This is a genomic window from Hymenobacter convexus (genome assembly GCF_030580955.1).
Lineage (GTDB): Bacteria > Bacteroidota > Bacteroidia > Cytophagales > Hymenobacteraceae > Hymenobacter.
The window spans coordinates 115,344-164,382 of the sequence record NZ_JAUQON010000012.1; the positions used below are offsets into that span (position 1 = coordinate 115,344).

Annotated in this window: 42 protein-coding genes (1 of these 42 running past the window's edge); 12 read left to right on the plus strand and 30 right to left on the minus strand. The window is 62.8% G+C overall.

The features are described from left to right. The 7 genes from Q4S41_RS21205 to Q4S41_RS21235 form a co-directional block, all read right to left on the minus strand. A protein-coding gene (locus Q4S41_RS21205) for a hypothetical protein (protein WP_305033142.1) crosses the window boundary here: on the minus strand, nucleotides 1–631 show its 5' portion. It extends 29 nt beyond the left edge of the window; the window shows 631 of its 660 coding nt (coding positions 1–631); it begins with the start codon at nucleotides 629–631; its stop codon lies beyond the left edge, outside the window. 162 nt (nucleotides 632–793) lie between these two features. Next, nucleotides 794–2,287, minus strand: coding sequence for a hypothetical protein (locus Q4S41_RS21210; protein ID WP_305033143.1), 1,494 nt, complete (start codon nucleotides 2,285–2,287; stop codon nucleotides 794–796). A 182-nt stretch (nucleotides 2,288–2,469) separates the two neighbouring features. Then, a complete protein-coding gene (locus Q4S41_RS21215; RefSeq protein ID WP_305033144.1) occupies nucleotides 2,470–2,982 on the minus strand; it encodes a hypothetical protein in 513 nt (170 codons plus the stop codon). Between the two features lie 631 nt (nucleotides 2,983–3,613). After that, complete coding sequence (locus Q4S41_RS21220) at nucleotides 3,614–7,021, minus strand: hypothetical protein (RefSeq protein ID WP_305033145.1); 3,408 nt, start codon at nucleotides 7,019–7,021, stop codon at nucleotides 3,614–3,616. A gap of 157 nt (nucleotides 7,022–7,178) precedes the next feature. Further along, entirely contained in the window at nucleotides 7,179–8,660 is a 1,482-nt protein-coding gene (locus tag Q4S41_RS21225; protein ID WP_305033146.1) for a hypothetical protein, read from the minus strand. A 159-nt stretch (nucleotides 8,661–8,819) separates the two neighbouring features. Then, nucleotides 8,820–9,230: a hypothetical protein gene (locus Q4S41_RS21230; protein WP_305033147.1), complete on the minus strand. Its 411-nt coding sequence runs from the start codon at nucleotides 9,228–9,230 to the stop codon at nucleotides 8,820–8,822. Nucleotides 9,231–9,250: 20 nt separating this feature from the next. After that, complete coding sequence (locus tag Q4S41_RS21235) at nucleotides 9,251–10,501, minus strand: hypothetical protein (protein ID WP_305033148.1); 1,251 nt, start codon at nucleotides 10,499–10,501, stop codon at nucleotides 9,251–9,253. Nucleotides 10,502–10,946: 445 nt separating this feature from the next. Between Q4S41_RS21235 and Q4S41_RS21240 the strand changes: the two genes are divergently transcribed. The 3 genes from Q4S41_RS21240 (at nucleotide 10,947) to Q4S41_RS21250 (ending at nucleotide 13,033) form a co-directional block, all read left to right on the plus strand. Continuing rightward, nucleotides 10,947–11,360, plus strand: coding sequence for a hypothetical protein (locus Q4S41_RS21240; RefSeq protein ID WP_305033149.1), 414 nt, complete (start codon nucleotides 10,947–10,949; stop codon nucleotides 11,358–11,360). 185 nt (nucleotides 11,361–11,545) lie between these two features. Next, a complete protein-coding gene (locus tag Q4S41_RS21245) occupies nucleotides 11,546–12,562 on the plus strand; it encodes an NAD(P)/FAD-dependent oxidoreductase (protein WP_305033150.1) in 1,017 nt (338 codons plus the stop codon). A gap of 144 nt (nucleotides 12,563–12,706) precedes the next feature. Beyond that, complete coding sequence (locus Q4S41_RS21250; RefSeq protein WP_305009473.1) at nucleotides 12,707–13,033, plus strand: 2Fe-2S iron-sulfur cluster-binding protein; 327 nt, start codon at nucleotides 12,707–12,709, stop codon at nucleotides 13,031–13,033. 229 nt (nucleotides 13,034–13,262) lie between these two features. On the opposite strand, the gene Q4S41_RS21255 is transcribed toward Q4S41_RS21250, so the two are convergent. The 4 genes from Q4S41_RS21255 to Q4S41_RS21270 form a co-directional block, all read right to left on the minus strand. After that, nucleotides 13,263–13,520 (minus strand): anti-sigma factor family protein, encoded by a 258-nt coding sequence (locus Q4S41_RS21255; RefSeq protein ID WP_305033151.1) that lies wholly within the window; start codon nucleotides 13,518–13,520, stop codon nucleotides 13,263–13,265. A gap of 9 nt (nucleotides 13,521–13,529) precedes the next feature. Further along, complete coding sequence (locus Q4S41_RS21260) at nucleotides 13,530–14,108, minus strand: sigma-70 family RNA polymerase sigma factor (RefSeq protein WP_305033152.1); 579 nt, start codon at nucleotides 14,106–14,108, stop codon at nucleotides 13,530–13,532. A gap of 99 nt (nucleotides 14,109–14,207) precedes the next feature. Beyond that, nucleotides 14,208–14,960: a DUF1223 domain-containing protein gene (locus tag Q4S41_RS21265; RefSeq protein ID WP_305033153.1), complete on the minus strand. Its 753-nt coding sequence runs from the start codon at nucleotides 14,958–14,960 to the stop codon at nucleotides 14,208–14,210. Nucleotides 14,961–15,135: 175 nt separating this feature from the next. Further along, nucleotides 15,136–16,065, minus strand: coding sequence for a DUF4440 domain-containing protein (locus tag Q4S41_RS21270; protein ID WP_305033155.1), 930 nt, complete (start codon nucleotides 16,063–16,065; stop codon nucleotides 15,136–15,138). Between the two features lie 162 nt (nucleotides 16,066–16,227). Between Q4S41_RS21270 and Q4S41_RS21275 the strand changes: the two genes are divergently transcribed. Then, the gene (locus Q4S41_RS21275; protein ID WP_305033156.1) at nucleotides 16,228–16,761 is read left to right on the plus strand and encodes a KdsC family phosphatase; all 534 of its coding nucleotides are present in this window, start codon (nucleotides 16,228–16,230) and stop codon (nucleotides 16,759–16,761) included. Nucleotides 16,762–16,770: 9 nt separating this feature from the next. Here the strand turns inward: Q4S41_RS21275 and Q4S41_RS21280 are convergent, their stop codons facing one another. Further along, complete coding sequence (locus tag Q4S41_RS21280) at nucleotides 16,771–17,421, minus strand: LuxR C-terminal-related transcriptional regulator (RefSeq protein ID WP_305033157.1); 651 nt, start codon at nucleotides 17,419–17,421, stop codon at nucleotides 16,771–16,773. A 274-nt stretch (nucleotides 17,422–17,695) separates the two neighbouring features. Between Q4S41_RS21280 and Q4S41_RS21285 the strand changes: the two genes are divergently transcribed. Next, nucleotides 17,696–18,352 (plus strand): response regulator, encoded by a 657-nt coding sequence (locus Q4S41_RS21285; RefSeq protein WP_305033158.1) that lies wholly within the window; start codon nucleotides 17,696–17,698, stop codon nucleotides 18,350–18,352. 3 nt (nucleotides 18,353–18,355) lie between these two features. Here the strand turns inward: Q4S41_RS21285 and Q4S41_RS21290 are convergent, their stop codons facing one another. After that, a complete protein-coding gene (locus Q4S41_RS21290; RefSeq protein WP_305033159.1) occupies nucleotides 18,356–19,117 on the minus strand; it encodes a DUF1345 domain-containing protein in 762 nt (253 codons plus the stop codon). An 82-nt stretch (nucleotides 19,118–19,199) separates the two neighbouring features. Here Q4S41_RS21290 and Q4S41_RS21295 point away from each other — a divergent pair, with 82 nt between their 5' ends. Then, a complete protein-coding gene (locus Q4S41_RS21295; RefSeq protein WP_305033160.1) occupies nucleotides 19,200–20,690 on the plus strand; it encodes a nicotinate phosphoribosyltransferase in 1,491 nt (496 codons plus the stop codon). A gap of 13 nt (nucleotides 20,691–20,703) precedes the next feature. On the opposite strand, the gene Q4S41_RS21300 is transcribed toward Q4S41_RS21295, so the two are convergent. The 15 genes from Q4S41_RS21300 to Q4S41_RS21370 form a co-directional block, all read right to left on the minus strand. After that, the gene (locus Q4S41_RS21300; RefSeq protein ID WP_305033161.1) at nucleotides 20,704–20,922 is read right to left on the minus strand and encodes a hypothetical protein; all 219 of its coding nucleotides are present in this window, start codon (nucleotides 20,920–20,922) and stop codon (nucleotides 20,704–20,706) included. 146 nt (nucleotides 20,923–21,068) lie between these two features. Then, complete coding sequence (locus Q4S41_RS21305) at nucleotides 21,069–22,166, minus strand: AIR synthase-related protein (protein ID WP_305033162.1); 1,098 nt, start codon at nucleotides 22,164–22,166, stop codon at nucleotides 21,069–21,071. Between the two features lie 154 nt (nucleotides 22,167–22,320). Then, nucleotides 22,321–23,823, minus strand: a complete 1,503-nt coding sequence (purF, locus tag Q4S41_RS21310) for an amidophosphoribosyltransferase (RefSeq protein ID WP_305033163.1) — start codon at nucleotides 23,821–23,823, stop codon at nucleotides 22,321–22,323. A gap of 94 nt (nucleotides 23,824–23,917) precedes the next feature. Beyond that, nucleotides 23,918–24,598: a phosphoribosylglycinamide formyltransferase gene (gene purN, locus Q4S41_RS21315; protein ID WP_305033164.1), complete on the minus strand. Its 681-nt coding sequence runs from the start codon at nucleotides 24,596–24,598 to the stop codon at nucleotides 23,918–23,920. A gap of 23 nt (nucleotides 24,599–24,621) precedes the next feature. Continuing rightward, nucleotides 24,622–25,911: a phosphoribosylamine--glycine ligase gene (gene purD / locus Q4S41_RS21320; RefSeq protein WP_305033165.1), complete on the minus strand. Its 1,290-nt coding sequence runs from the start codon at nucleotides 25,909–25,911 to the stop codon at nucleotides 24,622–24,624. Nucleotides 25,912–25,941: 30 nt separating this feature from the next. Beyond that, a complete protein-coding gene (locus Q4S41_RS21325; protein WP_305033166.1) occupies nucleotides 25,942–26,325 on the minus strand; it encodes a nuclear transport factor 2 family protein in 384 nt (127 codons plus the stop codon). Nucleotides 26,326–26,335: 10 nt separating this feature from the next. Beyond that, nucleotides 26,336–27,754 carry a phosphoribosylaminoimidazolesuccinocarboxamide synthase gene (locus tag Q4S41_RS21330; RefSeq protein WP_305033167.1) on the minus strand — a complete coding sequence of 473 codons (1,419 nt, stop codon included), beginning with the start codon at nucleotides 27,752–27,754 and terminating at the stop codon, nucleotides 26,336–26,338. A gap of 19 nt (nucleotides 27,755–27,773) precedes the next feature. Then, the gene (locus Q4S41_RS21335) at nucleotides 27,774–28,709 is read right to left on the minus strand and encodes a phosphoribosylformylglycinamidine synthase subunit PurQ (RefSeq protein WP_305033168.1); all 936 of its coding nucleotides are present in this window, start codon (nucleotides 28,707–28,709) and stop codon (nucleotides 27,774–27,776) included. Between the two features lie 41 nt (nucleotides 28,710–28,750). After that, complete coding sequence (locus Q4S41_RS21340; protein ID WP_305033169.1) at nucleotides 28,751–31,825, minus strand: phosphoribosylformylglycinamidine synthase subunit PurL; 3,075 nt, start codon at nucleotides 31,823–31,825, stop codon at nucleotides 28,751–28,753. Between the two features lie 136 nt (nucleotides 31,826–31,961). Then, nucleotides 31,962–32,588, minus strand: coding sequence for an orotate phosphoribosyltransferase (gene pyrE / locus Q4S41_RS21345; protein ID WP_305033170.1), 627 nt, complete (start codon nucleotides 32,586–32,588; stop codon nucleotides 31,962–31,964). 52 nt (nucleotides 32,589–32,640) lie between these two features. Next, nucleotides 32,641–33,420, minus strand: coding sequence for an orotidine-5'-phosphate decarboxylase (pyrF, locus tag Q4S41_RS21350; RefSeq protein ID WP_305033171.1), 780 nt, complete (start codon nucleotides 33,418–33,420; stop codon nucleotides 32,641–32,643). A 170-nt stretch (nucleotides 33,421–33,590) separates the two neighbouring features. Continuing rightward, nucleotides 33,591–34,427 carry a dihydroorotate dehydrogenase gene (locus Q4S41_RS21355; protein WP_305033172.1) on the minus strand — a complete coding sequence of 279 codons (837 nt, stop codon included), beginning with the start codon at nucleotides 34,425–34,427 and terminating at the stop codon, nucleotides 33,591–33,593. Between the two features lie 194 nt (nucleotides 34,428–34,621). Next, a complete protein-coding gene (locus Q4S41_RS21360) occupies nucleotides 34,622–34,822 on the minus strand; it encodes a hypothetical protein (RefSeq protein ID WP_305033173.1) in 201 nt (66 codons plus the stop codon). Nucleotides 34,823–35,167: 345 nt separating this feature from the next. Further along, on the minus strand, nucleotides 35,168–36,055 hold the full coding sequence (locus tag Q4S41_RS21365) for a DNA/RNA non-specific endonuclease (protein WP_305033174.1): 888 nt from the start codon (nucleotides 36,053–36,055) through the stop codon (nucleotides 35,168–35,170). 340 nt (nucleotides 36,056–36,395) lie between these two features. Further along, complete coding sequence (locus Q4S41_RS21370; protein WP_305033175.1) at nucleotides 36,396–38,738, minus strand: T9SS type A sorting domain-containing protein; 2,343 nt, start codon at nucleotides 38,736–38,738, stop codon at nucleotides 36,396–36,398. A gap of 362 nt (nucleotides 38,739–39,100) precedes the next feature. On the opposite strand from Q4S41_RS21370, the gene Q4S41_RS21375 reads away from it, so the two are divergent. Further along, a complete protein-coding gene (locus Q4S41_RS21375) occupies nucleotides 39,101–40,462 on the plus strand; it encodes a sigma-54-dependent transcriptional regulator (protein ID WP_305033176.1) in 1,362 nt (453 codons plus the stop codon). A 60-nt stretch (nucleotides 40,463–40,522) separates the two neighbouring features. Next, entirely contained in the window at nucleotides 40,523–43,402 is a 2,880-nt protein-coding gene (locus Q4S41_RS21380) for a PAS domain S-box protein (protein ID WP_305033177.1), read from the plus strand. Nucleotides 43,403–43,759: 357 nt separating this feature from the next. Here the strand turns inward: Q4S41_RS21380 and Q4S41_RS21385 are convergent, their stop codons facing one another. Beyond that, nucleotides 43,760–44,146 (minus strand): T9SS type A sorting domain-containing protein, encoded by a 387-nt coding sequence (locus tag Q4S41_RS21385; RefSeq protein WP_305033178.1) that lies wholly within the window; start codon nucleotides 44,144–44,146, stop codon nucleotides 43,760–43,762. A gap of 174 nt (nucleotides 44,147–44,320) precedes the next feature. On the opposite strand from Q4S41_RS21385, the gene Q4S41_RS21390 reads away from it, so the two are divergent. The 3 genes from Q4S41_RS21390 to Q4S41_RS21400 all read left to right on the plus strand — a co-directional run bounded on the left by Q4S41_RS21390 (nucleotide 44,321) and on the right by Q4S41_RS21400 (nucleotide 47,497). Next, nucleotides 44,321–45,439, plus strand: coding sequence for an NAD(P)/FAD-dependent oxidoreductase (locus Q4S41_RS21390; RefSeq protein ID WP_305033179.1), 1,119 nt, complete (start codon nucleotides 44,321–44,323; stop codon nucleotides 45,437–45,439). 152 nt (nucleotides 45,440–45,591) lie between these two features. After that, nucleotides 45,592–46,776: a type III polyketide synthase gene (locus Q4S41_RS21395; protein ID WP_305033180.1), complete on the plus strand. Its 1,185-nt coding sequence runs from the start codon at nucleotides 45,592–45,594 to the stop codon at nucleotides 46,774–46,776. Between the two features lie 16 nt (nucleotides 46,777–46,792). Further along, nucleotides 46,793–47,497 carry a methyltransferase domain-containing protein gene (locus tag Q4S41_RS21400; RefSeq protein ID WP_305033181.1) on the plus strand — a complete coding sequence of 235 codons (705 nt, stop codon included), beginning with the start codon at nucleotides 46,793–46,795 and terminating at the stop codon, nucleotides 47,495–47,497. Nucleotides 47,498–47,619: 122 nt separating this feature from the next. Here Q4S41_RS21400 and Q4S41_RS21405 read toward each other — a convergent pair whose 3' ends face one another. Further along, nucleotides 47,620–48,522 (minus strand): histone deacetylase family protein, encoded by a 903-nt coding sequence (locus Q4S41_RS21405; protein WP_305033182.1) that lies wholly within the window; start codon nucleotides 48,520–48,522, stop codon nucleotides 47,620–47,622. A 300-nt stretch (nucleotides 48,523–48,822) separates the two neighbouring features. On the opposite strand from Q4S41_RS21405, the gene Q4S41_RS21410 reads away from it, so the two are divergent. Next, the coding region (locus Q4S41_RS21410; protein ID WP_305033183.1) for a hypothetical protein at nucleotides 48,823–49,039 on the plus strand (217 nt) is incomplete at its 3' end.

The window sequence follows — 49,039 nt, forward strand, 5'->3', positions numbered from 1 at the left end:
GAATCTGGATGATGAAACGCTTATTGAGCGCCTCCTGGCTGCCGGTGTAGCGGCCAGCCCCGCGGAAGCCGCTGCCGGCGGCTACCACCTCCAGGTTGCTGGGGAAACGCAAGCCGGCCTGCTCCCAGAGGCGAATCACGCTCAGGGCGCGGCTGTAGCTGAGCTGGCGCACGGCGGGGCCGTCGAGGTTGTGCGGGTCGTTGGCGGGGTAGCGCAGGTCCTTGGCGGCGCGGCCTTCTACCACAATGAGGTACTGCACGTTGTCGTCGTTTTTTATCGACTGCATCTCGCGCAGCAGGAAGCGGCCGGCTTTTACCAGCGGCGTCTGGGCCTCGTAGGGCAGCACGTCGCTCTTGGGCGCGAAGGTGACGGGAAATTTTAGCTCGTAGCGCTTGTAGGTAGCGTTGTACTCGAAGTAATTGCTTTCAAGGCGCTTAAGGGCGGACTTGATTTCGTCGAGCTTGCGTTTTTCCTGCACCTGCACTTTCAGCTCCGAAATCAGGCGCTCATTGTCGCGCTGCTTGTCGTTGGCACGCTTGAACCCCAGCACGAACAGCACGAGCATGATAAGGAACAAGGCCGTCATGAGGTCCACGTAGCTGGGCCAGAAAAAGTCCTTGCTCTCTTTCATATTGGCATGTTAGTGTTATTATTAATCAGGTTGTGAACGTCATGCTGAGCGCAGCCGAAGCATCTCTACCGCGTTAGTAGTCCAGTTGATTTAGTTGCGTTGCGCGGTAGAGATGCTTCGGCTGCGCTCAGCATGACCGTTTCCTTTTACCATTTCTTCACGCTACTTTTTGCCCAGAATATTCCGCTGGAACCAGTTGGGCTTCGTGATTTCCTCCAGCACCTTGTTGGTCCGGTCCACCTGTTGCAAGAGCTGCTGCTGCAACTGGGCATCGGCCAGCAGGCGGGCTTCCATGCGCTGCATGGCTTGCGCGGCCAGGTTGGCCTGGCGCTCCTGCAGCACGTTGAGGTCTTTTTGCTGGGCCGGGAGCTGGGTGAAGGGGTTGAGGTACTCGGTAATTTTCTGGTAGATGTTGTCCTGGTTCAGGCGTCGGAAATGCTGCTGCCACTGCTCGTGGGCGGCGCTGGCTTCCTTCTGCAGTTCCTGCAGGCGGCCGTCGAGTTCGGCATCCATGCGGTGCACGCCCTCGCTTACGCCCTGGCGGATTTGGGCGCCCAGGTCAACCAGCAGCTTGCCGTGCTGGCTGAAAAACGCTACCTGCTGGCGCAGGGCATCGTCGTGCTGCTGCAGATACTGCGGCACGCTGGCCAGGCCCTGCTCTAAAGCGGTGAGACGGTTGAGCAAAGAGCCAATGGTCTGGGCGGCCTCGTTGCTGTGAACGACGGTGGTGTTCAGCGCCTGCTGGTAACCCAGGAATTTATCGAAGGTCTGCGCGCTTTCATCCACCCTATCAAACACTTTGATGGTGGCGTTGGCCAACTCCGAGTAGCCAATTTTCTCCAGCTGCTCCAAGAAGCGCTTCTGCACGCTCACATTCTCCGTAATGCTGGCGATGAGGGGCGTAAACTCGTGGATTTTGCTGAAGAAGTCGTTCTGAATCTGGCTGAAGAACTCGGCGTTGAACGAGTCCAGCACCGCTTTCAGATTGCTCATGCCGGCCTGCATGTCGGAGTTCAGCTTGGGTAGCAGGGCCTTTTGCAGGAAAGTGTAGTAGGCATTTTTGTTGCGGTCGCGCACGGCGCGGGCCTGTTTCAGCAATTGGTTGCCGGCCAGCGTGAACGCCAGGCCAAACAGGCTGCCAATCATGGCAATGAGCACGCCCCCGAGGAAATGCTGCACGTCGCCATTACTGAACGAAGTATCGGTATTCGGATTAGCAGCGGCATCCGCAAATGGATTGCCCACCAGCGCCACCAGCCCGATGATAGCGCCCGTGAAAGTACCTAGCAGCCCCAGATACAGCGGCGTCGTTATCTGCGCCTGAATCTCGTCGTCCAGCGCTTCGGCGTGGCGCTCGGAAATGTCTTTCAGAATGCCAAAATCGGCCGCCGCACCCCGGTTGTTCAGCAGGTATTCGTTGGTGTCGGTGATGATTTGGCCGAATTCCGATGAGGCTCCGTTCGTGATAAGCGCATCGTACTGAACTGCAAAGTTTTTCTCGGGCTGCGCGGCCGTGTAGGGAATAGGTTGCACGCCCACCGCGCCGGCGGCAGGGTACATGCCCAGAATGCGCCCGACAAGTTGGCGGTTGCGGAGGAACACCACCGCCTGCCACGCCACCAGCGCCAGGATTAACAGGATTTCGATTAAGAGCATAGCTGCTTTTTCAGATAATGGCCGAAATTACAGCAGAGCTGTAGAGACGCGACACTTCGCGTCTCGTCGTTGCGCAATTCGGACTGCGCAAAACCTCCCCCGATTGCTCCCTACTTGCCACAAAATCAGCAACGCCGAGACGCGAAGTATCGCGTCTCTACACTAACCGTCCACAGCAGAACTTAACTCAGCGCAATGCCCGCTTTCTGCACCACGTGCCAGGCATCATCGCGCTTCTCCAGCTTGCCGGGCGTCAGGTTTTTGATGGTCGTAAACTGCTCGGTGGGCGGCAGCTCAAACTGAAAAAACTCCTTCAACTCCCGCACCCCGTTGCCGATGATGCGCGACTGGTCGGCCTGCGGGCTGAACGAAAATTGCGCGGTAGTGGCCTCCGAATGCGGCAGCGTGATGAGCAGCGGCATCTGCGGCAGCGGGTTGGGGCTGAGCTTGCGGTGCTCGATACTGGGCACGTCGGGGGCCGGGGCGTAGTAGTGCAGCGGGCCGTTATTAGGCGCAGTGGCAGGCGCTTCAGGAGCAGCCGTGGCCTCGGCAGATGTGGCCGCTTCCGGCGCACTGGCTTCAATCAGTTCCTGAATGGCGGGCGGCGTGGACGTGGGCGCGGCCCACTCAATGGTTTGGCCGGGTTCCAGGGGCTGTTCGGGGCCAGTGGGCGGCGTGGGAGTAGTCGGGTTCATAGCGGAAGGTCGGGGAGCTATTGTTGGCCAGGCCTCAGCGGATTTATCAGCTGATGAGGGGCGGGAATTGAAATTGGGCTTCGACTTTTTGTCTTTGCCCGAGGGCCGGTTGGCAGAATTAGGTTTCGTGCCTTGCACCTCGCGCATCGACTGAAACGACACGCCCTTCCCGGAATTTTCGGCCGGTGCGGGCTGAGCCGGTCCAGCCGGAGGGGCTGGTTTTTTGGCAGAAACAGGAGGTGCCGTCGGCGGAGACTTGTATACGTTTTGCGCCGCCGATTTTTTCCGAATCGGCTCGTCGGGCATCTGCGGCGCAGCCTCATCCCTTCTGCTTACCGGCCCATGCTTGCCCGCCGAGCGCCGCGTTAACAGCCACACGCCCAGTGCACCAATGGCCACGCCGCCCAATACGGCCCAGGCCGTGTTCCAATTCGAGGCCGGCTTACCCTCAATGGCCGTGCTGCTGGTAGCCGCCGAATCACCGGTAGTCCCGGACGCGGCGGCACCGGCAGTCGGCTGCGCCCACGCCGCCGGACTGCCATTGAGCAACCCTAGCATCGCAAGTAGCAGCAACGGCCGGCCGCCCCAACGGGAGCAGCCGGCCGGCCGGAGCACACGCGCTAGTGCGGCGCTAGTTGAGCGGCTGCGCGTCATGAAGCACCTTGGATAGCTCATACAGGGCGTTTTTGAACGGCAGGAAGAACAGGGTTTCGGGCACGGTATCGCCGTCGCGCAGAACGTCGGCGTACTGCTGCCGGTAGAGGTTGAACGAGTCGCCGAGGCTGCGCTCCAGCGTGTTCATCACCAGGCCGGGGTCGTTTTTCACGCCCAGGTCGGCCTGCACGCGCTTCAGCTCGGGGTCTTCGAGCAACAGCTTGAGGCAGGCGCGGGCGTTGGCCAGCACGGCTTGCTTGATTTCGTCGGTGACAGCCGCGGCTTCGAGGTGGTGTTCGCCTTTGTCAGCCTGCGGGTTATCAGGGTCGGGCAGCACGCCCACGGGGCGCACCATGGGCGGGTCCTGCGGAATCTGGCCGGTGGCAAGTACGCCGCCGTTGGCAGTGGTTTGCTTAGGGTCGTCGGCCAGCTTAATGCGGAAATCGGCCGGTACGGTTTGGCCGGTGGCTTTTTCCATGATGAGGCGGGCCAGCTTTTCCACCGGCTGCAGGTTGGAGCCGGCCGCCAGCAAGCGCACGTAGAGACTGCCGCGCCCGGTGAAGCACAGGTAGCGCGGGAGCTGCTGGCCGTTGGCCACCGTCACCTGCGCCACATGGTAAATGAGCGCGCCAAAGTGCAGGTAGAACAGTACCCGCAGGTGCTCGGCCCGCAGCAGCCGCTCGCTGAAACCCAGCAGTTGGTCGTAGTTGAACAGGAAGCTGGCCACGTCTTCGGAGCCGAAATTGTCGGTTCCCTCAGCTACCAACACGTATTCGCGGGCCCGGCGGGCGGCGGGCGAGAGCACGGCACTCTGCACCCCGGCCACGCCGAAACGCACGAGGCCGTTGTCCTTCGAGCCGCGCACTTCGGCGCCGCCGTCACCCCACAGGTCATTACCAGCGAAGCGGAACGAAGTGCTCAACACCGGCTTGCGGTCGGCATAGAGCAGCACGTCGGTGGTGCCGCCGCCGATGTCGATGAAGGCCGCGTTTTCGCCCGGCCCCAGCGTCACAATGTTGCGGCGCGTGAGGTAGTAGTACGGCGCTGTCGATTCCACCATGCAGGGCATGGAGTTGGTCGTTTTGAACACGTCGTGAAACAGCGTGTCCCACTCGCGCTGGTACAGGTTGCGCTGGTAGGTCGAGAAGCTCAACGGGGCAAACCAGGTGATTTGCGTAGCCGCGAGGTTGCCGCCATTCAGAGCCACCTTCGCGCGGCACAGCAGCAGGATTTCCTTGAAGAATGCCCGTACGCGGTTGGTGTTGGCGATGTTCAGCGAATTATCCCACTTCAAATTCGTATGATAATTCGGCCGGCGCTGCTCCTCGGTGATGATGCCGAAGGCCACATTGATGTTGCCGAGCACGCTCAGTTCCTGAGTGGCGTAGTTGGCCGCTTCGTAAGTAGCGGTGCGGGCCGGGAAGGCGTAGGGAGAGCTGTCGGCCCCGATGATGGGTGGCACGAATTCGCGCTCCTGGTACTGCTGCCAGCGCTTGATTTGCACGAAGTTGGCCGGGTCGTCATCGATGCCGCGGTACAGGCGCTCGTAGGCGGTGCGGTCGGGCTCGGCGGTGCTCTTTTTGAGCAGGGCCACCGGCGTATCGGCCAGGCCGAAGCTGAACGGCTTGGGCTCCTGGCCGGGACTGTCCTGCATAGCCACGTGGGTGTTCGTGGTGCCGAAGTCGATGGCAAAACGGTACTCCTTGGTACCCTGGCGCACTTCGGGCCAGCGCGGAATGATGAGCGCACGGCCCTCGGCCGGGGCCGGGTTCAACACTTCGAGGTAGTCGAAATGCGTGCCGCGCACCTCATAGTAGGTGCTGCCTTCGTCTTGGCTGGTTTTGGGGGTGCGTTCGTAGCGGGTGGCGCTTTGGTCGGTGCCGGTTTCGCTGAGCTGGTGGCCGTTGGCCCAGAATTTCAAGTCAACTTTCTTGGTCACCATGCTGGGGTCGATGTTGTTGGCATCAACCAGCATGACTTTGTAAAAGTCGTTGTATTGCGGCGCGTCGGCCACTTTCACGAAGGGAAACACCGACAGCGCCACGTTGGTCACGCGCAGGCGGCCCACGCCGTCGCCCTGCGGGTTGGGGTAGTAAGCGCGCTCATAGTCCACGTAGTCGCCGCCACTCACCGGCACCCGCAGCTTCACCCGGATGCAGGCCGACTCTAGCTCCAGCGTGAGGTGCTCAGCCAAGTCCTGCTGCGTGAAGTAGTCGAAATACGCCGGCTTGATGGGCAGCAGCGGCCAGCTGCTGGGCCGGAAACCGGGCGCAATTTTCAGGTTGCCACAGAAGAACCGGGCCTCGTCCACCTCGTAGGGCACGGCCAGCAGGATTTCTTCCAGCAGGTCGTTCACCGTGAGATAGGGATAAGGCAGCTCTGGACCAGGCAGCGTGCGCTCTTTCAGCGGACGGGCATCGGTCAGGGGCACAATGGCGCCGCTGTCGGCAAACAGCGTTTCGTTGTAATACTTCTTGCCAATTGCCTTCAAACCCGGCCGCAGCACGATGGGCAGCGGCCCCGCCACGCCCGCCCGCGTGGGCCGGATGAACAGGTCGGAGCCGCGCACGGTGCCCTCGTCGGGCCGCACGCGCAGCAGCACGCCGGCCACGTCAATCTGGTTGTTGGAGGCATCGGTCAGCACCGGAAAATTGCTCAGGCTGGCGGTGCCATCCATCGCCCAGCGCTGCAGTTGGCCGCGGTCGAGGGTGTCGCGCACCAGCGGCGCCATGCTCGTCAGGGCCGGGTCGCCCACGAACTCCTGGTACACGTAGTCGCGGAAAGCGGCTTCGCGGTTGGCCAGCGGCACGTACTGGTTATCAAAATAATAACCCCCACCCTGTGGGCGCTGCACCGGCAGCGGCTTCACATTCGGGGCCGGGAAAAACAGCGTGAGCGGCGAGGTGCCCCCGATGAGTTGCGGCACGCCATTGGCCCCGGGGAAATAGATGAGGTGCATCTCGGTCAGCTTCGCGAAGCGGCCGTCGAGGTACAAGGCCAGTACATCGGCCAGCGGGCGGGTGGCGGGGTTGGCGCGCAGCTTGGCCAACTCCTCGTCCTTGCGCCAAGCCCGGATTTGCAGACGCTGGCTGGCCAGCTTGCGCTGGTGGAAGTTGAACACCATTTCCCACACGTCCCAAAAGTGGCTCACCAGCTGGTGGTACACCGAGTCCTGAGCCGCGCCGCCTTGCGTCACGAAGCGCAGCGCGGTTTCGACCAGGTGCATGCGGGCGAAGGGCGAGGGAATCGAAACCGCCACCTTGGCGGCGCGGCCGCCTTGCGGGTCGAGCAGGCGCTCCACTTCGTGGGGGCCAATTTTACCAGTCGGTCCCCAGCCCTCGTGGGTGCTGGAGCCGGTATCGTGCAAACGCAGGATTTTAGCCATCTAATTTGATTATTGTTGAATTGCTGGATGGGTGAATTGTTAAATGGCTGTTTTGCTGACTACTACTATCTATTGAGACTCCGTCTCTATGTCAAATGAATTGATTAAGCCAATCAACCAATTCAACCATTCAGCAGTCCAGCCATTCACCCATTCATCAGGAATACTGCAGCTTCTTGTCCAGAATCTCCCCGGTCGCCTCCTCGAAAGCCTTCACTACCCAGCGCAGCGCCTCGTTCTCCGTTGGGTTGCTCAGCGTGGCCTTACCCACCGCCTTCGTCAGCTCATCGCGGAAGAAGCCAGGCGTGATGCCTTTGCTGAAAATGCCGGTTTCGACCGTTTTATCAGTCACCATTTTGTTGAAATCCATCTCGTCGGCGCGGATGGCGGTGTAGCGGCGCTGGTTCACGCCCAACTCGCGCAGCCACTCGTTGTACTCGCCAAAAAAGTCCGTCAGTTCGCGCAGGGCGCGGTTGTTGCGCAACTGTGCGGCCATGTCGCCGGCCTCGTAGTAGGGCGCTTTGGCGTCCTCGGGGGTGTGCTTGAGGAAGTAGCGGGCGAAGTAGTGCAGCTGGATGAGCGGGCGGGCCACTTCCTGGCGCATGTCGGAGGGCAGCTGGCCGAAGTCGATGTCGGTGCTGTCGGCTTTCAGGCCATACTCGTGGTAGAGCGGCTGGTTGCCGTCGAGCTGGTTGTCGGGCACTTCCATGAAGTGCTGGATGGACAGCGCGCCCAGCATTTCGAGCAGGTGGGCCTGGTTGCGCTGCTCGGCGCGGCCGGGGTGGTTGGCCAGTGGCTGGCCGGGCTGGTCGCCGAGGTAATACATGGCCTCCAGGCCCTGCAGGTTGTCGGCGTAGTACGAGAGGGCCGTTTTGGTTTTCGTAATGAAGGTATTGGAGTCGATGAAATCTTGGCCGGCCAGCTTTTCATCGGCCGACGGGTCCTGCAGCTTGAAATAGGGCAGCATCACCAGCGCGCCGGCTTTGAGGCGGCGGCGAATTTCGGGGTGAGCCAGCGGCGAGTTGGTATCGCGCAGGTTTTTCACCAGCAGCGGGAAGCCGGCCGCCCCCGTGCCCCCAAAAATCGAACTGATGAAAAACGCCCGGTCGCCGTCCTGCAGACTCTGAGCGAGGTAGCGCATCTCTTTGGATTGCACCACCGCATTCAGCACCACCGAGCCCACGTTGGGCGAGCCCCGGAAACCCACGTCGAGGTTGGCTGCGAGGCTATCCTGCGTAAACAGCAAATCGACCAGGCCCTGCGTTTCCACCGAAAGGTCGTTGTAGCGCAGGTAGTCGCGGAAGGGCTGGCTGATGCCGCCGAAGTCGTACACGAACGAGTCGCGTAGCTCCTCGCCGCCGCCGCTGGTGTTGAGGTGGGCCAGCGTGTTCATGGGCTGGCTGAAGAAGCCGGTTTTTTCCTTCTGGCCGTCGCCGTACAGGGCCTCGTGGATGCGGGCGTAGCGCTTGAGCAGGGCCACGGTGCGCGTCACGTCGCCGTTCTGGGTATCGGGGTCGATGAGGACGGGCACCACCTGGTCGCAGTTCGGAATGCGCACACCCGAGGCCAGCAGCATGGTGAGGGAGCGCAGGACGCGGGCTCCGGTGCCGCCCACGGCAAAGATGAATAGTTTGGACATTGTTTTCTAGCGGGTTGAAAGAGCTGTCACTTCAACGTCTGCCATCCTGAGCTTAGCGAAGGACCTTATCGGACCAGAACTATTCGCAGCAACTGCAAAATAGCCAGACGTGGTAAGGTCCTTCGCTGTGCTCAGGATGACAGATATTGACAGAAGAAACTAAAAAGGCCCCACAAACGGCGTGGTGCGGGCATACGTGCTCCACCGCTTCAGCAGCACCGAGAAAATCAGGAACCACAGTGCCGCCACCAGCATGTTCACCACCATGAAATAGCCGAGGTAGCTGCTCACTTCCGCGCCGTGGCCTTTGCTGAGGCTGTTGGCCAGAAACACGCCCAAACCGGCGGCCAGCGCCAGCGTGAGCGCCCAGTGCGGCGTGCGGAACATGCCCGTGCGCAGGGCAGAGTTGAATACATAGTAAAAAGCCAGCACCAGCAGCAGGCTCACGCCCAGCGTGCTCCAGCCCACGAGCGAAAACAGGTCGGTTTTGTACAGGCCGTAATCGGCCGGACGCTGGCTTTGGAAGATGGAGATAAGAGCCGAATACAGGCTGGTGAAGAAGGTTTGCATAGGTTGAAAAAAGGGCAGGGTTACTTGTCGTTTTTGAGCGGAAGCTGAACCGTGAATACGGCGGGAAGCGTGGTTGGGTACGACTGCCGGACGCCGGTCAGGATTTGGTCGAGGCCGAAGGTGCGCGGGGCGGGCGTGTTATCGTTGGTGGTACTCCAGGCCGCCACCCAATCCGGCGTTTCCGGGGCGGGCAAACTCACGGTGAGCGTGGCGGTGGGGGCTGCCAGCTTGCTCACCCGCAGGCGCACCACATGGGTGTAGGGCGCCAGCACGGGCTGGCCGCTCTGCTCCTCGTCGGTGAGCGGGCGCACCGAGCTGGGCAGCAGGCTGGCCTGGCCGTTGGGCAGGCGCACTTGCAGATGTTGGGCCAAAAATGCCGGCTGCTGCCAGGCGGCGGGCAATTCCTTCAAATCAAGCCCCACCGAAAAGTCCACCGGGTCGTCCGAAGCATTCAGGGTCAGGCCGTTGTTTTCAGCATATACGGTGCCGCCGCTCGACTTTAATTTTGGGTCGGTGAGCTTGGTGAGCAGCGGCGCAAAAGCTGGCGCATTGGTTTTCAGCCCAAAAAACGCCTGCTGGGCCGGCGCATTCCGAAACACTTCGGCGGCGTAGCGCGCCACCTGCGCGGGCGGCCCAATCACCCACACGTAGTAGGGCACTTTCTCACCGTTCAGCGTGCGCTTTTGCACGGGCGTTTTCACGGCCGGGAAGTAGCTGCCGTAGAAGCGCGAGGTTTCGCCAAACACCGCTACGGCCAGCTGCTGACGGCTCACGGGCGCAATGGACGTGCGAATCAGGTTCGGCAGCTGCGAAAAATCTGACTTGCGCGCCGGGCCATAAATGAAGTCGGAAATCACCACGCTCACCTCCTCCCCCGCCTTGGGCCGGTTGAGAATGCCTTCCAGCATCTGCGGCAGCTCGGTGCCGAGGGCGGCCTGGCTTACTTCGCCCTGCACCACGTCGCGCAGCTCTTCAAACTTCACGGGGCGCGGGGCGGCGTTTTCGCAGAGGTAGTACTTGCGGTCGGCCACGGCCCCGTTTACCTGCGTTTCGGTGATGAGCGCGCCGATGCGCTTCTGGAACTCGGTGGCCGACTTATCGGCCCCACCGCGGGGCACGAAGCCCTTCATGCCGCCCGAATATTCCAGAAAGATGCTCACGTGTAGCGGTGCGGCTTCGGTGGCGGCGGGTGCCTCAGCGGCGGGCTTGGGGTCTTTGGTAGGTTTGCTGGCGGTGGTTTCGGCGGGCTCCGAGTTGCATGCTGTCAGCAACGACAGCCCCCCCAAAAGCACTCCCACGAGCTGGAAACGGCGAAATAGACGCGGCACGGGCATCCTCACGGAAACGGAAATCGGCATAGAGCAAACGCTAGGCTAGGTTTTGGGGCGAAGTATAGGCATTACGCAGCGAAATGCCCCACGGCCGAAACCACAACCCTTAAACGTTACCGTGGCGCTTGTAGTACGGCCGCCCCCCCGCCGGAATTGCTTTCCAGAAACCCGCAACAGGCAGACCTCACATTGCCAGCCTGTTGCTGGCGGCTGTCAGAAAACCATTTTTTAAACTTCTTCTCTTAGCACTATAAATCATCGTTTTACGCCTGTTCTCGGCCACAGCCAGCCTGTTAGCAAGCCCCAAAACACGTTTTAAGCCCGACTATTTAGTAATATTGCGGGAGAACTGTGCTGTTGGTCTTTTATTAGGTTCCGTGCCGCTATGCACCTCATTGCTCTCCGCGCCGAATATCAAATCACGGTTGACCGTGCCCAGAATCGGGTTTTCTACCAGAATTTCGCGCAGATGCGGACCGCCACCACCTTGCCGCACTACTGCGCCGACTGGCAGGCGGCCCTGGCCGAAGTCCAGCCCGGGTTTTGCATTCTCACCGACATGCAGGTGGTGAGCGAGAACGGGACCGACCTGCTCAGTGAGTTCCAGGCCGTTGAGCAGCTCATTGTGCAGCGCGGCGTGCAGCTGGTGGCCGAAGTGCATGTGCCCGGCCTTTCCACCCGCCGCTACACCGACGCCGTGACCACCCGCCAGGCCATGCCCGTGGAGTATTTCCTCGATATCTGGGACGCCACGCAGTTTCTCGACGCCTTGCAGCTCCGCACCGGCACGGCCGCCTGACGCCGGCTAATCCTACCTTTTTGGGCTTTCCGCCGCCAACGATTCCGGCGGCGGCGCTGTTATAAGTCCGGATAAGCCGGGGCCGCGTTGGCCGCCCCGACCCCGACCCGTACCTTTGCGCCAACGGCCTCCTACGTTGTGGCCGCTTCAAAGCCGACGCCCGGTTAAAGGCACTTTTTACCCTTATGTCCACTCCCATTTCCACCGATATCTGCATTATCGGGGCCGGCCCGGTCGGTCTGTTTGCAGTATTTGAGGCGGGCTTGCTCAAGCTCCGCTGCCACGTTGTCGATGCCCTGCCGCAGCCCGGCGGGCAGCTCTCCGAGATTTATCCGAAAAAGCCGATTTACGACATTCCGGGTTTTCCCGAGGTGCTGGCCGGCGACCTGGTCGACAATCTGATGAAGCAGATTGAGCCCTTCCACCCCACCTTCACGCTGGGCGAGCGGGTGGAGAAATTTGAGAAGCTCGACGACGGCTCATTCCAGCTTTTTACCACCGACGGCACCGAAATCCACTGTAAGGCCGTGGCCATTGCCGGCGGCCTGGGCTCGTTCGAGCCGCGCAAGCCAGCCGTTGAAAACCTGGAGCATTTTGAAGGCGGCAAAGGCGTGCACTACATGGTGCGCGACCCTGAGCATTTCCGCGACAAAAAAATCGTCATCGCCGGCGGCGGCGACTCGGCCCTCGACTGGACCAACTTCCTCGCCAACGTGGCCTCCGATGTGACGCTCGTGCACCGCGGCACCACTTTCCGCGGCGCCGCCGACTCGGCCGAAAAAGTGCAGAAACTGCACGAATCTGGCAAAATCAAGCTCGTGCTCAGCTCCAATGTGACGCACCTGCACGGCAACGGCATGCTGAAGGAAGTGACCATCACCGGCAACGACGGCAAGGCCGAAACCGTGCCGCTCGACTGCTTCATCCCGCTGTTCGGCCTCACGCCCAAGCTCGGCCCCATCGGCGAGTGGGGCCTGGAAATCGAGAATGACGCCGTGAAAGTTGACACGCTCGACTACAGCACTTCGCTGCCCGGCGTGTTTGCCATCGGCGACATCAACACCTACCCCGGCAAGCTCAAGCTCATTCTTTGTGGTTTCCACGAGGCCGCGCTCATGTGCCAGGGCGCCTTCAAATACATCTTCCCCGACAAAAAGTACACGCTCAAGTACACGACCGTGAACGGGGCGCCTTCTATGTAATGGGGCAAAGCAGAACGTCATGCTGAGCTGAGCGGAAGCATCTCGCGCGCTGAAGTAATCCAACCGACAGGTTTACTCATGCACGCGAGATGCTTCGGCTTCGCTCAGCATGACGTTCTTTTGTCACTCTCACCGAACCCACCTATGACCGAAGATATCCGCATTTACGTCGAAGACGCCCCCGGCCAACGCACCGAGCTCATCGGGCCTACTGACATGGGCCTCAGCCTGATGGAGCTGCTCAAAGCCAGCGGCTACGACATCATGGCCACCTGCGGCGGCATGGCCCTTTGCGCCACCTGCCACGTGGAGGTGCTGGCCGGCCCCGCCCTCCCCGAGCCCGAAGATGCCGAGCTCGACATGCTCGAAACCCTGCCCGTGGTGCACGAAGGCTCCCGCCTGAGCTGCCAAATCCGCCTCACGCCGCGCACCGACGGGCTGGTAGTGCGCTTGGCCCCCACGGGCGCGTAAGCAGCTAGTGTTGATAAGGGGCCATCTGTCATTGCGAGGGCGCAGCCTGTGGCAACCGAAGGTCAGCGCAGCTAATCCGTCCTGTTCTCAGTGGCTCACCTCCTAATGTGATAAAGCCCTAAAATGTGAAAAGCCCCGGCACTGCGCAGTGCCGGGGCTTTCTGATTAAAAAGCGTGTCTGGGATTGACAGGACGGATTGCTTCGGCTACGCCTCGCAATGACAGGTGCTTATGCCCCCGCTTCGGCCAGCCGGGCCCGCATTCGCTCTTTGGCGGCTTCCGGCAGCGTGGGGCCGGAACTGGCCCGGCTGGCGGCCGCGACGCGGGCCCATTCGGCTATTAGCACCGTTTGCTTGGCGTAGCGGTTGCAGTAGGGGCAGTAGCGCAGGTGCAGCCACAGGCTGGCGCGCGTCCCCCACGGCAGGGCGCGGTCGGGCTGCTGGTCGAGCAGCCGGGTGGCGTTTTGGCAGTTGATGAGTCGTAGCATTGCAAACAATTAATTCTTGCCTAAGCCGTGTTTTTCGAGGCAGCGGCGCAGTTGGAGCTTGGCCCGGTGCACAATCACCCAGTAGTTGGCCGAGCTCAGGCCCAGTTCCTGACAAATTTCCTCGGCCGATAATTCCTCCACGAAGCGCATAGCAAACACGGCGCCCTGCTGTGCCGGCAGCCGCTGCTGGCAGCGCAGCAGGATGTCGTGCAGTTCCTGCTGCTCCAGCGCGGCGTCGGCGTTGAGCCAGCTGGCGGGGGCTTGCGGGCCGGTCCAGTGGCCGTTTTCAGGGTTGAAAAAATCGGCTTCGGTGGCGCCGCCCTCACCTATTTCGTCGAGGCTGACCTGCTTGCTGCGGGCCTGGCGCCGGTAGTAGTCGATGATTTTGCGCCGCAGAATCACGAACAGCCACGTCCGCTCCGACGCCTCGGCCCGGAAGGTGGCCAAGCCGTCGAGGGCGCTCAGGAAGGTCTCCTGCACCAGTTCTTCGGCCACGTCGGTGTCGCTCACGCGGCTGAGGGCAAAGCGGAAAAGCTCGTCGCCGTAGCGGGCGGGCCACTGCGCGGGAATGGGGATGGATGGGGTCATGCAAGGCAGCGAGGGGCTGGGCCCGGCTCGCAGGGCAAGATTACGTCATCGGCCGAAAAAAAGGCGGTTTGTGCCTTTCTAAAGCAGGCTTTCCGCTTCTCATTCGGAGGGGAGGCTGGCCGCTGCAACCCCCACAATGCGCCGCGAAGCAGTTTCCTGCACCAAGGCCACCACGCGCACATGCGGCCGCTGCCAGGCGGCCGGCAGCGTGAGCGCCTGCGCCCCGCCGAACGTCCCGTCGGCCCGCACGCGGCCCAGCGGAATCAGCTGGCGCACCACGGCCGCGTGGCGCAGCAGCCGGCCCGAATTTTCGCCCCGCCCCACCTGCGACGACAAACCGCTTTCGGTGAGGGCCAGCAGCACCTCCACCGCGGGCGTGTCGGCGGGCAAGCTGCGCACGTGCACCTGCGCTTGTCCGTGGTCTACGGTCAGGCTCAGCGCCGCCGTGGGCAGAGTGGCGGCTTTGGCCACGGCGGCCTTCAGCTCGCTGGTGTGGCTGCCCACCAGCTCGTAGCGGCCATTCACCACGGCCTGGGGCGTGTAGGAGCCCGTGCCAAACTGCTGGGCATACTGGCGCTGCCGCGCGGTGAAAGCGGGCGCGGAAAAGGCGTCCTTCCACCCCAGCTTATTCCAGTAATCGACGTGTTCGCCAAGGACAATTACGTCGGCGCCGGGCACGGCCTGGGCGGCTTCCAGCTCGCGCAGGGCGGCGTCGGCCGCCGGGCAGCTGGAGCAGCCTTCGGAAGTGAACAGCTCCACCACCACCGGCACCCGCGCCGGCGTAGGCTTAGCGGGAGCCAGCGACACCAGCAAACCGCACAGCGGCAAGATTAGCAACCCGTATTTTTTCATGGCCTGCGCGTTAAATCAATCCTAAAAAGGCACCATTACCGATTCTCGGTTGCAGACGACGCCACTGGGTTATCCTTACAGCTGACGGGCATTCGGTGTTTGGCAGGCGCGCCACACTACCAAAAGCCCCCGCCGCGTTAGCAGCGAGGGCTTTTCCAGTTCCTCAGACAGGTTTTTAGTTGTTGGGCCTTTTCAGGGACGACTGCCCGGCGCTGTTGCCCCCGCCCTGCAACGCCCCGGCGGTGGTACCGGGCACGGGCGCAAAGTTGAAAACTTCCAGCACCACGCGCCAGCCCGCCACGGCCTCGCGCCGCCAGATGCGCAGGTAGCTGCCCTTTTCCTCGGGGTGCTTGGCGGTGGCCATCCGGCGCAGGTCGCCCACCACGTAGCCAAGGTCGCCGGCGGCGGCCAGGTAGCCGGTGGTGGGGGCAAAAATGTAGCTGTCGCCCAGGTTTTTCATGTTGGCCACGGCGGCGGCGCCCTGCATCATCGACAGCCCCGGCCGGTAGAGGCGGGCCTCGGCGCTGAGCGCCTGCTCGTAGCTGGTGCCGGGCTTGGCCAGCTCGGCCGCAGCAAACTTGCGGTCCACGTCGAGGATGATGCCCGACGGGGCCATGCTGGGCGTGGCCACGGCGGCCTGCAAGCGGGGCTGGGGCACCGTGGCGGGCTTGGCCGGCGCGGCGCCGATGCGCTCGATGCCCATGTCGACGGCAAATTTCCAGGTGCCGTCGGGCTGCTTGCGCCACACGGTCACGTACTCGCCGGCGGCCTGGGGCTGGCCGTCTTTTAGCTGCGTCCAGGGGCCGGTGGTGTAGCCCAGGTCGCCCGACTGGGACACATCGGCCAGCACGGGGTACCACGTCAGGCGGGTGGTGGGCTGGGCCGGGCGGGCCTGCCAGGCCTCCTGGGCGTTCACCAGCTTGCCGCCTTCGGTCACAAACCCGGTGGGCGCGCTAAAAGCCAAAAAAGCGGCTTTGGAACCTGCTTGGGTAGCCTGAGCAGCAAAGGAATTTTCAGCATCAATCACCGCCTGCCGGGCCTGGCCCCAGCTCCCGAAAGGCAGTCCCAGGGCCAATAGTGCTATAAGAGGCAAGGAATTCTTCATAATATACAAGGCTAATGGATTATCTAAAGCTAAGATAGTGAAGCCGGGATAATCACAATTCCAACGCGGCTTTCATTTGCGCGGCAATGCCGTTCTTGCGGGCGCATTGGCCCTTGCTTGAGGCTTTAAGCCATTTCCCTCCGATTCATTTTTCTTGCTTTTATGAAACTAGCCGACCTCACCGCCCGCGCCCGCCGCATCCGCCTCGTTCTCACCGACTGCGACGGCGTGCTCACTGACGGCGGAGTGTATTATTCCGAGCGCGGCGAGGAAATGAAGCGGTTCAACATTCGCGACGGCATGGGCGTGGAGCGGCTGCGCAACCAGGGCATTGCCACGGGCATCATCACGGGCGAGGTGTCGCCGTCGGTGCGTACCCGGGCCGCCAAGCTGCGCATTGAGGAACTGCACCTCGGCATCAAGGACAAGCCGGCCTGCCTGCACGAAATCATGGCCCGCACGGGCCTGCACGCCGACGAAATTGCCTTCATCGGCGACGACACCAACGACCTCGAAATTCTGGCCCTGGTGGGCTTTTCGGCCTGCCCCGGCGATGCGACTTCCTTCGCCCGCGCCGCGGCCGACTTTCACTGCCAAGCCTACGGCGGGCACGGCTGCTTCCGCGAGCTGGCCGAGTTCATCATCGCTGCCCAGGGCCACGCCCAGCCGCCGGTCGACGATAAGGGCAGCGAGTAGCTTTTGCCGCTACTCCGGCAGCAGGCCCTGGCTGGCGGCCAGCCGGATGAGGGCGGCCGTGTTGCGCGACTGGGTCTTGTCCATGATGTTTTGGCGGTGGGTTTCGACGGTGCGCTTGCTGGTGAAGAGCTTGAGGGCAATTTCGGCGTTGGTGAGGCCGGCCGCCACCAGGCCCAGCACCTCCATTTCGCGCTTGCTCAGGCCGAGGGCCACGCGGGCGGCGTCGCCGTCGGCGGGGGCGCTGGCGTAGTGCCGGGCCAGCAGCGCCACCCCGATGGCCGAACACAGAAAAGGCCGGCCCGCCGCCACGGTGCCCAGGCCGTGCAGCAGCTCGGCGGACTGGGCGTTTTTCAGCACGTAGCCGTGGGCGCCCAGGTCGAAGGCGCGCGCCACGTAGTGCTCGTTGGTGAGCTCGCCGCGCGCCAGCACGCGCAGCTGGGGGTATTGGCCGCGCAGGGCGGGCAGCAGGGCCAGCGCATCGGGGCCGGGCAGGTTCAGGTCGAGGAGCACGACGGTGGGCGTGGCGGTGCTCAACTGGGCCAGCAGTTCATCGCCGGTGCCGGCTTCACCCACTATGTCGAGGCCGGGCGCTGCCGCCAAACCGCGGCGCAACACTTCGCGTGTGGGCGCGTGGCCGTCGGAGAGAAGCAGGCGAATCATGTTGTAGAAAAAGGAAGCAAAGGCAAGAATCGAGGTAAACCATTTTTTGATTTAAAAATTCAAAAAACGATTTTTAGCACCCCGAAAGTACAAGTGTGGGCAAGCTCAACCCTAGGCCCCCTAAGTAAAAGCCGTATAAATCCCTTCGAAACACAAGGCCTACACCATCGATTTCGTACAAATACGGAGCCCTGTTTTCCGTATACAGGCGTTGGCCCAACCTTGTGCGCCACTACCCGTTTCGACCTTTGCCATACACTTCCCTTTTCCTGCTATGACCCGCATCTTACTAGCCGACGACCACACCATTCTGCGCGACGGCATACGGGCGTTGCTTTCCACCGCCCCCGACCTGGAGGTGGTGGGCGAAGCCAGCAACGGCGCCGAGGTGCTGACCATCCTCGAAACCACCCCCGCCGACGTGGTGCTGATGGACGTGCAGATGCCCGTGCTCGATGGCTTTGCCACCATGCCCGAGCTGCGCCAGCGTTTTCCGGAGGTGCACGTGCTGGTGCTCACCATGCTCGACCACGAAAACTACGTGGCCCGCATGCTGGAAGCCGGCGCGCTGGGCTACGTGCTCAAAAATGCCGCCATCACCGAAATCATGTACGCCATTCGGACAGTGGCGGCCGGCAACCCGTTTTTGTGCACCGAAATCGGGCTCAACATGCTTTATAAAGCCGTGGCCACTTCAGGCAGCGCCTTGCCCGACGAAATCAGCAGCCACGCCGGGGCCGACCTCACCGCCCGCGAGTTGGAGGTGCTCAAGCTCATTGCCGAAGGCCTCACCAACGGCGAAATTGCCGACAAGCTCTTCACCAGCAAGCGCACCATCGAAACCCACCGCCAAAACATCATCGCCAAAACCCAGGCCAAGAACACGGCCGCCCTCATCAAGCTGGCCGTGGGCCGCGGGCTGATTTCGTAGCCATTAGTCCAGCAGGCCGCCCACTGTGCCGATGGTGAGGGCCACGATGACGGTATTGAACAGAAACGCCACGCAGCCGTGGAGCAGCGCCACGCCGCGCAACTCGCGGTTGGCAATGGCGATGTCGGCGGTTTGGGCCGTCATGCCGATGACGAAGGAGAAATAGGCGAAATCGATGTAATTGGGCTTGAGTTTGGGTTTGTTTTCGTCGCCCTGGTCATCGGGAAACACGAGGCCGCCGACATCGCGGCCGGTTTCTTCGTCCTGGTCGTAGTAGGTATGGGCGTAGCGCAAGGTGAACACCAGGTGCACCAGCGCCCAGGCCAGCACCACCGCCGCCACGCTGAGCAGCACGTGCAGGGTGCAAACGTGCGGCGGCAGCTTATCGAGCCCGCGCAACAGGCCCACTACCGCGCCCAGGCTGGCCAGGGCCGCCACCAGCACCAGCACGAAACCCAGGGTGCGGGGCAGGTCTTCGGTGCCGGCCACGCAACGAATATCTTCGGTGTCGGCCTCCCACATGCCCAGCAGCACCTGCACCAAATCGGCCGCTCCGAACCCAACCCAGCCCATAACGGTGCGGGCCAGCGGGCCGATTTCGGCAGGCGCTATCCAAGGAGCCAGGGCCCGCGGAAGCAGCCAGGCGGTCAGGCTTCCCACCAGCAGCGCCAGCCCCAGCCGCCAGCGCACGTCGAGCGAGCGGACCAGCTCGGCAGGGGTTTTCTCGGGCGTGGTATCGGGGGCAGATGCGCGTTTCTTGCTCATGGGGCCGCCAAGGTAGGGCCGGGCGGGCGGTTGCTCCCAGCCGAAAAAAGCAAAAAGCCCTGCCCGGCTGTTATTTCGTGGTATGAACGCAGCTCCCCTTTCCGGCCTCTACGCGCCCTCGCTCGCCCTCGTCACCGACCTGTACCAGCTCACCATGGCCTACGGCTACTGGCAGCAGGGCATGCAGGACCGCGAGGCCGTGTTTCACCTGTACTTCCGCAAGGCCCCGTTTCAGGGCGGCTACGCGGTGGCGGCCGGGCTGGCGCTGGCCGTGGATTGGGTCGAAAACCTACATTTCTCGGATGATGACCTGGCTTACCTCGGCAGCCTGCGCGGCAGCAAAGGCGGCGTGATGTTCCCACCGGAATTTCTGGAATACCTGCGCCAGCTGAAATTCACCTGCGACATTGATGCCGTGGCCGAGGGCACTGTGGTGTTCGGCAACGAGCCGCTGATACGGGTGCGCGGGCCGCTGCTACAGGCCCAACTGCTGGAAACGGCCCTGCTCACGCTGGTCAATTTCCAGACCCTAATTGCCACCAAAGCGGCTCGGATTCGCGAGGCCACCGGCCCTGCGGACCAGATTCTGGAGTTTGGCCTGCGCCGCGCCCAGGGTTTCGATGGCGGCCTGGGGGCCAGCCGGGCGGCTTTTCTGGGCGGCGCCGATGCGACCAGCAACGTGCTGGCCGGGCAGCGCTACGGCATTCCGGTGCGCGGCACGCACGCCCACAGCTGGGTGATGTCGTTTGAGGACGAAACGCAGGCGTTTTCTGCCTACGCGCAGGCGTTCCCCGACGACTCGGTGTTTCTGGTCGATACCTATGACACCATTGAGGGCGTGCGCCGGGCCATTTCGGTGGCGCGCGAGATGCGGGCCAAGGGCCACGAACTGGCCGGCATTCGGCTCGACTCGGGCGATTTGGCCTACCTCAGCCGCGAGGCGCGGGCGGTGCTGGATGAAGCAGGATTCACCGAAACGCGCATCGTGGCCAGCAACGACTTGGAGGAAAACCTCATCACCAGCCTCAAGCAGCAGGGCGCCCGCATCGATACCTGGGGCGTGGGTACGCAGCTCGTGACGGCCTACAACCAAGCCGCGCTGGGGGGCGTGTACAAGCTGGCCGCCCTGCGCAAGGCCGACGATTCGGGCTGGGATTTCACCATCAAGCTCTCCGAGCAAGTAGCCAAAACCAGCATTCCGGGCATTTTGCAGGTGCGCCGCTACCTCAACGAGTACGGCAAGCCCCGCGCCGACATGCTCTACAACACCGCCGCGCCCCTCCCCGACCAGCTCACCCTCATCGACCCGGCCGACATCACCCGCCGCCTCGCCATCAAGCCCGAAACCAAGTTCCGCGAGCTGCTGGAGCCGGTGTTCCGCGCCGGCAAGCGGGTGCTGGACCTGCCCACCCTGGCCGAAAGCCGCGCCCACGCCCAGCGCGAAGTACAGAGCCTCGACCCCAGCATCCGCCGCTTCCTCAACCCCCACACCTACCCCGTGGGCCTGGAAAAAACCCTGTGCGAGTATCGCACGGAGCTTATTCTGGAGAAGAAGCCGGTGCGCGGGGCGTAGAACCAATCTTGGCTTACTCCGCGCCCAAAACCAGGAATGCGGTATAAAAAAGAACCAGAATTCCTGGTACCAGCACCATGCCCGAGAGCACCGTGCCAGCCCATCCCTTAGGGGTTAACTTATAAATTTTGACGCCGCCGTACGTCAGCAGCCCGCCTACCACTAGGCCCATGGCCCCAAAAAAGTTGGCAATGATTTGGAGTGAGCTGAGGAGGAAAAATGGTGGCATCATCACGGCGCTTGGGATAGGTAGAGGTACAGCGGATAAGAGGTTTCCTACACTGGCCGGGCCGACAGCACCTTACACCGCTCGCTGGCTAGCACCCAGCCCTCGCCCCAACGGGGCAATACTCAACTAACGAATGCCACCTCGCCGGACTATGCGTACCGCAGCTCGCCTGCCCCCACGCGCAGCGTCACACCGCTCTCGGCCGTGAGATGGCCGGCCACTTGCGCATCGTAGCCGCTGCCCTGCAGCGAGGCCACCACGGCCGCAGCCGAAGCTTCCTCCGTCACGAGGAGCATGCCGGTGCCCATGTTCCAGTAGAGGTAGGCGGTTTCGGCCTCAATTCCGCCAATTTCCATCAAGCGCTGCATAGCGGGCAGGGGCTCAAACAGGTTGTCGAGCACCGCGCCGAGGCCGTTTTTGAGCACCCGCGAGAAATTATCGGCCACGCCGCCGCCCGTGATGTGGGCCACGCCGTGCAGCGGCAAACCGGCATCGAGCAGGGCCGCCACGCCGGGCGAGTAGATGAGCGAAGGCGCGAGCATGGCGTCGCCCCAGGTGGCGTGCTGGTCGGCGTCGGTGCCGTCGTAAGGAGCTTCGTGCCAGTTGTCGCCGAACACCTTTTGCAGGGTTTTGCGGGCCAGCGAGTAGCCGTTGGAGCGGAACGAGGGCGAGCGCAGGGCCACCACCGCGTGGCCGGCCCGGGCGGTTTTGCCGCTCAGGGGCTGGGCCAGGCTGGGGTGCAGCACCCCGATGGCCGTGGAGCACCAGTTGAAGTTCATTTTGGCACCCGGCCAGCCGCCGATGCGGTTGCCTAGTTCCGCGATTTCACCGCCGGTGATGGCGACTTGGGCGAAGTTGGCGGCATCGTGCAAGCCGCGCATCATCTGGTCTACCACGTCGTAGTCGAGGTGGTTCACGTCGATGATGTTGGAGAGGTTGGTTGGCACGAAACCGGCGGCAATAAGGTCGTCGGCCGTCATGGCGATGAGGTCGTAGCCGAGGGTATCGTACTTGTTGAGGCGCTCGGCCACCTCAATTTTGGTCCCGATGCCGTCGGAACTGATGCCCAGCCGTTCCGCGCCGAAGCGGATTTCGTTGGAGAAGCCGCCGTCGAGGTCCTGGGCGGGTTCGCCGGGCTTGCCCGCGCGGTTGGCAAAGGTTTTTTTCGACCAATTGTAGGCGTTACGCGAGGCGGCGTTGCCTTCTTCGATGGAGTAGCCGGCGGGGTTGTTTTGGGAGTCGTTCATGCGGTTCGCCTCACCCCCCGGCCCCCTCTCCGCAGGGAGAGGGGGAGCCGAGGCGGCGCGGGCATTTTTGGTGAGCTTAATTAAATGGGTTTCTTCGTCTGGCACCCCCTCTCCCTGAGGAGAGGGGGCCGGGGGGTGAGGCGCCCGCACGGGGCTAATGCTCCGTGGGCGCGGGCGCCTTGGCACTTACGGACTGGCTTTTCTTGTCTTTGCCGCTGCGGTGGCTGGCGCGCTCCTCCTGCACGTGGCGCAGGTAGTGGGTCACCTCACCCGTCGGGTACTTGCCCGAAAAACAGGCGAAGCAGTTGCCGCCGTGGCCTTTCTCTTCGGAAAACAGCTCCTGCAAGTCCTCCAAATCCTGGTAAATCACCCGGTCGGCCTCGATGTAGCGGCAGATTTCGTCTTCCGTGTAGTTGGCCGCAATCAGCTCCGTGCTCATCGCCATGTCGATGCCGTAGATGCAGGGCGACACGATGGGCGGGGCGCTGGAAATGAAGTAGACCTCGGTGGCGCCGGCGTCGCGCAGCAGCCGCACGATGCGGCGCGAAGTGGTGCCGCGCACGATGCTGTCGTCGACCACAGCCACCTTTTTGCCCTCCACAAACTCGCGGATGGGGTTGAGCTTCTTCTTCACCACGTCCTCGCGCCCGGCCTGGGTGGCCACAATGAAGGAGCGGCCCATGTGGTTGTTTTTCACCAGCGCGCGGCGGTAGGGCACCCCAATGGCCTCGGCCAACCCGGAGGCGGCGAAGTAGCCCGAGCTGGGCACGTCAATCACCATGTCGGGCTTGAGGCCGGCGTCGGCCACTTTGCGGGCCAGGCGCTTGCCGAGGCGTACCCGCTCGCGCGCCACCAGCCGGCCGTGAATCACGGAGTCTTCGCGGGCGAAGTAAATCTGCTCGAACACGCAGAAGTTTTTGGGCAGCTCGTAGGGGTTCTTGCGGTGAACCTGGAAGTCGTTATCAATGAGAATAGCTTGGCCGGGGCCTACGTTTTCCACGAATTCAAAGCCCAGAAAATCAAAGCAGGTGCTTTCCGACGCGAAGGCGTACACCGGACCGGCGGGCGTTTCGCGGCGGCCCAGCACCAGCGGCCGGATGGCCAGCGGGTCGGTGAAGGCCAGCAGGCCGTGCCCGGCAATGAGCGTGATGGTGGCGTAGGCGCCCTTCACCAGCTCCTGGGTGGTTTCCACGGCGTCGAAAATGTCGACTACCGAGAGGTTGTCGAGGTTTTTCACGCGCAGCTCCGAGGCGAAGGTGTACATGATAAGCTCCAGGTCGTTGGTGGTTTTGGGCAGCACGTGGTACTCGTCGTGCAGGCGCTTGGCCACGTCGCGGAAGTTGATGACGTTGCCGTTGTGCACCATCGCCAGGCCAAACGGGTAGCTCGTGGTGAAGGGCTGAGCCAGGTTGGAGTCGTTGGCGCCCTGCGTGGTGTAGCGCACATGGCCGATGCCGCTGGCGCCCTTCAGCTTCTTCACGTGCTTCTTTTTGAACACGTCATTCACCAGCCCCTGCCCCTTGTGCAGGTGAAACGAGGAGCCGTCGAAGGTGGCAATACCGGCCGCGTCCTGCCCGCGGTGCTGCAGGGCGGTGAGGCCCACCACCATGTCGGCCACCACATCGTCGGGACCGTGAAAACCTACTATTCCGCACATATTATTTGGGGTGGTTAATTCGTAACTGAGGGGTGAACGTCATGCAGAGCGCAGCGAAGCATCTTTACCGCTTCGTTGCGCTCCGCATAGATTACTATTGAGGTAAAGATGCTTCGCTGCGCTCTGCATGACGGCTGCGGAGAATCAGTTCCGCTAAGGTTCGGGCGTACAGCTCGTGCTCCACGGCCAAGCCGCGCCGCTCGACTTCCGCCAGGGTATCGGCGCCGCGCAAATCCACAGTTTGCTGGGCGAGGACGGGGCCGGTATCGAGGCCTTCATCCACCAGATGCACAGTGATTTTGGTTTCGGCCAGCTTATTATCAAACGCCCACTCGTAAGCGTGCAGGCCCTGGTGCTGATGGGTGTCGGCGGGGTGAATATTGACGATGCGTCCGGCAAACGGCTGAATAAAGGCTGGCGACAGAATGCGCATATACCCCGCCAGCACTATTAAATCGGGCTGGTACTGCTGGAGCAACTGGGCCGCATCGGCATCGAAAGCTTCCCGCTTGCGGCCCTGGCTGGGCAGCGAGGCGATGGGGCAGCCCATTGCGGCAGCCGCTTCGAGGCCGAAGGCATCGGGCTTGTTGCTGAAGACTACTACCACTTCGGCCAGGTCTTTCAGCACACCGGTTTTGGTGGCTTCCACCAGCGCCAGCATGTTGGAGCCCCGGCCCGACAGCAGGATGGCCAAACGGGTCCGCCTACCCTCCGGCCCTTCGCCAAACGAGAGGGCCGACTGCTGAAATTGCTCAAAGGAGGTGAGGAGCTTCATGAGCTTGAGTTGCGCTTCTGGTCTCAATTTACAACAAACGGGGTGAGCATGGGCGCCGGGCGCTGGGCAATGTCCGTGCGGAAGTAGGCACCTTCGAACGTGACGCGGGCGCAGGCTTCGTAGGCGCGGGCGGTGGCTTCCTCCAAATCCTGGCCGTGAGCCGACAGCACGAGGACGCGGCCGCCGTTGGTCAGCAGCTCGCCGGCTTCGTTGTGTTTGGTAGCCCCGTGGTAGGCGCGCACGCCGGTGGGCAGGCTGTCGAGGCCGGTGATGGGGAAGCCGGTGGGGAATTTCGGGGCCGGGTAGCCGCCCGAGGCCAGCACCACGCCCACAAACGCCCCGGGCCGCTGCTTCACGCCCTGCTGGGCCAGCGTCCCGTCGAGCGTCGCCTCGATGAGCGTGAGCAGGCTGCTATCCAGGGCGGGCAGCAGGACTTCGGCTTCGGGGTCGCCGAGGCGCACATTGTATTCCAGCAGCTTGGGGCCGGTGGGCGTGAGCATAATGCCGAAATAGAGGAAGCCCCGGAACTCAAACTGCTCGTTTTGCAGCCCGCGCAGGGTGGGGTCCACGATGTCGCGGCGGATGGCGGCCAGTACGTTGGCATCGGCGAAGGGCACGGGGCAGTAGGCGCCCATGCCGCCGGTGTTGGGGCCGAGGTCGCCGGCCAGCAGCTGCTTGTGGTCCTGCGAAGTGGCCAGCAGGCGAATAACGTGGCCATCGGTGAGGCCGATGATGCTGATTTCGGGACCGGTCAGCTTCTCTTCCAGCAGGAAAGAAAACCAGCCCGAATAGCTCGTTTGCAGGTCATCGAAGGCAGCTTCCGCTTCTTCCGGCGACGAGCAGACGTACACGCCCTTGCCAGCGGCCAGCCCGTCGTACTTCACCACCACATGCCCGCCCAGCTCGGCCGCTTTGGCGCGGGCGGCCGCAATGTTGTCGCTCCGAAACGGCCAGGCCTGCGCCGTCGCCACGCCGTGGCGGCGCATGAATTCCTTGCTCCACACCTTCGAGCTTTCCAGCCGCGCCGCCGAGCGGGTCGGACCGAACACCTGAATATCAGAACCGGCGAAAAAGTCGGTTATGCCAGCTGCCAGCGGCGCCTCCGGCCCCACCACAATCAGGTTGGAACCGTGGGCTTGGGCATAGGCCTTCACGGCTTCAAAATCCAGCGGATTGAAGCCCAACTGGCTGTTGGGGATGCCGGCGTTGCCGGGCAGCACGTGCACCGTGGCCCCGTCGCGGGTCAGCTTTTCGGCCAGGGCGTGCTCGCGCGCGCCGGAACCGAGGAGGAGAAGGGTTTTGGGGCTAGTCAAGGGAGGATGGGCTTAGGCTGGCGCCGCGCGCTAACTAATGTCTTCGATGGAAATAATCTGGCCGTTTTCGATTTCAAAAACGGACTTGCCCTGCAGGTGCAAGGCGTCGCCCGGCTTCAGGCCGTTGGGAAATTCTATAGCGGCCACCGCCGTGTAATCAATGGCAACTTCAACCCGCTGGTCGTTTACCTGCCAATCGGTGACGCGCTGCTCCCGTTCGGAGAAATAATGCGTGGCCTGCTCTGCCTGCTGACGGAAAGCCGCTTTGCCAGTCGTGGTCAGGGTCACTTCGCTATTGGAAATGTTGCGAAATACCACGTCCTCGCGCAAAGGCGCCAGCATGCCGTCTACATCGAAGCAGTTGTACGCTTCGATGTAGGATTCAACAAGTTGCTTCGGCGCGGCAGCTTCCATCAGGCTTCAATTATAGTACCCGCAGTTCCTCGTCGGCCGCTTTCAGCTTGGCTTTGGTGGCGAGGATGTCCTTGCTCAGGCGCTCGCGCAGGCGGGGGATGTTCAGGGCGCGCAGGGCGGCCTGGGCGGCGTTGTCGGGGCGCACCACGGTGAGGCTGGGCGTACCGCTGGGCATGATGACCGACGAATTCAGGTTCAGGGCCAGCTCGGCGTAGTCCTTATAAGGCGGGCACGAAATCACGGGCACGTTCACGGTGGCCGCCAGCGCGCCGCCGAGGCCGTTGCTCAGGCCGGCCACGGCGATGATGACGCCGGGCTCGATGCTGTTGTTCCACACCTCAACCATATTGGCGCTAGCTTCATCACCTTGGTACGCCGAGGCCACGCGCAGTTGGGTGAAAACGTCGTAACCTTCCAACTGCTGGCGGATTTTCTCGGCGTGCTCCTTGTCGGTGGGCGAGCCCAGCACGATGTTCACCCACGCATCTTTAATCAGGCCGGCGGCCACGAGGTTGGCCTGCATGCGGGCGCGGGCATCCTGGCGCCCCGTGTGGGGGGCGTCGGCGGCGCCGGTTTCGGCCGTGGGCAGGGGCTCGCCCACGATGCGCTCGTAAATGTCGAGGTAGCGACGGCTGGCTTCCTGCGCCACTTCAGGCGTGAGGGCGCGGGGGTACTGGCCGTCTTTTTTATTGGCGATGAGCCACTGGCGCACGTACTCCTTGTCCATCTGCTCGGCCGTTTCGGGGTTGCGGGCGTAGTCCCCGGCGCTCCAGAAACGCGACGAATCGGGCGTGTGCATCTCGTCGATGAGAATCAGCTTGCCGTTCAGCAGGCCAAACTCATACTTCGTGTCAACCAAAATAATACCTTTTTCAGCCAACAGCTGCGAGCCCACGGCAAACAGCATCTGAGCCTTCACGGCCATCTGGTCGTACAGCTCCTTGGTCACCCAGCCCTCGCTCACCAGGTTTTCCGGCGTGATTTCGCGGTCCGATTCCTCCTTCGTCGTCGGTGTCACGATGGCCTGCGGGAAGGCCTGGTTTTTGGTCAGCCCATCCGGCACGGTCACGCCCGAGAACGTGCGCTGGCCGGCCTGGTAGCCGCGCCACATCGAGCCCGTCAGGTACTGGCGCACCACCATTTCTACCTTGATTGGCGCAGCTTCCTTCACTAGCATCGCGTTGGCGTCGATGAGCTTGATGACGTGGTTCGGAATGATGTGGCCCGTCTTTTCAAACCAGAAGTTCGCCAGGCCATTCAGCACCGCGCCTTTGTGCGGAATGGCCGTTTCCAGCACGCTATCGAAGGCCGAAAGGCGGTCCGTCACGATAATGAGGCGGTCGCCGCTGGGCGCGCGCAGGCTGTCGCGCACTTTGCCGCGGTGCAGCAGCGGGAGTTGGGGAGAAGCGAAGTGGGTGAGGGTGTTCATTAACTACGTTTCTGAGAGGCTAATTCTGGCTGGCGAGTTGCACGGCAGGCGCCGCCGTGGCGTGTTTTTCGCCGATGTGCGCCACGATGTTCTTGAAAATCTGCAGTCCCTCCCCTTCCTCGCTCGCACCGGGGTTTTGGCGGCGGCGGCGGGCCCAGTCCGGGTGGTTGTAGGCCGCCAAAAAAGCTTCAGGGTGCGGCATGAGGCCAAAGACTTGGCCCGTGGGGTCGGTGAGGCCGGCGCAGTTCAGGTCGGCGCCATTGGGGTTGAGGGGGTATTCGCTGGTGCCGTCGCCGTTGGCGTCGATGTAGCTTAGGCAGTTCAGCCCGGCGGCTTCGATGGCGGCGCGGGTGGCCTCATCAGGCACCACGAGGCGGCCTTCGCCGTGGCGCACGGGCACCTCCAACTTGTCGATGCCGGTGAGGAAGGGCGTGCGCGAGGCGGGGTTCACGCGGAGCGTCACCCACCGGTCTTCGTAGCGGCCGCTAGCGTTGTGGGTCAGGGTCACTTCAGGGGTTACGTCGCCGCCCATGTTGGGCAGCAGCCCCAGCTTCACCAGCACCTGGAAGCCGTTGCAGATGCCGAGCACAAACTTGCCATCGGCGATGAATTGCTTGATATCGTCGAGTAGCGTGCGGCCGTCGGCGCTGGTCTGGCGGTAGCGCAGCTTGTTGGCCAGCACCACACCCGAGCCCAAATCATCGCCGAAGGAGAAGCCGCCGGGGAAATTCAGGATGTCGAAATCGTGGATGCTCACCTGCCCGTGCAGCACCTGGTTGAGGTGCACGATGGTGGCTTCCGCGCCGGCCAAACGGTAGGCGGCGGCGAATTCTTCTTCGCAGTTAATGCCGAAGCCGGTCAGAATCAGCGCCCGCACCGCACCGGCCGAACCCGAAGCGTCGTTTTGTGCCTGCGGTTGAACTTTATGTGCTCCCTGAGCCGAGTCTTGTGCCATTTCAAAAGTCTTTTGGGCCAATGGAAAAGGGTCTTGTGCTTTTAGAGCGAGTTGGAGTGGCTGAGGTTGTCTTTCGATACCACGCCGAGTAATTGATTGACAGGCCCGTTGGTCCAAGCGGCGCGCAGCGTGGCGGTGTTGGCCGCAATCACCGGCTGGCCGGCGTGGCGCACGGTTAGCTGGCCGTCCAGTGTCACGCGGCCGAGGCGCGTGGCGCGGTCGCCGAGCAGCTGCTCAAACGCCACCACGTCTTCCGGCGCCACCGTGGCCAGGAAGCGCGAGTGTGATTCCGAGAACAACTGTGTGGCGAGCGGCAGGTCCGTTTCGGGCAGCTCCACCACCGCGCCGTAGCCGTAGCCGAACGTGGTTTCGGCCAGCGCCACGGCGAGGCCGCCGTCGCTCAGGTCGTGGCAGGATTGGATGAGGCTTTGGTCGTTGGCCTGGCCGATGAGGGTGTACAGTGCCTTGGCTTTGGCGAAATCCACTTTCGGCACATTGGCGCCGAGCTGGCCGTGCAGGGCGTAGAATTCGGAGCCACCCAACTCGTCATACGTCTCGCCTAGCAGGTACACTACGTCGTCAGCCTGCTTGAAATCGGAGGTGATGGCGCGGCGCACGTCTTCCATTTTGGCCGTCATCGAGTAGAGCACGGTGGGGGGCACCGAAATCTTTACGCCGTCGGCCTTGAAGTCGTTTTTCATCGAGTCCTTGCCGCTGGTGAGCGGGATGCAGTAGGCCGCCGTGGCGTCGCGCAGGGCCTCGCACATGCGCACCAGCTTGGCCAGCTTCTGCTTGCCATCGGGGTTGCTAGTGGGGTCGTACACCGAATCGGGCACGCAGAAGTTGTCGTTCACCGACCAGAAAATCCCGTCGCCGGGCGTCAGGTTCGGGAGCTTCCCTCCCACCGCAATAATCTGGCGCACGGCCTCGTCAAACGAGCCGGCCGACATGTCATATGCGTCCAAATCGCCGTAGCGCGGGATGATGCCGTTGCTCACGGCCACGCCTTCCCAGCTCTCAAAATTGAAGCGCACCACGGCCGCATCCTGCGGCGCCTGGCCGGTCGCGCCCATCAGCGGCTTCACAATCGTGCGGCCCTTCACCTCGTGGTCGTACTGCCGAATGACGGACTCGCGCGAGCAGATATTGAGTGAACCCAGCAGCTGTGTCAGTGTCTCGGTGTAGTTGGTTTGGGCCAGGATTTCCGGCTCGGCGACAGCGGGTTTGGTCCACTCCGCTTCCAGAATTTTACGCGGCACACCATCGTGCAGGAAGTGCATGTTGAGACGGGCCACCGGCGCGCCATCGAAGCGTACGTCCAGGAAACCATCCGACGTGAAGTAGCCAATATCGGTCAGTTCCACTTCCATTTCCTGGCCCAGCGCCGTAATTTCGGCCATTTTGCCCGGCTCTACCACCAGCGTAAACCGCTCCTGCGACTCGCTCACGAAAATCTCCCAAGGCCGCAGGCCGGGGTATTTCAGCGGTACGCGCTCCAGCTCCACCACCGCGCCGCCGCTAATGCCCGCCAGCTCGCCCACGGAGGACGAGAGGCCGCCCGCGCCGTTATCGGTGCTGCATTTCAGCAGGCCGCGGCGGGCAGCCAGCATGAGGAAATCCATCGCCAGCTTTTGGGTGATGGGCGAGCCGATTTGAACGGCCGTCGCGGGCGCGGTTTCGTCCAGCTCGATGCTCGAAAAAGTCGCGCCATGAATACCGTCCTTGCCCACCCGGCCACCGGCCATAATGATGCGGTCGCCGACGTCAATCTTCTTTTCCCACGAGTCGAGCCCGGCGAACTGCATGGGCATCACCGCGCCGGTGCCGCAGTACACCAGCGGCTTGCCGGCGTACCGGTCATCGAACACAATCGCGCCGTTCACCGTCGGCACGCCCGACTTATTGCCGCCGTCTTCAATGCCCTTGCGCACGCCTTCCAAAATGCGGCGCGGGTGCAGCTGCCCGGTCAGCAGCTGCCCCTCAAATTCGGGGTTGCCGAAGCACAGCACGTTGGTATTGAACAGCAGCCGCGCGCCCCCGATGCCGGTAGCCAGCGGGTCGCGGTTGTTCCCCAAAATGCCCGTGATGGCCCCGCCGTACGGGTCGATGGCCGAGGGCGAATTGTGCGTTTCCACCTTCCACACGAACAGCGAATCCGGATTGATACGCACCGCGCCGGCGTTGTCCGAAAACACCTTAATCAGCCAGTCGTTGCCGTTGGCGCGCAGCTGGCGGTCGACTTCCGAGGTGGCGTTTTTGATGTAGGTTTTAAAGAGCGAATCGACCTGCTTCTCCTCGCCCGTTTCCAGGTCTTTGTAGTTGATAATAGCCGAAAATTCCTTGTGTTTGCAGTGTTCCGACCACGTCTGGGCGATGATTTCCAGTTCGCAATCCGTCGGGTCGGTCGGTAAGCCCGCTGCCTTCCGCTCCGCCTGCGTTTCAGCTGCGGCGAAGTAGTCGCGCACGGCGCGCATTTCCTCCAGGTTCAGGGCGTAGATGTTCTCTTTGGAGAGCTGCACCAGCTCCGCATCGGTGCGTCCGGTGAGGGAAATGACTTCCGTAATGGCCTCCGCGCCACCGCCGGGGCGCGGCGTGTAGTCGCGGATGCCATAGGCCACGCGGCCCACTTCCAGCCAGTTGATGAGCTTGTTGCCGAGCAGTTCCTCCGCGATGCGGCGCAGGTCGGTTTCGGGCAGGTCGTTTTCGAGGAGATAGAGCTTCTTGCTGAAAATGTGCTGGGTATGCACGTCCAGCGGCTCGTTCAGGATGTCGGCCAGAGCATTTTGGGCCGAAGTGCCTTCGTCATCGGTCACGCCGGGGCGGCGGGCGACGAGGATGTAAGTGGCGAATCCTTCGGCGGCCGTCAGCTCGTTCAGGCGCACGTCGTGCAGCACCGGGTCGGCGAGGCAGCGGGTGGCGAAATCGTGCAGCTGGGTTTCGGTGAGCGGGTAGCGCACCGTGTAGAGGGCGGCGCTGCGCACACGGCCGGTGGTCAGGCCCAGGTGGCGGGCGGCGGCTTCGGCCACGCGCTGGCCGTCGCCGTCGTGCTGGCCGGGTTTCAGCGTGAGCTGGATGGTGTGGGTTGCCTGGGCAGTGTTGGGATTGGTATCGGACATCGAGGATATCAGAACGTCATGCTGAGCGAAGCCGAAGCATCTCTACTGCACAACTAATTAGTTACTATCACAACGAAGCAGTAGAGATGCTTCGACTTCGCTCAGCATGACGTTCAAGCTGAGACAGGACCTAACCTCAAAATGCTTTCTCCGGCCGGCTGCCGGGCTTCACCACCGGCACGCCGGCGGCGCACAAGGGGCAGCTTTCGGGAGCAAAGGTCGCCGCTTGCACCGAAAGGAGCGCGAAATGCGGAAAATCCAGCCCGCCCTTTCCGCCGGTGCGGTCAATCAGTGAGGCCACGGCCAGCACCTCGGCCCCCATTTCGCGCAGCACTTTCGCTACTTCCAGCGTGCTTTTGCCGGTGGTCACCACGTCTTCGGCAATCACGACCCGCTCGCCGGGCTCGATGGTGAAGCCGCGGCGCAGGGTCATCTGCCCGTCGGCGTCGCGCTCGGTGAAGATGCCGGGCACGCCCAGTTGCCGGGCCAGCTCGTAGCCAATCACCACGCCGCCCATGGCGGGGCCCACCACCACGTCGGGCTGCAGGCCGGCGGCCTGAATCTGACCGGCCAACGCGGCGGCGGCCGGCGCGGCCAGCTCCGGGCGGCGCAGGAAGCGGGCACACTGCACGTAAGTATCGGAATGCAGGCCCGACGAGAGCCGGAAATGCCCGCGCAACAGGGCGTCTTCCTGTTGCAACTGTTCGGTCAGCAGCTCAGCGTCGAGGGCAATGGGTATGTGGGTTTCGGTGGATTCGGTCATCTGATTCAGAAAAGGTAACATGCAAAAAGCCGCGGTGAAGCGGCTTTTTGGTTCAGGCGTGTACCGGGTTCGTCACGACCCGAAATTCGTTGATTTGTGCTTGCAGTTCGCGGGCAGCGGCTCCGGCGTCTTTCGCCTGCCAGATTCCCCGCGAGGAGTTTATCAGCAGGCCGCTGCCGTCTTTGCGGAGGCCGGCGCGCAGCGTGGCGGCCAAGTCGCCGCCCTGCGCGCCGATGCCCGGCACCAAAAACCACTGCTCCGGGCAGGCGGCGCGGACTTTGGCCACGGCGGCCGGCTCGGTAGCGCCCACCACCAGCCCAATTGTTGATTCGGTTAGTTCCTCGTCCATCAGCTTGGCCAAGCGGGCCGCCCAGTCGCTGATGGAGCCACCGCGCGTCATGGCGGCGTCCTGCAGGCCGTGGAGGGGTTTATTGGAGGTTTTGGCGAGCGAAAAAACCATCTTGCCGGGCCGCGCAAACGGCCGGATGGTGTCGTCGCCCATGTAGGGGTTCACCGTCACGGCGTCGGCCCCCACAATGTCGTAGGCGAAGCGGGCGTACTGCTCCGCCGTATTGGCAATGTCGCCGAATTTACCGTCCAGAATCACCGGAATGTCCTTCGGAATGCTGCGCACGGTTTCCTGAAGCAGAGCCACGCCGTTTTCACGGCTCAGAAAGAAGGCCAGGTTGGGTTTGAAAGCCGCCGCGTAAGGCGCGGTTTCGGTAATGACTTCGCGCAGCCGCTGGGCCGCCTGGGCATCATCGCCCGTGGGGTCCAGCCCCACGCAAAGCAGGGAATTGATGGTTTCGACGCGGGTGAGGAGCTTTTGCATGGCGGATTGCGAAGCGGGTTTGGGTGGGATTTTGGGGAGGGAGAGAGGGAAATTAATTATCAATCAGAACGTCATGCAGAGCGCAGCGAAGCATCTTGTCCGCCACCAGTAATTAATTAGTCGAAGCACGCGAGATGCTTCGCTGCGCTCTGCATGACGTTCTATTCTCATCACATACTAAGCACCACTTCCGACGCTAGCCGGGCCGTGAGCCCCGGCGAGAGCCATTCGCCGCTGGCCACTTGCACGGCCTGAGCGCCTACGCGCAGGTAGTCCTGCACGTCGCGGAGAGTAAAAATGCCGCCCGTTCCGAAGATGGGCAGCGTCAGTTTTTCGTCATTGGCCAGCTCCCACACGCAGCGCAGGGCCAGCGGCCGCAGCGCTTCGCCCGAGAGGCCGCCCACCAACGGCGCGGCGGCGCGGTCGGCGGGCAAGTGAAGAACTTTCAGGGTGTTGGTGGCCGCCAGCGCGGTGGCCCCGCCTTCCTGCGCGCCCAGGGCCAGGCCCCGGATATGGTCGGGCCACGGCGGCAGCTTTACCACCACGGCCGCGTCGGGGCGCAGCTCGTTGCGCACGGCCTCGGTGGCTTCGCGCACGTAGCGGGCCGTCACGTCGGCCCCGGAGCCGCCGGGCGGCGTGGTGATGTACACTTCGAGGCCCGCAATCTGGTCGCCGGCCTCGCGCTGCAGGTAGCGTGCAATCTTGCGGAAACCGGGCACGCCCGGCGCGGTGATGCTCACAAACACCGGCACGCCGAAGCGGCGCAGGCGCGGCAGGTGCTCCTGCACCAGCCCCTCGGCGCCTTCGGTGCGCAGGTCGGTGCGGTTGAGCAGGGTTTGGTCGGCCACTTGCAGGATGCCTTCGTCGCCGGGCAGGCCAGCGCGGGGCTCCATGGTCACGGTTTTGGTGAAAATCGCGCCCAGTTGCTCGTAGCCTTCCCCGGCGAGGTCCCAGGGTGCGGCCGCCAGGCACACGGCATTCTGTAAGGTGATGGCGCCGAGTTTCATAGAAGGGGGTGTCTGTTGTTGGTTGTCAGTTGCCAGGCTCGATGCCGACAGCTGGTTTCACTACTATAAGTTAACACAGCGGGGAAAATAATTGCTGGTTGTCGGTTGTTAGCTCGCAATTGGACAAGCGCCCAAAGGCGTGGCTAGGCGCGGTTTTTTGGGCAGAAAAAAAGCCACTCCGAAAAACGAAATGGCTACATGGGGAGCGGCGGCACTGCGGCCGGATTGGACACAAAAAAACCGTTTCGAAAAACCGGAACGGCAACGGGGCAAAAACCAGAAAAGGCCGTAAAAAAACCGGCAAAACCGGCGGGCGACAAGACCTTCCGGTCTCGTTGCGGAGCGTCGGGGCCGAGCGTTCCGCACTTCATCAATTGGTTATTGGGGTGAAGCACGCTGCAAAATTACGGACGCATTATGCCCAGTCAACACCCGGTAATATTAACTTTTTATTCCGCCTTTTTTTCGGCTTTCATTTCCGTCGTAACTAGCTAATCAACGTACTTTTCGGCACTTTTTTCTTTTGGATTTTTTTTTGACCATTCTTAACTTATTGCTTTGCAATTACAAGCCACCGTAACTTTAGCTGTTTATCCCTGAAATGTAGCCTCCGGCCGCATGAAGCAGGCAGCAAAAAAAGGCCGTGAAATACAGCGTATTTCACGGCCTTTTTAATTTCAGGCGGCTATCCTTGTTACAAGCGTAATAAATCACCCGAAACGCCGGTTGCAAACGCAATATCAGCTCGTCGGGCCGGTGTCTACTTTCGACTCGATGGTGGCCTGCACCGTGCTGCTCACGGCCGAGAGGATGTTGTAGCCCGTGGCCGACTCAATGGCGTCCACCGTGGTGCGGTACGAGCCCCAGCTGGAGCTGATGCTGGTGGTGTTGGGCGTGTCGATGGCAATGATGCGCGTGCTGGTGGTCACACGGCTGGCGTCGGAACTGCCTTCGGGCAGCACGACTACTACTTTCCAGCAGCGGGCGGGCACCGTGATGTTGCCGCTGGCAATGGTGGTGGCGTAGCCGTTCACGCCGGTGCCGCCGCTGCCGTAGCTGCCGCAGATGACGTACAGCTCGTAGCCCTGGCTCACGAGGGTGCGCTCGTAGTTCTCCAGGTTGGCCCAGGTTTGCTGGTTGTTGTTGGCGGCCTGGGGCATCATGTTCGTCATCAGGAACGTGGCCGAGTTGTCGGCCACCGAGCCGGTACGGTCGGCTGAGGGGCAGTTGTGGCCCCGGTCGAAGCCCGAGCCGGTGTAGCTGCTGCTGGTGGCGTGGAACCACGAGCTGGGCAGCGTGGCGTCGGACGCGAAATTATCCTGGCGCGGGGTGCTGCCCAGCCAGGCGCTGCTCAGGTGCCAGCTCACCCAGTTCGGCTTGCCCTTGTCGCGGCTATACGAGAGGCTGTACTGGGTTTTGGTCATCAGGTAGTTGTTGGGGTAGTTCGTGGCGTCGGTCACGGCGCCGCTGGGGTTGCCCATGGCCAGGTTGTTGTCGCGCGTGGCGTCCTGGTTTACGGTCGCAGCGGTGGGGTCCTGGCTGGGAGCCACTTGCTCGGTGCGCGAGCAGGAAACGGCCAGCGCCGTGAGCAGCGCCATGCTGCCAATGCGTAAAAATGTCTGCTTCATAAAAGAGTATGGGGTGAGATGGTGAGATGGTGCGCACAAAATTCCGGCGCCGAAACGATGATGCCACCGTTGCAATGTTACTGCTTCGTTACCATTCTACCTTGCACCCCAACCACAAGATTTTGGCATTGACTATCACAGGGTTACAGATTATCCGACTTCTGTTTGAAGTTATATTTTATCCTTGATTTATGCCCTTGCCGGCTTGTCTTTGCCGCCTTCCAGAGGCAACAGAGGCGCGGCCATAGTGGGCGGCCGGGCCGCACGCCTGCGCACAAAAAAGCCCTGCCGGCAGGGCCGGCAGGGCTTATCATATTTTGCAGAAGTTATAAGGTGTGGTTTACCGGTTGCCGACTACCAGCCGTTGCGTGGCCAGGGCCTGGCCAGCGGCGTCGCGCAGCACCACGTGGTAGAGACCGGGCTTCAGCGTGGGCATCTGCACCGCTTCCCCCGTGGCCGATACGGGCACCTGACCTACCAGCTGGCCCAATTGCGAATAGGCTTGCACCAGACCGCCGGTGGCGGGCAGGTTGGGGCAGCGCACCAGCACGGCCCGGGCATCAAGGGCGGGGTTGGGGTACACTTGTAGCTGCGGCGCGGCGGCGGCCAGCTTGCCCACCGTCACCGAGGCCACCGGCGAGTAGCTGAAAGTGCCGTCGCGGTCGACTTGGCGCAGGCGGTAATACAACACGCTCACGCCCTTGGCGCCGGCTTCGGCGTCACGCAGCTTATAGGTGAGCGCCCGCGTGCTGCTGCCGGCAGCTGCCACCTGGCCTACGGCCTCAAAAGCGGCTTCGGCGCTGGTGGCGCGCTCCACCACAAAGTAGCTGCTGTTTTTCTCCGAGGCGGTGGTCCAGGTCAGGTCGGCCGCGCCGTTGTTCCACTTGGCCCCAAAGGCCGTCAGCTCCACGGGCAGCGGAGCCGCCAGCGAGAGCAGCGGCACGTCCTCGGCAAAGGCGTAATACACGCGGGTATTAGAAAGCACACTGGCGGCGCTGGTCACCGTGAGTTCGGCGTACGTGAAATCGCGCGAGGCCAGGAAGGAAATACGGGTGATGTCGGTGGTGCCCAGCAGCGTGACCCCGAGCAGCGAACTGCCTGTTTTGGTTTCGATAAGCTTGTTGTTCGCGTCGTAGGTGGCGATTGTCAGCCGCTGCAGCGCCGTCAGGTCCAGCAGGCCGCCACCCTTGCCCACGGCAAAGCCCACCCGGTTGCCGGCTTTGCCGGTGCCGTTCAGCTTCAGCTTCAGGCTGGCTGTGGCTTGCGAGGTAAGGGGTGTGGCAAGTGTAATAAGGTCCGCAATCGGATTAATCGAGCTTAAGTTGACGCCCAACGTATTGAGCTCGGCATAGTTGGTGGTAGCTGCGCTGGTCGGAATGGTATTGTCGGCGGCCAGCTGTGGGTTGACCACGCGTGAAATTTCCAGCAGCTGGCCGTTCAGCCGGGTAGTGACAATGCCAATCGTTACGTTTACATCCACGCTCACTTGCTGCGGGGGGCTGCTGCTGTAGGCATCATTGGGCAGCGGGTTCGCAAAATTGGATAGTATGGGATTGAGTCCTTCAATAGCCTGTGGTTCAAGGCCGAAGGCGTAATATACATTCAGGTCGTCGAGCACGGTGAGGTCGATGGATTTAAGCAAGCCCACGCGCGAGATTCGTACCCCGTCGAAACGCTTACTAGCGTCCGTCTTGAACGACACCATGGCCGTATTACCACCCAACAGATTCAGGTTAAGCAGATTGAGCCCCGAACGCGTTTCAACCAGCGTGTTGCCGAGGTAGGTGCTGATTTCCAGGCCGCTCAGCACGCTCACGTCAAGCAGACTGCTCTGGCCAATCACGAAACCGGCGTAGTAGCTGCCCGTGGTGCCGCCCGCGGGCACCCCGGCCAGCTTGGCGTAGATGGCCGGGTTGCAGGCCACCGTCGCGGTGCTGCGCAGGGTGGCAAAATTGGTCAGGCTCACGTCTGCCACCTGCTCGGGATTCGTCACATCGGTGTTAACGCAAAGGGATAGCAGCGGGCCGCCGGCCACGGAAGTGCGGTATTCGGTTCCCGCAGTGGGTTGGTCGAAGCGCGAGAGGTAGCCATAGCCGCGGGTCTGAATGCCCGGCCGCACGCCGTAGGCATAGAATACATTGAAGCTGCGGTTGAGGCTCGCAACGGAAAGTACCTCAAACTCGACGGCATCAAACGAGAGGGTGCTGGTGAATTCCAGCTGCGTGGGCAGGCTGTTGACTCCCAGCGAGGCTTCCAGCACATCGGCGCGCACCAGCCGGGTTTCGCGCACCACGCCGCCAAGGTACGTGCGAAGCCTAACCGCACCCAGCGCCGTCAGGCTCAGGGTGCTGCTGGTGTTGGCCACCACCACGCCCGCGCGGTAGCCCGCCGGGGCTTCACCCGTTAGGCCGAAGCGCACCGACACCGGCGAACCGGCCACCGACGCGCCGCTCACCTGCACCGTGGCAAAGGCGCTGAGCGCACCCGCCCCGGCATTTACGCCGGCCGTGACGGTGCCCCCGGTAGTAACCGGGTTGGTTGGCCCGGTAGTGGAATAATAGGCGGGTAAGGCTTGGGAGTAGCTGCTTCGGCCCGAAGCAACCAACAGAATAACAAGGGCTGGAACCAGCCAGGCCCGCAACAAGCGGACACAAAAGACGGATGTAAGAGTAGCGGTTTGCATTGGATTAACTAAAAAATAGTTTGGCCTTTGGCGTTGTGCCAGCCACCTTGATGCAATTCCGCGGCCACCCAGTGCTAAACAGGCTGTATGACTAAGAGTCAATCATATATAATTTCCGCCATAATCCCAAATTGTCCCATAACTGGAATATGTTCCTAATTTGAGAAACAAGTAATTTTAACACTACAATCCGCCAAGCAATTCACTTCGTATATGCCCCATTTTGACGATATTTTACCCTTTTCCAGAATTCATACGTATTTTTACGATTATAATTTTTCCAATGTACTAATTAGTCCTGAATACAGGTCGCCGTTTATTTATAAGACTATCTTGTTTGGCCCTTTTTACATTTCATTCCCATGACATCCACTCTACCCTTCAAGATTTTTGTCATTGAGGACAACGAATGGTATGGCGAGCTGCTCGTGTACCGGCTGGGCCAAAACCCCAACCACAGCGTGCAGCGCTTCGCTACGGCCCGGGCCTGCCTCGACCATCTGGACGAAAAGCCGGATTTCATTACCCTTGACTATTCGCTGCCCGACGCCAAAGGCGAGCAGGTGCTGCGCCAGATAAAGGAGCGCCTGCCCGGCGTTGAGGTGCTCGTCGTATCGGGTCAGGAGGACGTGGGCACGGCCGTGAGCATGCTGCGCCAGGGCGCCTACGACTACCTGGTGAAGGACGAAAACACCCTGGACCGTCTCTGGAACATTGTGGGCAAGGTGGAGCAACAGGCCCGCCTGCGCCGCGAAAACAACCAGTTGCGCCAGCAAATCGGGGCGCGCTACGGGGCCGGCCAGGCCATTTTGGGCGAGCACGCTTCCATTCAGCAGGTGCACACGCTCATTGCCAAAGCGGCCCGTACCACCATCACGGTGAGCGTGAGTGGCGAAACCGGCACCGGCAAAGAGCTGGTAGCCAAGGCCATCCACTTCCAATCGAGCCGGTCCGCACAATCGTTTGTGGCCGTCAACATGGCGGCCATCCCGCGCGAGCTAGTGGAGAGCGAGCTGTTTGGGCACGAAAAAGGCGCCTTCACGGGAGCGGTGGCGCGCCGCGTGGGCCGGCTGGAAGAAGCCAACGGCGGCACCCTGTTCCTAGATGAAATTGCCGACCTCGACCTGAGCTTGCAGGCCAAGCTGCTGCGCGTGCTGCAGGAGCGCGAGGTGACGCGGGTGGGCGGCAACCAGGCCGTGTCGTTCGACGTGCGCCTGATAGTGGCCACCCACCGCGACCTGCTGGCCGAGGTGCAGGCCGGCCGCTTCCGCGAAGACCTGTACTACCGCCTGTTGGGTTTGCCCATTGCCCTGCCGCCGCTGCGCCTGCGCGGCAACGACGTGCTGCTGCTGGCCGAAGTGTTTGTGCGCGACTTCTGCGCCCAGAACAACCTGCCGCCACGCCTGCTTACCGACTGCGCCCGCGACCGCCTCAAAGCCCACCCTTTCCCCGGCAACGTGCGCGAATTGAAGGCGGTGGTGGAGCTGGCCGCCGTGCTGGCCGACGGGGAGCTGATTGAGGGCGACGACCTGCCCCTGCGCGCCGGCCGCACCAACACCATTGGGCCGGGCAGCCAGTTGTCGTTGCGTGAGCAAACCACGGCCATCGTGCAGAACTGCCTCGACGAGATGGAGGGCGACGTGCTGGCCGTGGCCGCCCGCCTGCGCATCGGCAAATCAACCATTTACCGGATGATACAGCAGCAGGAATTGCACGTAAGCTGATATCGTAGCCTTGTACTTGCTACCTTGCCCCTGCGTTCTACCTGGCCTAGCCTTTTCCCAATGATGCGTCGTTCCCGCTCTCCCCGCTTGGCCCGCCGAAAGGCCGTGCCCAGCACCTGGCGGGCGGCAGAGCGGGCGGCCCGCCGGGCGGGCTGCGCCCAGCCCGGCACTGAAGCCCTACCGTTCGGCAACGGCCTAGCCGACAAGGTGCCGCTCATCCTGTTCAGCTACGACTTGCGGCGCCACCGGCTGCTGCATTGCAACCAGCATTGCCAAACCGTGCTGGGCTATTCGGCCCAGGAGCTAATCGACCAGGGTGCCCAACTGGCCGCGACCATGCTGCACCCCGATTCGCGGAGGCAGGCGCAGCGCAACGACCTGCGCTCGCTGCTGAGCGTTCAGCGGCCGCTGAGCTGGGACTGCCGCATACGGCACCGCGACGGCAGTTGGCGCTGGCTGCGCCTGCGCCTGCGCGCCAGCGTGCTAAGCGCCGACGGCGACATTTTGGAGGTGATGGGCACCGCCGAGGACGTGACGCGCCACCGGGCCGCCGTGGAAGAACTGCGCCACAACCGGCACCTGCTGCGCCAGGTGGTGGACCTGGTGCCGAACCTGATTTACATCTACGACCTGCGCCAGGAGCAGAACATTTACTCCAACCGGCGCTTGGAGCTGGTGCTGGGCTACTCCTGCGAGGAAATGCTGGCTTTTCCGCAGGGGGCTTTGCTGCCCGGCATACTCTCGGCCGAGGAGGAGGCACGGCTGCGCACCCACTGGGACGAAGTGACGCGGCTGCCCGACGGCGAAGTGCTAACCCTGGAATACAGCGCCTACCACCGCAATGGCTCGGTGCGGTGGCTGCGCAGCACCCACACGCCGTTTGGGCGCGCCGCCAACGGCGAAGTGACGAGCATCATTGGGGTGGCCGAGGACGTGACCGACCGGCGCATCACCGATGCTCACCGCCGCGCCGCCAGCGCCCGCCTGGCCGAGCAGCACCGCCTGTTCCGGCAGGTGATTGATGCCTTGCCGCACCCCATCTACCTCAAAGACGGCCACGGCAACTACTTGTTGGCCAACCGCGCGATGGCCGAGCTCTACGGCCTGACGCCGGAGGAACTGGTGCGCGTCGAGGCGGCCCAGCTGCCTGGGCTGAACCGCGGCGATGCCGCCCGCTACATCGAGCAGGACCGGCAAGTGCTGACCACCGGCCAGGACCTGACCATTGAAGAGTCGTACACCAATCCTGAGGGCACGGTGTCGTGGTTTAGCAGCGTGAAGCGCCTGTTTGTGCGCGACGACGGCACGGCCCAGGTGCTGGGCCTGGACAGCAACATCACCGAGCTGAAGCGCACCCAGCAGGCACTCGAAAAAGCTATTGGCGATGCGCAGGTGGACGTGCAGGCCAAAGAGGACTTTCTGGCCAACATGAGCCACGAAATCCGGACGCCGCTGCACGGCATTCTGGGCCTGACCGGGGTGCTGTCCAAAACCGCCCTCAGCCGCAGCCAGCACGACTACCTGCGGCTGCTGGGCGAGTCGGCCGAGCACCTGCTCACGGTGCTGAACGACGTGCTGACCACCGCCCGCCTCGGCGCGGGCAAGCTGCTGCCCGAAACCACCCCCTTCAACCCCGCCGAGCTGCTGAGCGGCTGCGCGGCCCTGCTGCGGCCTCGGGCCCGCGAAAAGGGCCTGCGCCTGCGCATCGACAAGCCCGCCCGGCTGCCCGAGGTGCTCGGCGATGCCCACCGGTTGCGTCAGGTGCTGCTCAACCTGGTCAGCAACGCCATCAAATTCACTGAAACCGGGCAGGTGCGGCTGCGCTGCCGCTTGGTGCCCGCCCCCCGGCAGCACGCCGAGCCCGCCAATACGGTGTGGATGCAATTCACGGTGAGCGATACCGGCGTGGGCATTGCCCCCGAAACCCTGGACAAGGTATTCGAGCCCTTTGCGCAGGCCGCCGCCAGCACCGACCGCGAATACGGCGGCTCGGGCCTGGGCCTGAGCATTTCCGAAGGCCTGGTGCGCCTGATGGGCGGCACCCTGCGCGTGAGCAGCGAGTTGGACCGCGGCAGCACCTTTGCCTTCACCTTGGCGCTGCAGCCGGTAGCGGTGGCGGCCCCCGCGCCCGCCACCGCCACGCCGCCCCCCAACCCCACCGACGCTGGCCGCATTCTGCTGGTGGAAGACAACCTGGTGAACAGCCTGCTGGCCGAGACCGTGCTCCGCAACTGGGGCTGGCAGGTGACTACCGCCGCCAGCGGCCCGGCCGCCATTCAGCTCTTCGAGCACCGCCCCTTCGACCTGGTGCTGATGGACATTCAGATGCCGGGCATGGACGGCGAAACCGCCGCCCGCGCCCTGCGCCAGCACCCCGACGCGGCCCGCGCCGCCACGCCCATCATCGCCCTTACGGCCCGCGCCCAGGCCGGCGAGGCCGAGCGCCTACAGGCTGTGGGCTTCGATGGCTACCTGGCCAAGCCTTACCGCGAAGAACAGCTCCTCGAAACCATGCGCGCCGTGCTGGCCCGCCACACCGCCGCCTCCGAACCCCTCATTGCTTACCAAACGCCCGATTCCATGCCTTCTGCAAAACCGCTTTACGACCTAAGCAACGTGCGCCAGCTGGTGCGCAACGACGAAGCCATTGTGCGCCGCTTGGCCTGGGCCTTTATCGAAACCACGCCCGCCATTCTCACCGCCCTCGACGAAGCCCTGGTGAAGCCCGACTGGGAAGCCGTGGGCGACGCCGCCCACCACCTCAAAAGCTCGCTCGACGGCCTGGGCGTGGAAAGCCTGCGCCTCGTCATCCGCGAGATTGAGGGCTACGGCAACGAAGCCCCCACCCCCGCGCACGCAGCCCGCCAGATTGCCCAGGTGCGCGCCGTGACCGAGGAGGTGATGGCCAGCCTGCGCGCCGAGTTTCCGGAGCAACGCTAGGCGCGGCCCCGCCGACGGCCGGCAGGGCTGCTTCGGCCGAAATGCCCAAATCTTATTGAAACCTGCCCCGACTATTTGGGGTTGAATACTCAACGGCAGCTTCCCGACCGAAGCCGCTTCTTATCCACCCGCTTTTTCGTATTATTTATGTTCCTGTTCATGCTCGGCCTTCTCGTTATCACGGCCATTCTCGCCTACAGCACCGTCACGGATGTAAAAGAAATGCTTGTCCCCGAACCCGTTCGGGTAAAGTAGTTTCCCAGTATTCTGCCCCTGTAGTAAATAAAAAAAAGCAGCCCGAGAGCTGCTTTTTTTTTTGCCTTTAAAACCGGCGAGCCGGTTGCGATTTGGTAATGATTACCGGATAACCAGCTTGCACATCTGGCTGGTGTTGTCCGACTCCAGGCGCACGTAGTAGAGGCCGTTGGTGAACTTGCTCAGGTCGAGCATTTTGGTGTACCGGTCGTTGAGCTCCGTCAGCGTTTCGCGGTACATCACCGAGCCGATGACATTGAGCACGCTTAGCTCGACTTTTTTGCCCTGCAGGTTGTTGATGGTGAGGTGCACGATGCCCGTGCTGGGGTTGGGGTACACCACCAGGGTCTTTTCGTCGGCGCCGGGCTTGCTGCCTTGCTGGCCAGGACGGTGCATGACGGCGGCCGATGCGTCGGGCAAAGAGCCGAGCAGGGAGCCGAGGCTCAGACAGGCACACAATAACAGGGGCAGAAAGTAGCGTTGCATCATAGTATAGTTAGCGGGTGGGGAAAGGAGCGCCGAGCGTAGAGAGGATAACGAAAAGTGTTGATTTTAGTTTGGCAAAGATACGGCGGTTAATTTGTCGGGCCACCGGTATATACTAAAACCTCGATGAAGTACGGCGTTTTCGCTTCCATTGTTCTCCTTTTGCCGACCAACTAAGTGGATATTATCTTGATTGGCGGCGGGCTGGCCGGTTTGGCGGCTGCGCTGGACCTGGCCGGGCGCGGCCACCGCGTGGCCCTGGTGGAACGCAAGCAGTACCCCTTTCACAAGGTGTGCGGCGAATACGTGAGCAACGAAGTGCTGCCCTACCTGCGCCGCCTTGGGGCCGACCCGACGGCGCTGGGGCCGGCCGCCATCACGCAGTTTCTGCTCTCGTCGCCGGGCGGGCGCAGCCTTACGGCGCCGCTCGATTTGGGCGGTTTCGGCGTGAGCCGCTTCGTGCTCGATGATTTTCTGTACCGGCTGGCCGTGGCGCGGGGCGTCACCTTCTACTTGAAAAGCACGGTGACGGACGTGGCCTTCGATGCCGCTGCCGACCGGCACATGGTGTCGCTGGCCGATGGCCGGCAGCTGGCGGCCCGCGTGGTGCTGGGCACCTACGGCAAGCGCGCCAACCTCGACCGGCAGCTGCAGCGCGGCTTTTTTGGGCAACGCTCGCCCTACCTCGGCGTAAAATACCACCTGCGCCTGCCCGGCTTTGCGCGCAATGTGATTGCGCTGCACAACTTCGCCGACGGCTACGCGGGCATCTCGGCCATTGAGGCCGACAAGCTGTGCTTCTGCTACCTCACCACCCGCGAAAACCTGCGGCGCCACGGCGCCATTCCGGCCATGGAAGCCGAGGTACTGGCGAAGAACCCGCGGCTGCGCGAAATTCTGGGCGCGGCCGAGGTGCTGTATCCGCAGCCGGAGGTGATTAATGAGATTTCCTTTGCGCCGAAGCAGCCCGTAGAACAACACATTTTGATGGTTGGCGACGCGGCCGGGCTCATCACGCCGCTTTGCGGCAACGGCATGGCCATGGCGCTGCACGGCGCGGCCTTAGCGGCGGCGGCAGCGCACGACTTTCTGACCCAGAAAACCTCGCGGGCGGGCATGGAAACGGCGTATGAGCGAGCCTGGCAGGCGCAGTTTGGAGCGCGGCTGCGGGTGGGCCGGGCGGTGCAGCGGCTGTTTGGGGGGCCGGTGCTGAGCGAGCTGGTGGTGGGTGGCCTGCGCCACTGGCCCGGCGCGGTGCAGGCGCTGATGCGGCGCACGCACGGCCGGGAATTCTAAGCCACGCGGGGCCACGCCAAAAAGTTATTAACCCGATTTTAATCCGGCGGCGCGCAAAACCGGTTGTTCTCCCGTAAATAGGGCTTGCCAAGGCACGGAGACTTTTCCGGGCGGCGGCGTTGCCCTCCTTCCGCCCGTAATTTCTTCCCGGCATGCCGAGTTATTTAGGTGCCATTGGCACCGCCAATCCTGTCCACCGCATTGCCCAGCCGCAGATAGCCGAGTTTATGGCCGGGGCCCTGGGCTTTGGCGAGGCCGACACGCGCAAGCTGCGGGCGCTGTACCGCGTGTCGGGCATTGAGCACCGCTACTCAGTGCTGCCCGACTACGGCCGCGCCAACGGCGAGTATACTTTCTTCCCCAATACGCCCGACCTGGAGCCTTTTCCGACCGTGGGCCAGCGCATGGCTGTGTATCGGCGCGAGGCGCTGCCGCTGGCCGTAGAAGCCGTGCGCAACTGCCTGGGCCAGGTGCCCGACGTGGCCGTGGGCAGCATCACGCACCTCGTGACGGTGAGCTGCACGGGTATGTACGCGCCGGGACTGGACATTGAACTGGTGCGGGCGCTGGGGCTGCGGCCCGATGTGCGCCGCACCTGCGTGAACTTCATGGGCTGCTACGCGGCCGTGAACGCCGTGAAACTGGCCGATGCTTTTTGCCAAGCCGATGCGGCGGCCCGTGTGCTCATTGTGAGCGTGGAGCTGTGCACGCTGCACTTCCAGAAAAGTCCGGAGGAAGACCACCTCGTGAGCAACGCGCTGTTTGGCGATGGCGCGGCGGCTTGCCTGGTGCAGGCCGGGCCGCTGCCCAACGAGGCGCCCAGCCTGGCTCTGCAGGCTTTCCACTGCGGCCTGGAGCCCGACGGGCACGACGACATGGCCTGGCACATCAACGACTTCGGGTTTGAGATGACGTTGAGCAGCTACGTGCCCAAGCTCATTCAGCGCGGCATTGGCAAGCTGACGGACGGGCTGCTGGCCAGCCTGCCGGTGCAGCTGGGCGACATCCGGCACTTCGCCATCCACCCCGGCGGCCGCAAGATTCTCGAAACCATCGAAACCGAGTTGGGCCTGACGCGCCACGACAACCGCCACGCCTACCGTGTGCTGCGCGACTACGGCAACATGTCGTCGGCCACGGTGCTGTTTGTGCTGCGCGAGGTGCTGGCCCACGCCACGCCCGCCGACCACGGCGCGCCGGTGCTCAGCTTCGCTTTCGGCCCGGGCCTGACCATGGAAGCCATGCTGTTGCAGTTAACAGTTAGCAGTGAACAGTTAGCAGTTGGAGCACATGAGCAGCAGGAAGCAACGGCACCAGAACTGCTAACTGCTCACTGATAATTGCTCACTGAATATGTTCGCAGAACGCGCCTCCGGCCCGGAGCTGATGGACGACCTGACGCTGGCATCTGACGCCCTGCGCCAGAACCTCGACGAGCTGGAAACCATCAATACCTGGCTGGGCGGCTACGCGCCGGTGCTGGATGCGCTCAACCGGCTGCGGCCCCGGTTTCCGGCCGGCCGGGCCCTGCGCGTGGCCGACCTGGGCAGCGGCGGCGGCGACACGCTGCGCCAAATAGCCCGCTGGGGCCGGAGAAAGGGCGTAGCAGTGGAACTAACCGGCATCGATGCTAATGAATTTATGCTGGAATACGCGGCCGGCAAAAGTCAGGCTTACCCCGAAATCAGCTACCGGCAGTTCGATATTTTTTCGCCCGAGTTCCAGACCCAGCCCTACGATGTGTTGACGTGCAGCCTGTTCTGCCACCACTTTACGGACGAGGAACTGGTGACGCTGCTGCGGCAGTGGCAGCAGCAGGCGCAGGTGGCCGTGGTCGTCAACGACCTGCACCGGCACTGGCTGGCCTACCACAGCATCAAATGGCTGACGCGGCTGCTGGGCGGCTCCTACCTGGTGCGGCACGACGCGCCGTTATCAGTAGCCCGCGCCTTTCGGCGCGCCGACTGGGTGGCACTGCTGGCGCGGGCTGGCATCACGCGTTATGAGCTGCGCTGGCGCTGGGCCTTTCGCTGGCAGGTGATTATACACGGCGTTTAATTGCGAAATAAAGGACGGTCATGCTGAGCGTAGTCGAAGCATCTCTACCGCGCAACGCAATTCAATTGACGGGATTTACTACTACGGTAAAGATGCTTCGCTGCGCTCTGCATGACCGTCCTTTACCCCCACAAGCTGGCCGCTACCCGGAACGTGTTGGCGTGGGCTTCCACGATGTCGATAATGCGCTCGGAGTAGCCGCCTCCCATGCACACCACCACAGGCAGCTGGTGACGGTGGCAGAGGCTGAGCACGATTTCATCGCGCCGGCGGCAGCCGTCGCGGGTGAGGCCGAGGTGGCCCAGCTTGTCGGTGGCCAGCACATCGACGCCGGCGAGGTAGAACACGAAATCGGGCTGCACCTCGGCCAGCAGACGCGGGAACGTGTCGGCGAGCAGCTTCAGGAACGGGGCGTCGTCGGTGCCGTCGGGCAGGGGCAGGTCGAGGTCGGACTGCTCTTTGCGGGCGGGATAGTTGCGGGCGCCGTGCATGGAGAAGGTGAACACACGCGGCTCGTGCTGGAAAATGGTGGCCGTGCCGTTGCCCTGGTGCACGTCGAGGTCGACAATGAGCACCTGGCGGGCGTGGCCGTGGGCCAGCAGCCAGGCGGCCGCGGCGGCCTGGTCATTTAGCAGGCAGAAGCCCTCGCCCCGGTCGCGAAACGCGTGGTGCGTGCCGCCCGCAATGTTGAACGCCACGCCGTGCGTGAGCGCCCGGCGCGCGCACTCAATGGTGCCGCCCAGGATGGTGATTTCGCGCTCAAACAGCTCCGCCGACCACGGGAAGCCGGTGGCCCGTTCCTCCTGCCGGGTGAGCTGGCCGAGGCGCAGGCGCTGATAGTAGCCGGCGTCGTGCACGCGCAAAATGTCCTCGTCGGGCGGCGGCTGGGCGGCGAAGAAATCGGCTGTTGTGGCCGTGCCTTCGCGCAGGAGCTGTTCGGGCAGCAGCTCATACTTCAGCATCGGAAAGCGGTGGCCGTCGGGCAGCGCGTGGGCGTAGTTGGGGGCGAAGGCAATGGAGAGCATCGGGCAGGCAACAATATAAACGCCGCAATGGCTGCGGCATTCGGATTCCGTTGAGGCAAGAAAACAGCGCTGATTTATTGCAATGCGTGACTAGCGGTGGCGAAACGAGCGGCGCGGGGCGGCGGCGTTATCATGTTGGCCTCATGCAAAGAAGCTAAGTTTGCCCAAAGCCAACGGGCTGAGTGGCTCACGGCGGTCTGTGGCCAGACCAAACTTTTGCCAGTGTCCGCTACGTTCTCCGGGCCGGACTGTTTATTTCAACTACCTGGTTTATTTGTTTCTGCCCTCACCTCCCCTGCTATGAAAACCCTCTTATTCTTCATGCTGCTCAGCTTTTGGCTGCTGGCGGGCACCGCGCAGGCCCAGCCGGGCGGCGCAGCCCTGGCCGCCGGGCCGCCGCAAACCGAATTGCCCGGCCAGGGCCCTGGCGAGGCGCCCATCAAAGCGGTGCCGCGCGCCGGCCACCAGGCCAAGCCGCGCCGCCTCGACGCCAACGGCCAGCCCAACGCCCGGCAGG

What these genes read in the sequence shown, in the direction of transcription:
- Q4S41_RS21210 (WP_305033143.1), bottom strand. Translation starts at nt 2,287, where the DNA reads ATGCTCTTAATCGAAATCCTGTTAATCCTGGCGCTGGTGGCGTGGCAG.
- Q4S41_RS21215 (WP_305033144.1), bottom strand. Translation starts at nt 2,982, where the DNA reads ATGAACCCGACTACTCCCACGCCGCCCACTGGCCCCGAACAGCCCCTG.
- Q4S41_RS21220 (WP_305033145.1), bottom strand. Translation starts at nt 7,021, where the DNA reads ATGGCTAAAATCCTGCGTTTGCACGATACCGGCTCCAGCACCCACGAG.
- Q4S41_RS21225 (WP_305033146.1), bottom strand. Translation starts at nt 8,660, where the DNA reads ATGTCCAAACTATTCATCTTTGCCGTGGGCGGCACCGGAGCCCGCGTC.
- Q4S41_RS21230 (WP_305033147.1), bottom strand. Translation starts at nt 9,230, where the DNA reads ATGCAAACCTTCTTCACCAGCCTGTATTCGGCTCTTATCTCCATCTTC.
- Q4S41_RS21240 (WP_305033149.1), top strand. Translation starts at nt 10,947, where the DNA reads ATGCACCTCATTGCTCTCCGCGCCGAATATCAAATCACGGTTGACCGT.
- Q4S41_RS21245 (WP_305033150.1), top strand. Translation starts at nt 11,546, where the DNA reads ATGTCCACTCCCATTTCCACCGATATCTGCATTATCGGGGCCGGCCCG.
- Q4S41_RS21250 (WP_305009473.1), top strand. Translation starts at nt 12,707, where the DNA reads ATGACCGAAGATATCCGCATTTACGTCGAAGACGCCCCCGGCCAACGC.
- Q4S41_RS21255 (WP_305033151.1), bottom strand. Translation starts at nt 13,520, where the DNA reads ATGCTACGACTCATCAACTGCCAAAACGCCACCCGGCTGCTCGACCAG.
- Q4S41_RS21260 (WP_305033152.1), bottom strand. Translation starts at nt 14,108, where the DNA reads ATGACCCCATCCATCCCCATTCCCGCGCAGTGGCCCGCCCGCTACGGC.
- Q4S41_RS21265 (WP_305033153.1), bottom strand. Translation starts at nt 14,960, where the DNA reads ATGAAAAAATACGGGTTGCTAATCTTGCCGCTGTGCGGTTTGCTGGTG.
- Q4S41_RS21270 (WP_305033155.1), bottom strand. Translation starts at nt 16,065, where the DNA reads ATGAAGAATTCCTTGCCTCTTATAGCACTATTGGCCCTGGGACTGCCT.
- Q4S41_RS21275 (WP_305033156.1), top strand. Translation starts at nt 16,228, where the DNA reads ATGAAACTAGCCGACCTCACCGCCCGCGCCCGCCGCATCCGCCTCGTT.
- Q4S41_RS21280 (WP_305033157.1), bottom strand. Translation starts at nt 17,421, where the DNA reads ATGATTCGCCTGCTTCTCTCCGACGGCCACGCGCCCACACGCGAAGTG.
- Q4S41_RS21285 (WP_305033158.1), top strand. Translation starts at nt 17,696, where the DNA reads ATGACCCGCATCTTACTAGCCGACGACCACACCATTCTGCGCGACGGC.
- Q4S41_RS21290 (WP_305033159.1), bottom strand. Translation starts at nt 19,117, where the DNA reads ATGAGCAAGAAACGCGCATCTGCCCCCGATACCACGCCCGAGAAAACC.
- Q4S41_RS21295 (WP_305033160.1), top strand. Translation starts at nt 19,200, where the DNA reads ATGAACGCAGCTCCCCTTTCCGGCCTCTACGCGCCCTCGCTCGCCCTC.
- Q4S41_RS21300 (WP_305033161.1), bottom strand. Translation starts at nt 20,922, where the DNA reads ATGATGCCACCATTTTTCCTCCTCAGCTCACTCCAAATCATTGCCAAC.
- Q4S41_RS21305 (WP_305033162.1), bottom strand. Translation starts at nt 22,166, where the DNA reads ATGAACGACTCCCAAAACAACCCCGCCGGCTACTCCATCGAAGAAGGC.
- purF (WP_305033163.1), bottom strand. Translation starts at nt 23,823, where the DNA reads ATGTGCGGAATAGTAGGTTTTCACGGTCCCGACGATGTGGTGGCCGAC.
- purN (WP_305033164.1), bottom strand. Translation starts at nt 24,598, where the DNA reads ATGAAGCTCCTCACCTCCTTTGAGCAATTTCAGCAGTCGGCCCTCTCG.
- Q4S41_RS21325 (WP_305033166.1), bottom strand. Translation starts at nt 26,325, where the DNA reads ATGGAAGCTGCCGCGCCGAAGCAACTTGTTGAATCCTACATCGAAGCG.
- Q4S41_RS21330 (WP_305033167.1), bottom strand. Translation starts at nt 27,754, where the DNA reads ATGAACACCCTCACCCACTTCGCTTCTCCCCAACTCCCGCTGCTGCAC.
- Q4S41_RS21335 (WP_305033168.1), bottom strand. Translation starts at nt 28,709, where the DNA reads ATGGCACAAGACTCGGCTCAGGGAGCACATAAAGTTCAACCGCAGGCA.
- Q4S41_RS21340 (WP_305033169.1), bottom strand. Translation starts at nt 31,825, where the DNA reads ATGTCCGATACCAATCCCAACACTGCCCAGGCAACCCACACCATCCAG.
- pyrE (WP_305033170.1), bottom strand. Translation starts at nt 32,588, where the DNA reads ATGACCGAATCCACCGAAACCCACATACCCATTGCCCTCGACGCTGAG.
- pyrF (WP_305033171.1), bottom strand. Translation starts at nt 33,420, where the DNA reads ATGCAAAAGCTCCTCACCCGCGTCGAAACCATCAATTCCCTGCTTTGC.
- Q4S41_RS21355 (WP_305033172.1), bottom strand. Translation starts at nt 34,427, where the DNA reads ATGAAACTCGGCGCCATCACCTTACAGAATGCCGTGTGCCTGGCGGCC.
- Q4S41_RS21365 (WP_305033174.1), bottom strand. Translation starts at nt 36,055, where the DNA reads ATGAAGCAGACATTTTTACGCATTGGCAGCATGGCGCTGCTCACGGCG.
- Q4S41_RS21370 (WP_305033175.1), bottom strand. Translation starts at nt 38,738, where the DNA reads ATGCAAACCGCTACTCTTACATCCGTCTTTTGTGTCCGCTTGTTGCGG.
- Q4S41_RS21375 (WP_305033176.1), top strand. Translation starts at nt 39,101, where the DNA reads ATGACATCCACTCTACCCTTCAAGATTTTTGTCATTGAGGACAACGAA.
- Q4S41_RS21380 (WP_305033177.1), top strand. Translation starts at nt 40,523, where the DNA reads ATGATGCGTCGTTCCCGCTCTCCCCGCTTGGCCCGCCGAAAGGCCGTG.
- Q4S41_RS21385 (WP_305033178.1), bottom strand. Translation starts at nt 44,146, where the DNA reads ATGATGCAACGCTACTTTCTGCCCCTGTTATTGTGTGCCTGTCTGAGC.
- Q4S41_RS21395 (WP_305033180.1), top strand. Translation starts at nt 45,592, where the DNA reads ATGCCGAGTTATTTAGGTGCCATTGGCACCGCCAATCCTGTCCACCGC.
- Q4S41_RS21400 (WP_305033181.1), top strand. Translation starts at nt 46,793, where the DNA reads ATGTTCGCAGAACGCGCCTCCGGCCCGGAGCTGATGGACGACCTGACG.
- Q4S41_RS21405 (WP_305033182.1), bottom strand. Translation starts at nt 48,522, where the DNA reads ATGCTCTCCATTGCCTTCGCCCCCAACTACGCCCACGCGCTGCCCGAC.